Here is a 57,671-nt window from a genome sequence, read left to right as displayed (position 1 = left end):
TCTCAATCTCGACTGGCCGTCGCGGGCATCTTCGAAAATCGAGAATGATGAGGAACGTATCCGTCGGCAAAAGCAAGAACTGGTGAAACTGTTCGACGAAGCGTCGGAACACGGAATCAATGCGGTTGTATTTCAGGTGTCGCCAGCGGCGGATGCATTTTATGCGTCATCCTACCTGCCGTGGTCGTCCTATCTCACCGGGACACTCGGCAAGAATCCGGGCTTCGACCCGTTGCAGTTTGCCATCGAGCAGGCGCACAAGCGCGGTATCGAACTGCACGCATGGCTCAACCCCTATCGGGTTTCGATGGACGTCAAGGCATCGACGCGCAAGGAGCTGAAAACCTCCTCCAAGGATTCGCCGTCGAGTGTCTACAAGACCCATCCGGCATGGGTGGGCGTGTCGGCGGATCGCTATGTTCTTGATCCCGGCATTCCTGCCGTGCGTCAGTGGGTAACGAACATCACCGCCGAGGTCGTCCAGAAATACAATGTCGATGGGATTCAGTTCGACGATTATTTCTATTACGAAACCGCGTCTTCGCCTCTGGATGACGACAAGACCTACGCCCGTTTCGGCACACGCTTTGCCAGCAAGTACGACTGGCGGCGCTACAATACCTATGCGCTGGTTCGGGAGATTTCCGACAAGATCAAGTCGATCAAGCCGAATGTACGCTTTGGTATCAGCCCCGGCGGTGTCTGGCGTAACAAGGCTGATGATCCGTTGGGTTCGGCCACGCGCGCGGGCAAGACGAACTACGACGGCGACTTTGCCGATACGAGGCGCTGGGTCAAGGACGGCCTGATCGATTATATCGCGCCGCAGGTCTACTGGTCGTTCGACCGCAAGGCCGTGCCATACGACACGATTGTAAAATGGTGGGCGGATACGGTTCGCGGTACGAAGACCGATCTCTATATCGGCATGGCGCTTTATCGCGCCGGAACGGCCACCGCATCGGAACCGGGCTGGCAGGCAGGCGGCGGCTTAAGCGAGGTCAAGCGGCAGCTCGAACTCAACGCGTTACTGCCGGAAGTGAAGGGCAGTATCCTGTTTCGGCAAGGGTTTCTGTCAGAACCGAAGCTCAAGAATGTGTCCAGCTATTTGAAGAAGAGCTGGGGTAAGTGCGGTCAGAAATGATGCATTCCTGCGGTCAACTTTGATCCTAATCAAAGTGCGGTTCGTGCAAAGTTGCTAATGCTCTAGCCGTTGCTGGTTTCCACCAGAATCGGCGACCCGGGATGCCCAGGCCCTAAAAGGCATCCCGGCATTCATCCATCTGTCGAGCGCATATCAGCGCGATCTTCCGTACCGCCGTCTTCGGCAGCCAGCGGGTGCTGTCGGCGTTGCCCCTCTATTTCACCAAATCGGCACCCGCGCTTCTCATTCGCTCTGAATTCAGCAGAAATTCCCAAAGAAGTTGCGAGTATTTCAGCACTTGTTGATTCAGGTCAAAGCAATAGAAAATCGGGGCCTGTATGCAGGACCGCGACGGCATTTACTTTATCACGCGTTAATTAGCATTTGCTGGTTGTCAACTTGCGCAGTTGTTCCATATCCTCAACCTAGCGGTTCTCCGATTATTATCGAGCGGGGCGGTGGGCATGCGAACAGCCAGACAGGTGAGAACCACCTGCCAATGCTTTGAATTAATTCGGAAATAATGCCGGCATTTTAGATATTGCAAAGAGGGTGTTTCGCATGAGTTCCAACCGCAAGCAATGGATTGTGGCTGCAGTGGTGGCGGCGCTGGCCGTCGGTGGTTATTATGCCTGGAAAGCCATGAACGGCAGCGGATTGCCCGACGGAATTGCCTCGGGCAATGGCCGTATCGAAGCGACCGAAATCGATATTTCGACCAAGAGCCCCGGGCGAATCCGCGAAATACTTGCGAATGAAGGTTCTTTCGTCAAACAGGGCGAAATCCTTGCGCGTATGGATACCGACCAGCTTGAAAGCCAGCGCGCGCAGGCGGAGGCGCAATTACGCCGCGCGCAGATCGGTATAGAGACGGCGCAAGCCCTTGTCACACAACGCGAAGCGGAATTCGCAGCCAATCAGGCGACGGTTGCCCAGCGCAATGCGCAGCTCGATGCAGCTCAGCGGCGTCTGGCGCGCTCGCAGGCTTTGACCCAGTCGCGGACAGTTTCCGAACAGGTACTCGATGATGATCGGGCCAGCGCGCAGGGCGCTCAGGCCGCAGTCGAGGCTGCGAAGGCGCAGCTTGCTGCCAGTGAAGCGGCTATCAGTGCAGCCAAGGCGCAGGTTGTCGATGCAGAGGCGTCGGTGGAAGCAGCCAAGGCGGCGATTGCCAGCATTGTTGCAGATATCAACGACGCAACCTTGGTCGCGCCGACGGCGGGGCGTGTGCAGTATCGCGTTGCTCAGCCCGGTGAGGTGCTTTCGGCAGGCGGTCGCGTGCTCAACCTCGTCGATCTGGGCGATGTTTATATGACGTTCTTCCTGCCGACCGCGCAGGCTGGCCGCGTGGCAATCGGCGCCGAGGCCCGCATCGTGCTGGATGCCGCGCCGCAATATGTCATTCCGGCCACGATTTCCTTCGTTGCCGATGTCGCCCAGTTCACGCCGAAAACGGTTGAAACCGAAGAGGAGCGTCAGAAGCTGATGTTCCGCGTCAAGGCAAAGATTCCGCCGGAGTTGCTTCAGAAGTATATCCAGCAAGTGAAAACCGGGCTACCAGGCATGGCCTATGTCAAGCTCGATTCCGCTGCTGAATGGCCGAAGAACCTCGCGGAAACCGTAAAATGAGTGAAGCTTCGGTCCAGTCTGGGGCGGGAGACGACAGCTTTGTCGTTCGCGCGAAGGGCGTAAAGCTGTCCTATGGCGCTGCGCAGGCGCTGCGCGACGTTAATCTCGATATTCCCGCCGGGCGGATGATTGGCCTGATCGGTCCTGATGGTGTCGGCAAGTCGAGCCTATTGTCGCTCGTTTCGGGTGCGCGCAGCATGCAGGAAGGACATATCAAGGTGCTTGGCGGCGATATTGCCGACCGGAAGCATCGCGAATCCGCCTATCCGCGCATCGCCTATATGCCGCAAGGTCTCGGCAAGAACCTTTATCCGACGTTGTCAGTTTTCGAGAATATCGACTTTTTCGGAAGGCTATTCGGCCATGACAGGCAGGAGCGGGAGCGGCGCATTGCTGATCTTCTGGCTCGCACAGGCATGTCACCTTTTGCGGATCGCCCGGCAGGCAAGCTCTCCGGCGGCATGAAGCAGAAGACGAGCCTCTGCTGCTCGCTGATCCACGATCCTGACCTGCTGATCCTTGATGAACCGACTACTGGTGTTGATCCCTTGTCACGTCGTCAGTTCTGGGAATTGATCGACGATATCCGCAAGGATCGGCCGGGGATGAGTGTCATCGTCGCGACAGCCTATATGGAAGAAGCGGAGCGCTTCGACTGGCTTGTCGCGATGAATGACGGGCAGATTTTGGCGACGGGTACGCCGAAGGAACTGCTGGAACGCACGGGCACCCCCAATCTGGATGCGGCCTTCATCGCATTGCTGCCGCAGGAATTGCGGCAGGGGCATAAGGAAATCGTCATTCCGCCCCGCGCGCCGGGTGCTGATGCGGAGATCGCCATTGAAGCCGAACATGTCACGGTTCGGTTCGGTAATTTCACGGCGGTCGATAATGTGAGCTTCCGCATTCCACGCGGTGAAATCTTCGGGTTCCTCGGCTCCAACGGCTGTGGCAAATCCACGACCATGAAGGTGCTGACCGGACTTCTGCCTGCAAGCGACGGCATTGCGCGCTTGTTCGGGCGCGAGGTCGATCCGAAGGATATCGATATCAGGCGTCGCGTCGGCTACATGTCGCAGGCCTTTTCGCTTTATTCAGAGTTGACCGTTCTTCAAAATCTGGAGCTTCACGCCAAGCTGTTCGGTATGGAGCCGGAACTGACGGCGCGACGTATCAAGGAACTTTCCGAGCGTTTCGATCTGGCTGGTGTGATGGATGAACTGCCGGATTCCATGCCGCTCGGCATCCGCCAGCGCCTGTCTCTGGCGGTGGCGTTGATCCATTCGCCGGATATCCTCATTCTCGATGAGCCGACTTCCGGCGTGGATCCGGTGGCGCGTGATGCTTTCTGGGAAATTCTTGCCGATCTATCGCGCAGGGACAATGTGACCATTTTCGTCTCGACCCACTTCATGAATGAAGCGGAGCTGTGCGACCGCATTTCATTGATGCATGCGGGCAAGGTGCTGATCAGCGACACGCCAAAGGCGATCACGGCAAGCCGCAATTCGGCTACGCTTGAAGAAGCCTTTATCGCCTACCTGACTGAAGCCATCGGCGAGACGGCCCAACCGGCTGCACCCGTTGCAGAAGAGACGCCAGCGCCGGTTCAGGCCGCGACGGGCCACGCCAATCCTTCTTCAAGCTGGCTTCCCAATCCGCGCCGCATGCTTGCTTACACACGGCGCGAGGCGCTGGAGCTGAAACGCGACCCGATCCGCGCGACGCTTGCCATTTTGGGCACGGTGATTTTGATGTTCGTGATTGGTTACGGCATCAATCTCAACGTCGAAAACCTGACATTTGCGGTGCTTGACCGCGACGACACAACGGTCAGCCGCGACTACACGCAGCAGATTGCCGGGTCGCGTTATTTTACCGAAATGCCTCCGATCACCGACTATGACGATCTCGACCGGCGGATGCGCAACGGTGAGATCAGTCTCGCCATTGAGATACCGCCGCGCTTTGGCGCAGATATTGCGCATGGGCGGCCTGTCGAGGTGGCGGCGTGGATTGACGGCGCTATGCCAACCCGCGCCGAAACGGTGCGCGGTTATGTGCAGGGCATGCATGCCAACTGGCTGACGCAAAAAGCGCGCGAGCTTTATGGCAATGCGGCGACGGTGGGCAATTTCAATCTGGAAATTCGCTATCGCTACAATCCCGATGTTCAGAGTCTGGTGGCGATGGTTCCAGCCGTCATTCCAATGCTGCTTTTGATGATCCCGGCCATGCTCGCGGTTCTGAGTGTGGTGCGCGAAAAGGAACTTGGCTCCATCATCAATTTCTATGTGACGCCGGTGACCAAGTTCGAGTTTCTGTTCGGCAAGCAATTGCCCTATATCGCGCTCGCCTTCCTCAACTTCCTGATGCTGACGGCCTTTGCGGTCTTCATCTTCCGGGTGCCGTTTACGGGGAGTTTCCTCACCTATGCAGCGGCGGCGCTGCTCTATGTCATCATCGCGACCGGTATGGGACTGGTGCTTTCCACCTTCATGAGCAGCCAGATCGCAGCCATCTTCGGTACTGCCTTGCTGACACTCATTCCCGCGGTACAGTATTCCGGCATCATAGATCCGGTTTCGTCATTGCAGGGTGCGGGCGCATTTATCGGCAAGATTTATCCGACGACCTATTTCGTGACCATCTCGCGCGGGGTGTTTTCCAAGGCGCTGGATTTCGGCGATCTTGCCGGGTCGTTCATCCCGTTGCTGATCGCAATTCCGGTACTGACGGTGCTGGCCATTCTCCTTCTCAAGAAACAGGCGGGCTGAGATGCGGATAGCCAACATACTTCAGCTCGGCATCAAGGAACTGCGCGGTCTCGCCCGCGATCCGATGCTTCTACTCCTGATCGTCTACGCGTTCACGCTGGCGGTCTATACGTCCGCGCGAGCGCAGCCGGAAAACCTCAGTAATGCGGCCATCGCCATTGTCGATGAGGATCAGTCGCCGGTCTCCAGCCGTATCACCGCCGCTTTCTATCCGCCTTATTTCGTGCCGCCCAAGCTCATTTCGTCTTACGAAATGGACAGTCGCATGGATGAGGGGCTGGACACGTTTGCGCTGAACATTCCGCCCAATTTCCAGCGCGATCTGCTGGCCGGGCGGTCGCCGACCATCCAGCTTAACGTGGACGCAACCCGCATGAGCCAGGCTTTCACCGGCGGCGGTTATGTCCAGTCCATCGTTTCCGGTGAGGTGAACGAGTTTCTGAACCGCTATCGTGGCACGGCGGACACGAAGGTCGATCTCAATTTGCGATCCCGCTTCAATCAGGACCTGAACAAGAGCTGGTTCGGCGCGATCAACAATGTCATTTCGTCGGTCACCATGCTGTCGATCATCCTGACGGGCGCGGCGCTCATCCGCGAGCGCGAACACGGAACCATCGAGCATCTGCTCGTCATGCCGGTAACGCCTGTTGAAATCATGGTCAGCAAGGTCTGGTCCATGGGGCTGGTCGTGCTGGTGGCTTCGGCTTTTGCGCTGGTCTTTGTCGTGCAAGGCCTGCTGACAGTGCCGGTTTATGGGTCTGTCCTCCTGTTTCTGGCCGGTGCCGCATTGCAGCTTTTCGCAACGACAAGCCTCGGTATTTTCCTGGCGACGGTTGCCGGTTCCATGCCGCAGTTCGGCATGTTGCTGATGCTGGTCCTGATGCCTTTGCAGGTGCTTTCAGGCGGGATGACCCCGCGGGAAAGCATGCCGGACATCATCCAGAACATCATGCTGGTGGCGCCCAACACGCATTTCGTCATCTTGGCGCAGGCAATCCTGTTTCGAGGGGCAGGCATAAGCGTGGTGTGGCCGCAATTTCTGGCCCTGATCGTCATCGGATCGGTGCTGTTTTACTTTGCGCTGCAACGTTTCCGGGCGTTCTTGCGCTAGAGCGGTCGGAACCGCTTTAGCCATTTGTTTTCACGCATTATCCTACGCAAAACCGCTGCGCACTTTTGCTGGAAATGCTCGAACCAAAGCCTTTTGAAAACAATGCCCTGAATCGCTTCGTTGAGAATGCGATTCAGGGCGAAGCCTTTTTGGCGCATTGCCAATCCGGGTCAGCCTTGCTAACGCTCGAAACAGGAAACGGTTTCGCTGTAAAAGGCGGATGAAAAGGGAACGCGGTGAGGCCATCTGGCCAATTCTGCGACTGCCCCCGCAACTGTAACCGGAGAGCTATCTTCCATAATCGCTGAGGCGATTAAGCCACTGAGTGCAGACGCATTCGGGAAGGCGGAAGAACAGCGGCGACCCGGAAGTCAGGAGACCTGCCGTATCCGGTCACCTAGTTTCGACGCGGGGCGTGTCGGGGCGCGGCTTTCCGTAGCGGTGACATTGAACAAATGTTGCCGCCGGAACGAGAGACGGGGTTTCCCTTATTTCTTCGACCTGCGGTCAGGCAATGCTGCCTTGCAGGAGAAGACCTAGGTGCATATTTCAAAATTATCGATTTTGCTGACTGCGGCTTTTGCTGCTGTAAATCCGCTTGACGCATCTGCGCAAACCGCCAGTGCTACGGACGATGCGAATGCAGGTGTGGTGCTCGACACAATCGTCGTCACTCCGCTTCGCCGTGCGACCTCGTTGCAGCGATCGACATCTTCGGTCACGGTCATCGATACGGCTGAAATCGAGCGCTCGGCAGCACCCGACCTGCAATCTTTGCTGAAAACCTATAGCGGCGTTTCGATCAGGACAAATGGCGGGCAGGGGTCCAAGTCGGACATTTATCTGCGCGGCATGTCGTCCACGCAAACGGTCGTGCTGGTCAACGGCGTGCGTTCTGCCTCGGCAACAGACGGCACAACGGCGCTGGCCAATATTCCACTGACCTCCATCGAGCGTATCGAGATCGCCAAGGGCGGTCATTCGGCCCAATATGGCGCTGATGCGATGGGCGGTGTCATCAACATCATTACCAAACAGGGTGGAGCCTGCGGCGAGCGCTCATGGTGCGGCAGCCTGACCACCGGTGTCACTCATCCCTGGGGCGGATATGCATCCGGCTCGATACAGGGACAAAGCGCTGCTGGTGTCGATTATGCCTTTGGCGCGGCGATAACCGGCACGCAGGGCTATGATTTCACCAGCTCTGATGCGTTTGGGCACGAGCCGGATCGGGACGGCTTTCTGCAAGGCTCGTTCAACTTCTCGCTTGGAAAAGACTTCGACTGGGGCAGGCTCTATGCGGACGGGCTTCTGAGCCGGGGCCGCAATCAGTATGACGCCACTGCTCCATACGCGAATGAGGCTTACAGCACTGCGTTCACGGGAAAAGTCGGTACGCGGATCGATCATACGGATGATTGGTCTTCGACGCTTGAGTTCAGCAGCGGCATCGACAGTAGCCGCAATTTCCGCAAGGGCGTGTCCGGCTCCGACCGGTATGAAACCAAGCGCTATGGCGTCTTCGCTTCCACGGAGAAAAGTTTCGAAACGGGTAAGGCAAAACACGTTGTCACCGGCGGTGTAGAAGCCTATCGCGAGACCATCGATTCCACTGTCGACTATGACGAGACGGGGCGCAATCTGGCGGCGGTGTTCGGCCAATATTCTCTGGAATATGAAGCACTGCGCGTGGATGGCGGCGTGCGTTACGACCACAATCAGCAATTCGGCGACGTTACAACTTATAATATCGGCGCGAGCTATGAGATTGTTCCCGATCTCGTTCTGCGCTCCTCTTATGCGACCGGCTTTCGCGCGCCGACATTCAACGAGCTTTATTATCCCGGTTATGCCAATCCCGATCTGGAGCCGGAAAAGTCGCGCTCCTATGAAGTGGGGCTGAACTGGCAGATTTCGGCCGCGACCAGCCTCGATCTTGCGCTCTATCGCAACGAACTGCGCGATGCGATCATGAGCACAGCGCCTTCCTATCTGCCCTATAATGTGGCCCGCGCGCAGATTACGGGCTTCGAGGCGACACTGGGCCATCGCTTCAATGACCAGTGGGGTGTGAAGGGTGTGCTGGACTTCAAGCGTCCCATTGATGAAGAAAACGACACCGATCTTGCCTATCGCGAACGTTTCAAGGCGACCGCCGAGGTGAACTATACGCCGTTTGAGGGGCTCGACCTGACGGGCCGTGTCTTTTACGGCGGTTCGCGCTATGCCGATGCGGCAAATACGCAGAAGCTCGGCAGCTATGTGACGGCCGATTTCGTGGCGCTCTATGCCATCGACAAGCAGTCCAAGCTTAAGTTGTCGGTCGAGAACATCTTTGACAAGGACTACCAGACGACCTCCGGCTATATTGCACCGGGCCGTACCTTCAATATCGGCCTGACGCGTAATTTCTGAGGTTTTCGACAGATGACGAGAGCGATGATCCTTGGCAGAAACTGGCTTCTGGCGCTGGCAGCCACGGTTTCGGTCGCTCTTTCATCTGCCGAGGCAGCACCACCGCAGCGCGTGGTGTCGATCAATGTCTGCACCGATCAACTGGCTATGCTGCTCGCTGCGCCGGGGCAGGTGCACTCCGTTTCCTATCTTTCCCGCGATCCGCAGCTTTCTGTGCTGGCTGGGCAGGCGGCGCAACTGCCGATCAATCATGCGCAGGCGGAAGAGGTTTTCCTCATGAAGCCCGATCTTGTGCTGGCGGGCACGTTTTCATCGCAGGTGACGGTCGATCTCCTGCGCAGGCTTGGCTTGCGCGTGGAACAGTTCGCGCCCGCCCGCTCTTTTGATGATATCGAAACACATCTGCAACGCATGGGCGCGTTGCTCGGGCGCGAAGAGCAAGCGGATGCGCAGGTCGCCTCCATGCGGGCAGGGCTTGCAGCAGTTGAAAAGCCGCAGCATCGCAAGACTGTCGCGCTTTATTTCGCCAATAGTTACACATCCGGACGCGGCACGCTGATTGACGAGGCGGTCAAGCTTGCCGGGCTGGACAATATCGCCGACCGGGCTGGCGTGAACGGCCCTGCGGCGCTGCCTCTGGAAATGCTGGTGATGGAAAAGCCGGATATGCTGGTCCTCAGCGCGAATGAGCGTGCACCGGCGCTCGCATTCCAAAACTTCCAGCACCCGGCCTTGCGCGCGATAGAACGCGAGGCAAAAGCAATGACGCTTCCCGATAATCTGACCGTTTGCGGCGGGCCGTTCAGCGTTGAAGCGGTGGCAAAACTTAGCGAGGCGGCGCGTGACTGAAAATGCTCGTTTCGTTCTTTTGCTTGTCGGCCTTGCCCTGCTCGTCGCAGCCCTCTTCGCATGGTCGCTGCTGACCGGGCCAGCCAATATCGGCGTGAGCGACAGTCTTCGGGCGCTGTTCAGCGGCGAGGGCGATGCCATCGTGCTGGTCATGCGCGAAATCCGTCTGCCGCGCGCCTTGCTGGCGCTGCTGATCGGGGCATCGCTCGGCCTGTCAGGGGCGGCACTTCAGGGCTATCTGCGAAACCCTCTGGCAGAACCGGGATTGCTCGGCGTCAGTGCTTCGGCTTCGTTTGGCGCAGTCATCGCCATTTACACCGGACTGTCGCTGCTGTTTCCCTTGGCCTTGCCTTTGCTGGCGCTGGCCGGTGCATTTGCGTCAGTGTTTCTCGTCAAGCTTCTGGCCGGGCGCAATGCCGGAACGCTGGCGGTCATTCTGGCTGGTGTCGCTGTGACCAGCCTTGCCGGAGCGCTGACCGCTCTGGCGCTCAACCTGTCGCCCAATCCCTTCGCGGCCATGGAAATCGTGTTCTGGATGCTCGGCTCATTGGCGGACCGTTCGATGACCCATGTGATGCTCGTGGTTCCGTTCATCCTCGTCGGCTGGATTATGCTGCTGTCGCTTGGGCGCTCGCTCGATAGCCTGACGCTCGGAGCGGACGCCGCGGCAAGCATGGGCGTCAGTCTGGCGCGTGTGCAGCTTCTGGCCGTATTGGGTACGGCACTTTGCGTCGGGGCGTCAACTGCGGTGGCCGGTGCTATCGGCTTTGTCGGCCTTGTCGTGCCGCATTTGCTGCGACCGCTGGTTGGCGCACGGCCATCCCGGCTGCTTGTCGCGAGTAGCTTGGGCGGCGCTGCTTTGCTGCTTGCTGCCGATGTTCTGGTGCGGGTCGCCATGCCGGGGCGGGAACTGAAGCTTGGTGTCGTGACGGCCTTGATCGGCGCGCCATTCTTCCTGTGGCTGGTGTTCAAATATCGCAGGCAACTCGTATGACGGCGCTCTCGGCTCAAAATATCAGCGTATCGCTGGGCGGGAAAACCGTGCTGGATCGGGTTGGCTTCGATGCGGGGGCGGGCGAGTTCATCGGTCTGATCGGTCCCAATGGTGCGGGCAAAACCACGCTTTTGAAAGCAATGCTCGGCCTTGTCCGGGCGGACGGCACAGTTTCGCTGGATGGTCAGGCGATAGGTAATCTCAATGCGCGCGACAAAGCCCGCGCGGTTGCCTATCTGCCGCAGGAGCGCGATGTCGCCTGGCCTGTTTCCTCCCATATGCTGGTTTCATTGGGACGTTCTGCGCTGAAACCAAGCTTTGCTTCACTGGACGCTGGAGACGAGGCGCTGATCCGCTCGGCAATGCAGCGCATGGATGTTGAGGCATTTGCGGAACGTCCAGCCAATGCGCTTTCCGGCGGTGAATTGGCGCGGGTGCTGATAGCTCGTGTTCTGGCGCAGGATACGCCGCTCATTCTCGCCGATGAGCCTGTGGCCGGGCTCGACCCGTCGCATCAACTGGCCTTGATGGAAAATTTTGCAGCCCTTGCGCATGAAGGTCGGACGGTGATTGCGTCGCTGCATGAGCTAAGTCTGGCAGCGCAATATTGCACGCGGCTGATCATTCTGGATAAGGGCTGTCTTGCGGCGGATGGCCCGCCGCAGGATGTGCTGACCCCGGAGCGACTACGGCAGATCTATGGGATTGAGGCGCATATCCTGCACCTCGACGGCCAGTTCATCGTGCAGCCGAAATCCCGCGCCTAAACAGTGTGCCACTGGCGTTCCTGCGCTGAGGCGTAGATCGTTTCCAGCGTCTTTTGCACCTCATAACCCTCGCGGAAATCGGCGTGGCCGGTTTTATGGCCCGCAACGGCCAGCAAGAAATCGCGCACTTCAATGGTTTTGAGATCATTGAACCCGATCTGGTGTCCCGCCGCTACGCAGAACGAACCATAGGGTTCGTGGTCAGGACCAGCGAAAATTTTGCGGAAGCCCTGCTGGCCCTTTTTGTCGGCATAGAGAAACAGGTCCAGCTCGTTGAAACGCTCCTGCGAGAAGAAGATCGCGCCTTTGGAACCGGAAATTTCAAAGTCGTGCTGCATTTTGCGCCCGCTGGCTATCCAACTTGCTTCCAGTGTCCCGGTCGCACCATTGGCAAAGCTGACCATGGCGTGACAGACATCGTCCACTTCAACCGGCTTGTTCTGTGAAGGATTGGCACTATCCGGGCGCTCGCGGATGGCAGTCACAGTCTTGCCCATGACTTCGGCAATCGGCCCGACCAGATAACGCGCAGCAGCGATAATGTGGCTGCCAATATCGGCAAGTGCGCCGCCACCGCCAGCCGGGTCCAGCCGCCACGTCCATGGGATGCGCGCATCGGCCATGAAATCTTCCGCGTGGATGCCGCGAAAGTTCCGGACCTCTCCAATTTCACCGCTGTCTATAATGTCTTTCGCCAGCCGGATCATCGGGTTCTTGAGATAATTGAATCCAACGGCTGTCTGAATGCCTTTCTTCTCCGCTGCCAGCGTCATCTCCAGACAATCGGCTGCGCTGGGGGCGAGAGGCTTTTCGCAATAAACATGCTTGCCTGCATCGATCGCTGCCAGAGCCATCTCCTTGTGAAAGCGATTGGGCGTGGTGATATCAATGAGATTGATTGCCGGGTTGGCTATCAGGTCGCGCCAGTTGTCGGTCGCGCGGGCAAAGCCCAGCTGTTTTGCAGCTCTCTGCGCCGTTGTTTCATCAATGTCTGCCAGTGTGTGCAACTCGACCTGCACAGGCAGATCGAAGATGCGATTGACGTTGGCCAGTGCCAGCGCATGGGTCTTGCCCATAAAGCCGGACCCGATCAGACCTGTAACGACTGCCATGCCTTCCTCCCAAGTGCTGACATTGTACATGCTGGCAAAGCCGCACCCGCAACACACATAATCCAGCCGGAAAATATGCCGTTCGGGGAGAGCTTATGCGATTGACATGAGCTAGCAGAAATGGAATTATAATTCCACGAGAATTTTCTAATGATTGTTTCATTCTATTGAGTAGCCGAAGTCGGTTTGCATTGCGGGTCATGGCTTGGAGGAAGTCACCGTAACGCTACCGGCAAGGCTGAAAATCGAGAAAACCGGCGGGGAGCGTCGGGCAATGGGAGGAGTGAACATGAAATCTCTTTTGAAATCGGCAGTCGCTGGCGTAGCCCTGATGGCTGCATCATTCGCTGCGCATGCGGCTGACATCAACATTGTTGTCGTCAGCCACGGTCAGGCATCGGATCCGTTCTGGTCCGTTGTGAAGAACGGTGTGGCGGAAGCCGCGAAGGATACCGGTGCCAAGGTTGATTATCGTGCGCCGGAAACCTTCGACATGGTACAGATGGCGCAGCTTATCGATGCGGCCATCAACCAGAAGCCGCAGGGCATTGTTGTATCGATCCCGGACGCCGATGCGCTCGGACCGTCGATTGAGCGCGCCGTCGCGGCGGGTATTCCGGTCATTTCTATGAATTCCGGCTCCGACGCTTCCAAGAAGCTCGGCGCGCTGCTGCATGTCGGTCAGGATGAGGCGGATGCCGGTAAAGCTGCCGGTGAAGCCTTGAAAAAGGCTGGCGGCAAGAAGGGTATCTGCGTCAATCAGGAAGTGGGCAATGTCTCGCTTGATCAGCGGTGCGCCGGTTTCAAGGAAGGCTTCGGTGACGTAACCGTTCTGCCGACCTCGACCGATCCGGCAGAAAACGAAGCCAAGGTGCGTGCAGCACTTGCCTCGGATACGGCGATTGATACGATCCTGACACTCAATGCCACGCTCGCTGGTGAGCCTGCTGTGAAGGCGGCAGCGGAAAGCGGACGCAGCGGTATCCACGTCGCAACCTTCGATATGTCTCCGGGTTTCCTTGAGGCAGTCGAGAACGGCAAGGCAGACTTTGCCATCGACCAGCAGCAGTTCCTGCAAGGCTATCTGCCGGTCTCGTTCCTTGCCCTCAATGCCAAATACGGCCTGATGCCCGGCGGCAATGTGCCTTCCGGTCCGAACCTGATTACCAAGGACAAGGCCAAGCAGGTTGTGGAGTTGTCCGCCAAGGGCATCCGCTAGAACCGGCAATATTTCGGCTCTGGCGGCCTGCAAATGGCACTGTTTTGCGCTTCCGGTGCTGATGTACCCAAAAGTACACTGCGCTCCGGTTCTCAAACCGCACCATTTTCGGCTCGCCAGACCCAAAATCTCCTCCGGTTCTAAATAGCTTATTGCAGCACCCGCCCATTGCGATGGGCGGGAACGGGTGGTTGCACCCGAAGCTCGACGGCTGCGCATGGAGCAGCTGCGAGACGGCTTCAGGAGAAAATCATGAGTGAACCAATGTCCGAACCGAAGCCCGCGACGATTGCGGAGCAACGAGACGAACGGCTGAAAACGGCAAGTCCGATCCAGCGGCTCTTGAGTCGACCTGAACTTGGCGCCGTTTCCGGGCTTATTCTTATCACGGCTTTCTTCCTGACCACGGCCAATCCGGCAATGTTCACGGCTGCGGGCATCATGAATTTCATGGCGCCTGCATCGCAGCTGGGCATTCTCGCGGTTGCCGCCGCGCTTTTGATGATTGGTGGCGAGTTTGATCTTTCCATCGGCTCGATGGTGGCTTTTGCGGGCCTGATTTTTGCCGCAGCACTTGTCGTCTGGCAGGTGCCGCTTGTGGTGGCGATTATTCTTACACTTGTCTTTGCGGCGCTGGTCGGCGTGATCAATGCCCAGATCGTCATCAGGACGGGGTTGCCGTCCTTCATCGTGACGCTGGCTTTTCTGTTTATCCTGCGCGGCCTGTCGCTGGTTGGTCTCAAATGGGCAACCGGCGGCGCAACGCAGCTTCGCGGCGTCAAGGAAGCTGTCGGCAACAGCATGATTGCCGGTTTGTTTTCCGGTGATGCGTTCCAAGGGTTGTTCGCCTGGATGGCTGAGCATGACCTGATCGCCAAATTTCCGAATGGCGAACCAACCGTAAAAGGCGTTCCGGTTGAAGTCTTATGGTTCGCCGGTGTGGCGCTGATCGCCACCTATGTTCTGGTGCGCACTCGCTTCGGCAACTGGATTTTTGCGGCGGGTGGCGATGCTCTGGCGGCGCGCAATTCCGGCGTTCCAGTGCGTCGCGTCAAGACCACACTTTTCATGTGCACGGCCATGGCCGCAGCGCTGGTCGCCATTCTCACCGTACTTGATGCCGGATCGACCGATGCGCGGCGCGGCTTCCAGAAGGAGTTCGAAGCCATCATTGCAGCTGTGATCGGCGGGTGCCTGCTGACGGGTGGTTACGGCTCGGCCATCGGTGCTTTCTTTGGCGCGATCATTTTCGGCATGGTGCTGATTGGCCTGACCTACACACAGATCGATCAGGACTGGTATCTCGTCTTCCTCGGCGGAATGCTGCTGATCGCCGTTCTCTTCAATAATTTCATTCGCAAGCGCGCCACGGGCGAGCGTTAAAGCATTTCCAGCAAAAGTGCGTAGCGGTTTTGCGAAGGATAATGCGTAAAAACAAATAGATAGAGCGGTTCCGCGATTTCGTATTAATCGGAACCGCTCTAAGCCGGGAGGTTGCCATGACAATGACAACGACGCCAACGATTGAAATCCGTAATCTTGTCAAACATTTCGGGCCGGTTATTGCATTGAATGGCGTTTCGCTGAGCGTCGAACCCGGACAGGTTCATTGCCTGCTCGGTGATAATGGCGCGGGTAAATCGACGCTCATCAAGACCTTGTCCGGTGTGCATAAACCGACGAGCGGTGACTTCTTTGTCGAAGGCAAACAGGTCGTATTCAACAGCCCGCGCGATGCGCTCGACCATGGTATTGCGACGGTCTATCAGGATCTGGCGATGATCCCGCTCATGTCGGTGATGCGGAACTTCTTTCTGGGTCGCGAACCGACCAAAGGGATAGGGCCGCTGCGCTGGTTCGACACGCAGTTTGCCGAAGACGTAACCCGCGAGGAAATGCGCCGGATCGGCATTGATGTACGCGATCCGCAGCAGGCCGTCGGCACACTGTCCGGTGGCGAACGGCAATGTGTGGCCATTGCCCGCGCGGTTTATTTCGGGGCGAAGATATTGATCCTCGACGAGCCGACCTCCGCGCTTGGCGTCCGCCAGACCGCGATGGTGCTTAAATACATCAATCAGGTGCGTGCACGGGGTCTGGGCGTGATTTTCGTCACCCACAATGTCCGCCATGCCCATGCGGTGGGCGACAAGTTCACTGTGCTCAATCGCGGTGTGACGCTGGGCACCCGCACCAAGAGTGAAGTCGATATGGATGAATTACAGAGCCTGATGGCTGGCGGTCAGGAATTGTCCGATCTGTCAGCTGAACTGGGCGGCAGAGTTTGATCAGGTCTCGGAGTTTGCAATGAGCGAGCAGTTGAAAGGCAAGGTTGCTGTCATCACCGGCAGCACGCAAGGATTGGGTGCGGCCACAGCAAAGCTGTTTGCCGAGCGAGGTGCAGCCGGTCTGGTCATTTGCGGACGCTCGGCCGAAAAGGGGCGGGCGCAGGTCGATCTGCTTGAGAAAACCGGCACGCGAGCGGTTTTCGTTCAGGCCGATCTGGAGAAAGTTGAGGATTGCAGAAAGATCATCGCCGAAGCCGACCGGGCTTTCGGGCGTCTCGATATTCTGGTCAATGCGGCCGGGTTGACCGACCGTGGAACCATTCTGGATACCTCGCCAGAACTTTTCGACCGGTTGTTTGCGGTGAATACCAGAGCGCCTTTCTTTCTGATTCAGGAAGCCATCAAGCTTTTCCGTCGCGACGCCGTGGAGGGGGCTATCGTCAACATATCCTCCATGTCGTCGATGGGCGGCCAGCCGTTCATCGCGGCTTATTGCGCGTCCAAGGGCGCAGTCGACACGTTGACCCGCAACGTTGCCTATTCGGTCCTGCGCAATCGCATCCGCGTCAACTGCCTGAATATTGGCTGGATGGCGTCGGACGGAGAAGACCGTATCCAGCGCGAGTTTCATGGTGCTCCCGCCAACTGGCTTGATGACGCCGCGAAGGCACAACCGTTCGGGCGCTTGATCGATCCTGCGGAAGTTGCGCGCGCAATTGCTTTTCTTGCATCGGAAGAATCGGGACTGATGACCGGAGCTATTGTCAATTTCGATCAGTCGATCTGGGGGGCGTACGATGGTTCGCCGCACCCGCAAGCGCCGCTCTGATGTGAATTACTGTGGTGTTTCTAGCGCGATCTACTAAAAAACTACGCATTTAATTGGGGGTATGCCGAAAAATCAGGCAACAACTGCCGTTCCTGCTTGCGCGCACAATTACAGGTAGTTAGACGATGCTCTAAACCGTTGTTTTAGCCGTGTTTCAGCAAACCACGACTTTCGTCTGGTTGTACGATCCCAAGGCGATAGCGGCTGACACAACTACCGTTTCAATTGCGCTGAAAGGACGAATATCGTGGAGCAGGCAAAGAACGGGACCGGCAAGGGTGGACGCAAGGCGCTTTGGGCAGCCGTTGCGGTCATCGCAATAGCTGCCGCTGGTCTGACCGGATACAAGATCACGCTTCAGAACACCATCACGTCACAACTGGAAAAGCGCGGCGGCAAGGCCGGTTCAGTAGAGGCCGATTTCTTCGGGCGCATTCATCTGCGCGATGTGACGATGCCGCTCAAGAACGGCTCTGAAGTGCGCATCGGCTCGATTGAAGGTCGTCCGAAGTTCCTGTTTCTGACAGGTATGCTCGATGCGTCCGACATCAACACGCAAGTCGCCAATTACAAGATCTCCATTCCCCATGTGAAGATCGACGATGCGAATTTCGATATTTCGACATTGCGCGAAACCTTTGGCAACAGCCAGTTGACCGTGCCTGAGCGCGTTGGCCGCTTCTCGGCCAAGAGCGTCGTTGCACCGGAAATCAATTTGGTTCAGACCATTGCGGGCAACGAGCAGAAAGTCTCCTACAAGGACGTGAAGCTCGAAGACATCAAGCAGGGTCACGTCGCCCGCTTTTCCGCTGCAGGCACGACGTTTGAATTTGCGTTTGAAGTGCCCAAGGAAGAGGGCGAACCAGTCCGCGACCAGATGCAGGGCTCGATGGGCCTGACTGAAGGCAAAGACATCGACGCCGTTTATCTGGCCCGTCTCTACACGGATAAAGCCGGCCCGGACGATAAAGACGCCAAGCCGGTCTATGGTCCGTTCTCGGCCAAGAATATCGTCATGAAGAGCCGTGAAGTGAACTTCAGCTATGACGAGATTCGCAGCAATGGCTTCAGCATGCGCATGCCTGCCGAGCCGCTGCTGGACATGGTTCAGCAGATCGAGGCGGTCAAGAACCCGGAAGATCTGACGCCAGCCGAACAGCGTGAATTCTTCCTGCGCCTGCTGTCGATTGTCGATACGATCGGCAAGGGCGACATGGAGTTGCTCGGCCTCAAGATTGAGCCGTCCGATACCACCAAGGGCAAGGGCGATATCGCGCAGATTTCGATTGCTTTCGATAACAGCAAGATTGACGCTACCGTCAAAGGCATCAACATCGGCGATGGCACGGATCACGTGAAGGTCGATGAAGCTTCGATGCAGGGCTTCTCCTGGGCCCCGACCGCCGAAGCTTTGAAGAAGCTCGCTGCGCTTAGCGATGAAGAAGCGGTGAATTTCCCCTTCACAACGCTGCTGCCTGAATTTGGTACCATGCGTATTGCGGGTGTCGACGCCGATCTGCCTTACGAGCCGGAAGTCGTTAATGAAGTGACCGGCAACGACGAAACCACAGATGATGCCGGCGATCAGGAAACGGTCGATGCGGGGGGCGATGATGCCGCAGTCGCTACGGATGATCAGGGCGTCGATATTGCGGGTGCCCCGCAGGATTCGACCGAAGAGCCTGCGACCGAAGGTGAAGATGCTCAGCCGGAAGCGACCGAAGAGGCACAGCCAGAGCCTGCTGAAGAAGCCAAGGCTCCGACGGTTCCAGAGCGCATCAAGTTCTCTCTGAAGAACTACGAAGTCGCGCTCAACAAGCCACAGAACGGTATTCCGACCGATATTCGCGTGACTTATGAGGACATGACGCTTCCGGTGCCGCAATCCGGCAATGACGAGATTTACGACCAGTTGCGCAAGCTTGGCTATGACAAGGTGACGATCTCGTCCAACATGGCCATGAACTGGGATGAACCGAACCAGAACCTCGTCATTTCGGATATTTCCGTCAGCGGCAAGGATATGGGCAGTGTCTCGGTCAACGGCCTGATGGGCGGTTTCACCAAGGAGTTCTTCTCGGGCGACAAGGTGATGACGCAGGTTGCCGCTCTTGGCCTCAAGGCCCGCGAAGTGAAGGTAAAGGTTGAGGAAAAGGGCCTGATCGCCAAGGCGCTCAAGCTCTATGCGGAAGAAAACGACATGACGGAAGACGAGGTGCGCAGCACCTTCTCCATGATCGCCGCCGCATTCCTGCAGGAACTGGCAACGGATCAGCCGAAGCTTCAGGACGCGGTAACCGCATTCTCTACCTTCCTCGCCAAGCCGAATATCTTCGAGCTGACGGTCACGTCGAAGGCAGAGAAGGGCATTGGCGCGCTAGAGATGATCTCGGCGTCTCAGGACCCTCTGTCGCTGCTCGACAAGGTGAATATCGAAGCCAAGGCCGAGTAAGCCCTCTTTCGATCATGATTGAAACAAACGCCGGCTGCATCGCAGCCGGCGTTTGCATATGGGCAGCCGTTTGAATAGGTTTTCGCATCGAAGATGCCTCAAATCTGGAATCAGACACTATGCTGAAAAACATCAACCCTTTGCTGACCGGCTCGCTCCTCTCCATCCTCGCAGATATGGGGCATGGCGACGATCTCGTGATCGTGGATGCAAACTATCCGGCGCAAGCCTCGGGCGTGCCAGTGCTGGATTTTCCGGGCATCAGTGCGACTGCCATGGCCGAAGCGGTATTGTCGGTTCTGCCGCTCGATGATTTTGTCGACAAGCCCGCCGCTGTAATGAAGGCGCCGAACGATACGCCAGCCATTTATGGCGAGTTCGAAGCGGTGATTGAAGTGGCCGAGGGCCGCAAGATTGCCGTCGATCCGTTGGAGCGCTTTGCGTTCTACGACCGCGCCACGGAGGCATTCGCTGTGATCCGCACGGGCGAGCGTCGGCTTTACGGCAATATCATTTTCAAGAAGGGCGTGATCCGCTCCTGATCGTCCAAGGCGGACCATTAAAAAAGCCCGGGCCATTGCGCCCGGGCTTTTTTGTTTCAGGTATTATTCCTGAGGCTTTTCTTTTTGGTCCTTCATGGGACCCTTATGGTCGCCACCCTTGTGGTGCTGCCCCATGCCGTGACGGCCATGGTGTGGGCCCATGCCGTGACGACCCATATGGGCGGCGCGCATTTCCTTGCGGTCGATGACACCGTCATCGTTCCGGTCCAGCGCGGCGAATTCCTTCTTGCGCTGATTCTCGATGTTCGTCAGGGTGATCTTGCCGTCACCCTTGACGTCGAGACGACGTTCCAGACGGTCGGCCTCACGCTTTACGAAACGCTTGAGCGCCAGCGCTTCAATTTCGTCGCGGGACAGGATGCCGTCACCATTGGTGTCAGCAGCTTTAAGCTCTTCCATGCGGGAGAACTTCTCCAGATCGATTGGCCCACGCCTGGTCTTGACGTCCTTATCCTGTGTAGCAGCCGCTTCCGTTGCCGGCTTTGTTGTATTCGCATTGCTGTTGTCCTGTGCCAATACAGGCCCGGCAAGCATTGTAGATGCGATTACAGCGAGAATTGCGGTTCTATATTTCATGGTTGTTCAACTCCATTACTCTTTACAGGGGCGCCGTCAATTGGCGTGCCAGTAATGTGTTTCTTTTTAGATGAACCGCATATGAATATGCCAATTAATTATATGTAATGAATTTGTAATGTGCCCGCAGCTTTGGCGTGGCTGAGCTCGGCGATCTGCCGGTGGGAGGGCAATTTCAGCGATAGGAGAATCGTGAAAACCCGGCGCTATGACGCGCGCTTTCAAGCGTGCAGACTGTAGGCAAGGACATGTTCAGACGGGAGAGGAAATGGAAGTTTTCAGTGCGATCTTGAGATCACTTCGGCCCCGATCTTTACGGGGTCAATCAGCGGAAGCGTTTGTTTTCAGAAGAGAAAATGGTGGGTGATGTAGGGATCGAACCTACGACCCGCTGATTAAGAGTCAGCTGCTCTACCAACTGAGCTAATCACCCACTCGCTTTGCCGAGGCAGCGGCCCCGGTGAAGTGAGCGGGTGTATACCGGTCGATTTTCCAGCTGTCTACCCTCCAATCGAAATTTTTCGAAAAAAACTTACATCTTTGTTCAAAAGCCCGGAAACGCTGGGTTTTGAGAAATCCGGCTTTGCATCTTTGTCGGGAATTTCGTCCGATCATTCGTAAAAGTTGTGATCACGCCAGCGAATCCTGAAGAATCGAAAGCAAAAGATTCTTGATTTGATTCATTTTTTTGCGCTTCCAGCGTTGTAAGCGCGCATGGCCGACTCCATATTCGCGAAATACTGGATTCGTGCTTGCGGATATGTCCGTGTGGGAGGCGAAGCAGGTTACGGCTTCGGGGGCGTAGGTTCACGCTTCAAATGTCGCAGCCATGTCATCATTTTTTGATGCTTGTCTGAGAAGTTAGAGCATATAAATGTCTTGATCACCGGGTAATCACATCTTGATCACAAACCCGTGCTGATCGAACAGCATTATAATCCGAGCAAGGCGCGTCATGCACCGGATAGCCTTTGCAGAGAAAACCGAGGCGGGTAAATCGCTTCAAGATCCGGTTCGCGGCATTTGAGGAAAGCATGGAAAGCATTATCAGCAATCTCGGGCATTTCATTTCCGATCATCGGGTATGGGCCGGGCCTATTGTTGGTGTCATTGCCTTCGGCGAATCTCTCGCGATCATCGGAATGTTCATTCCAGCCACCCCGATCATGATTGCCATTGGCGGCCTTGTTGGCGCTGGCATCATTGAGCCGCTTCCAGTCATCATCGGTGCCATCATCGGCGCGGTGATTGGCGATATCATCTCCTATTTCCTCGGCTGGTGGCTGGGCCGCAACATCATTCACAAATGGCCGCTGAACAAGCATCGCAGCGGCGTGGCGCGCGCGCGCCTGCTATTCCGCCGCTATGGCTTTTCCGCCGTCTTCCTTGGTCGTTTTTTCGGGCCTGTACGCTGCACGGTACCGATGGTTGCCGGCATGATGTCGATGGACCAGACACGCTTCCAGACCGCAAACGTGCTGTCCGCGCTGGTTTGGGCTCCCCTGATGTTCCTTCCTGGCTGGTTGGCCGGGCGTGGCGCGGGCATCTTCGCCAAGATGGACAGCGATCACATGTTCTGGTTCGCTATCGGCATTACAGTGCTGACGCTGATCTTCACGGTCATCGGCGTTCGCTTCTTCAAGGCGCGCCCACCGCGCCGCGAGCGTAAATCGCGGCGCGTACAGGTGTCGCCCGCCGAATAAGGGAATAAGGCGGACGCACTTGCCTGATCGGTGATCGTCTGCATAATAAGGCAACGCTGGCAGTTGGTCGTATGATTGTGCCTGTCAGCCTGCTGAATATATTGCGAACAACAATCGTATGTTTCGTATGGCAATTGGTGCCCGAGGTCGGCGATAAAGCCGATACAGCGCCCTACAAAAGGTTCATCGCGCTTAATGCCCGACGACAGTTCTGACGATTCGTCTTACCGAAGTACCGGTTCCCTCGCGGGAACCTGTCGCTTTATAGGCTTAGCGCCTGTCTCCGCCGCCTGTGAATTTTTTCGGCTGGATCGCAATTTCGCGTTCCGGCCTGAAAGCGTTTGCGGTGGTTTCTTTGAATTCCGTTCTTTCTGACCCGCCTGGGGTGCTGTCTTTTTGATTCAAAACAGCGCTCTAAGCATCTGTTTATTCTCACATCTCTCCCGGAAATAGTCTTTCGGGATGTGCTTTAAAGGAGCCGACATATCATGGACTGGTCCATGGACTGGATTGCCGACCCCAATGCCTGGATAGGTTTGGTGACATTGGTGGTGCTTGAGATCGTTCTCGGCATCGACAATCTCGTCTTTATCGCCATTCTGGCCGATAAGCTGCCGCCGCATCAGCGTAACCGTGCACGCGTCATCGGTCTTGCCCTTGCGCTTCTCATGCGCCTTGCCCTGCTTGCCTCGATCTCGTGGATCGTGACACTGCGCGAACCTTTGATCGAAGTGATGGATATGTCGTTCTCCGGACGCGATATCATTATGCTGATCGGTGGTCTGTTCCTGCTGGCCAAGGGCACGATGGAACTGCATGAACGCCTGGAAGGCGCGCATGGCGCGAAAAGCTCGCGCGTGGTCCATGCAGTGTTCTGGCAGGTTATTGTCCAGATTGTCGTGCTCGACGCGGTTTTCTCGCTTGATAGCGTGATTACGGCTGTCGGTATGGTGCAGCATCTGCCCGTGATGATGATCGCCGTCATTATCGCAATCGGCGTCATGATGCTGGCTTCCAAGCCACTGATGGACTTCGTCAACAAGCATCCGACGGTGGTTATCCTCTGCCTTGGCTTCCTGATGATGATCGGTTTCAGCCTCGTGGTGGAAGGCTTTGGCTTCCATATTCCGAAGGGCTATCTCTACGCGGCTATCGGCTTCTCGGTGCTTATCGAAGCAGCCAATCAGATGTCGCGCCGCAATCGTGAAAAGCTGGTCACGACCAACGATCTGCGCGAGCGGACGGCGGGCGCGGTTCTGCGCCTGCTCGGTGGCGGACGTGGCGAGAACCCGCTTTCGGACACCGTCGACGTGATTGCGCAGCAGACCGCCGCCAATGACGTCTTCCTTCCGGAAGAAAAGGAAATGATCCGCGGCGTGCTGGATCTGGCGGATCGCCCGGTGCGTTCGATCATGTCGCCGCGTAATGAAGTCGAATGGCTCGACATCGATGAAAGCGAAGATGAACTGCACGAAGCGATTCGCAAGCTCTCGCATTCGCGTGTCGTGGTTGCTCGCCGTCAGGTCGATGAGTTTGTCGGCGTGGCTTCGGTCCGCGATCTGCTGCTCGATATGACCGACAAGAAGTCCATCAATTGGGATCAGGTCGTCAAACAGCCGCTTGTTGTGCATGAAAGCGCCAATGTGCTGCGTGTGATGGAACAGCTGCGTGTTTCGCCGGTGCAGCTTGCGGTCGTCGTTGATGAACATGGCTCATTCGAAGGCGTCGTCACGCCAACGGACGTGCTTGAGGCTATCGCTGGCGAGTTTCCCGATGAGGACGAAGAAGCATCCGTCGCCGAATCGGACGGGCAGGGCGGTTATATCGTCGATGGCTTTGTGGATATTCGTCGCCTGAGTGGTCTGTTGGAACGTGATCTGGTGGATGATAGCGACCGCTATACGACGCTGGCCGGCTATGTGCTCTGGCATCTTGGCCATCTGCCGCTGGGAGGCGAAAGCTTCGTCAAAGACGGCTTCGAATTCAGGATCGACGCCATGAAGGGGCGCAATGTGGACAAGGTCCATATCAAGCCCGTCAACGACTACGAAGTGTAAAGCGGTATGATTTTGCGGGCGGCGTCCTGTCGCTCGCAAAATATTTCACCCTGTTAACTCCGATAAAATGAGTAGGTTATTGACTTCTGCGTAGAAGCCTTCAAAATTAACACATCGTTCATTGTTGCGGCGAAAGCGTGTCTGGAAACAGGGCGGGCCTAGTAGGCAACAATGCTGAGATGGGGACGCGATAACGCGGACAGGAGGCCTGGTTTGATGCGGAACGTGCAGGTACTGACCACCGGACTGAAAAACGCCTTCTTGGGCATTCCCGCGTTTCTGGCGCAGCCGTGGCGGGAAATGAAGCTGAGCGCTGAGGAAATCGCAGCGCGTCGACGCAGCCGGCTCGAGCGCAGTGAGCATAATTTTCTGTGGTGCTGGCAGCATCGCGGTTTCTGGTAAGGTTTTACGCAGAAAAAAATCGGGGCCGGAGGCGAAAGTCTCCGGCCTTTTTGTCTCCTCATTTCTGATTACGGATGTTTTGAGGAATATTTTTCTACCTCGCAGATGTCGCTTGGGCACATGTTCCAAGGAGTTGCTCGAAAGTAGTTTATTCATTTAAATCAATGATTTAGGTTGATTTTGAACCATCATTCGATAGGTTTTCTTTCCAAGTTCAATCGTCTGTTTGAACGCTTTGCAGGTGCAGGGCGGTGGGGATGTGTCTAATGCGGAAAATTTTTCTCTATGCGGCTGTGGCGCTCGGACTGGGTGCAGCACCAGTCAAGGCTGAAGAGCCGAAGGAAATCCTGAACGTTTCCTATGATATCGCTCGCGAACTTTATGAGCAGGTCAACAAGGCGTTCATTGCGGACTGGAAGGCGAAGACCGGTGAAGAGCTGACCGTCAACCAGTCGCATGCCGGTTCTTCCAAACAGGCCCGCTCTATTCTCGAAGGTCTTGAAGCCGATGTGGTGACCTTCAATCAGGTGACCGACGTGCAGGTTCTGCACGACAAGGGCAATCTGATCCCGGCTGATTGGCAGAAGCGTCTGCCGAACAATTCGTCGCCTTATTATTCCTTCCCGGCATTTCTGGTTCGCGCGGGCAACCCGAAGAACATCAAGAACTGGGATGATCTCGCCCGCGACGATGTGAAAGTTGTCTTCCCGAATCCGAAGACCTCGGGCAATGCGCGCTATACCTATCTGGCGGCAACTGCCTATGCGAAGGAAGCTTTCAACAACGACGACGCCAAGGTGCGCGAATTCGTCGGCAAAATCTTCAAGAATGTGCCGGTCTTCGACACCGGCGGTCGCGGCGCAACGACCACCTTTGCGGAACGCGGTATCGGCGATGTGCTGGTCACTTTCGAGGCCGAAACCCGTGGCACGCAGAAGCAGCTCGGCGCAGACAAATATGACGTTGTCGTTCCGCAGGTCAGCCTGTTGGCCGAATTCCCGGTCACTGTCGTCGACAAGGTCGTGGACAAACGTGGCTCGCGCAAGATCGCCGAAGCCTATCTGAACTATCTCTATGCGCCGGAAGGTCAGGAGATTCTCGCTCAGAATTTCAACCGCGTGCACGACAAGGCGGTCATCGAAAAGCACAAGGATATCTATCCAGATGTGCGTCTCGTGACGGTCGAGGATGTGTTCGGTGGCTGGGACAAGTTGCAGAAAGAGCATTTTGCCGAAGGCGGCGTGCTTGATCAGCTCTTCACCAAGAAGTAAGCGATCATTTAGCCCGTCCGAAGGAGCGTGCGGCGACGTGCGCTCCTGCCGTTATATGGAATAATTCAGTGTCGCTTCTCAGCATGAAACGCAATTCGGTACTGCCGGGGTTCGGTCTGACCCTCGGCTGCACCTTGTTTTATCTGACGGTCATCGTGGCTTTGCCATTGCTCGCCATGATCATGAAAACCGCAAGCCTTGGCTGGAGCGACTTCTGGTCCATCGTCACCTCTGACCGCGCACTGGCCACCTATCGCGTTACGCTCAGCACGGCAGCGCTTGCGACCGTGTTCAACGGTCTGTTCGGCCTGCTGCTGGCCTGGGTTCTGGCGCGGTATGAGTTTCCCGGCAAGCGCCTGATGGATGCCGCCGTCGATCTGCCTTTCGCGCTGCCGACAGCAATCGCCGGTCTCGCACTGGTGACAGTTTTTGCGCAAAACGGCTGGTTCGGCCAGTTTCTTGAACCGCTGGGTATCAAGGTCGCCTATGCGCCGCTCGGTATTTCCATCGCTATGGCTTTCACCAGCATTCCCTTCGTCATCCGCACGGTGCAGCCGGTGCTGGAAGATATGAATGCCGATGTGGAAGAAGCCGCGCGTAGCCTTGGCGCGAAGCCCTGGCAGATTTTCGCCTATATCGTCTGGCCGACGATCTTCCCGGCCTTTCTAGCGGGCGCATCGCTGTCCTTTGCACGCAGCCTTGGCGAGTTCGGCTCCATTGTTTTCATTTCCGGCAATCTGCCATTCGAGACAGAAGTGACATCGCTTCTGATCTTCATCCGGCTTGACGAATATGATTATCCGGCCGCCGCGGCGCTGGCTTTTGTCATGCTGGTTGCAGCATTTCTGATGCTGCTCATCACCAACCTCATTCAGGCAAGGCAGCTTCGTTATGCAGAGCGCTAATCTGGCACGCAACGCGCCGGGGCCGGTTCGCAGCCTGTTGATCTGGCTTGCCGCCGTGCTGTCGGTCTTGTGCATCGGCGTACCGCTGGCGATCATCTTCACCTATGCATTCAGCAAGGGCGTGGGCGCGTTCTTTGGCGAAATCCTCAAACCCGATACGTTGCATGCGATCTGGTTGACGGTGCTGGTCGCAATCGTGGTCGTGCCGATCAATATGGCGTTCGGTGTGTGCGTTGCGTGGCTGGTGACAAAATTCCGTTTTCCGGGGCGCAGGCTGCTGATTACCTTTGTCGAGATTCCCTTCTCGATCTCGCCGATTGTCGCGGGCGTAACCTATCTCTTCCTCTATGGCTCGCAGGGCCTGCTCGGACCGTTGTTCGAAAGCTATGATCTCAAGATCATGTTCACGGTTCCCGCGATCTTCCTGGTCAGCCTGTTCGTCACGTCGCCTTTTGTGGCGCGTGAATTGATCCCGCTGATGGAAGTGCAAGGCAGCGATGAAGAAGAAGCGGCGATGACGCTCGGCGCCAATGGCTGGCAGACCTTCTTCTATGTCACGCTGCCGAACATCAAATGGGCGCTGCTTTACGGTGCCGTTTTGTGCAATGCGCGCGTGATGGGTGAGTTCGGTGCCACATCTGTCGTGTCCGGGGCCATTCGTGGCAAGACCAACACCTTGCCGTTGCAGGTGGAGCTTCTGTTCAATGACTATAATGTTGCGGGCGCCTTCGCCGCGGCTTCTACACTCGCATTGATTGCTGTTTTGACGCTAGTGCTGAAATTCCTGCTGGAGCGCAAGCAGCACGCTTAACGCCGTGCGCCTAGAAGGTCACACGGCGTTAAAATGATCAGGCGGCCAGTTGGGCAGCTTGGGAGGGGAGGATTGCCTTTTGCGGCTCCCTTTGCAGGGATGAGGCGAGAATGACGCCTTCCGGCCAGCGGCTGAAGCCGCTTGCAACATTGATGTGACCGGCATGGCCGATATCGACAAAGCCTGAACCCCAGACATTCGCCAATGCCTCTGCCTTGGCAAAGCGCATATAGTCGTCGTTACGGCTGGCGACGACGATGGACGGGAAACCCAACTCATGGCGCGGCAACGGTGCAAAGCTCTGGAAACGGCTGTCTCTGGAGGCCATGGTTTCCGCATCGGCAGGGGCGACGAGAAGCGCGCCCGCCACATGTGCGGCAGCCGGACGGCTTGCCAGATGAGCAACCAGCACACAGCCAAGGCTATGGGCCACCAGAACCGCACCGGGATTTTCGGCCAGTTTTGCTTCGAGCGCATGCATCCAGTCAGATAGCACTGGATAATGCCAGTCGTCCTGTTCAACCAGTAATGCTGACGGATCGTCATGCAACCATTGGCGCTGCCAGTGGCCTGCTTCCGATCCCTTGTAACCGGGGATGATAAGTGTCGCAGGCATGCGTTGTTTCCTTTTCCGGCAATTGCAGCCAAAGCGCCAGAGGGCTTTGCTGCAATTGCGAATAGACAGAGATCAGAGCCTTGGGAGGGCTTTTACTGTTTCGCTTTTCGTCCCGATCTGGATACGTCTTGCGAAGCAGTTTCCAAAATAGGCGCTGGAACCTGCTATTTTAAGGAAAAGGAATTCAAATTCAGGCGGATAAGTGAAAATTATTCTCCGCCTGAATGGTAGTCACTTGTTGTGCTTTTCGTTCCAGCGCAGCAGGAACTGCGACTTCTCGAAAACCAGCACGACCACCAGCGACATGGCAAACGGGATCAGGAGATAGAGCAGGCGGAACACGATCAGTGCCGCCAGCACATCGGCCTGGTTCATGTCGGGAAGGCCGGTCAGGAAAACCAGTTCAAGCACGCCAAGGCCGCCCGGCGCATGCGAGATGAGCGCTGCCGAGAAGGAGACGAGGAAAATGCCGAGTACAATCAGGAAGCCGGGATTACCCGCTTCTGGCAAGGCGAAATAGATGATGCCCGCAGCGCCGATCAGTTCGAGGGGCGCGACGACCAACTGCTGCACGACGACCGACATACGCGGATATTCAAGCCGGAACTTGCCGATCTGAAGCGGGCGCAATTGCATCCAGCTGCCCAGAACATAAAGCAGGACGAAGGCCAGCATGATCAGGGCGATGACCATGGCAACGGTGGGTGTCAGGTCTTCGTTGAAGCGCATGAGAACATGCGGCTCCAGCAACAGGACCACGCTGGAGGTGATGATGACGCCGAGAATGAATGTGAATGAGCAGAACGCGATGAGGACGGCAATCTCGCTGCCGGGCATGCCTTGCGAGGAATAGGCTCGGTAGCGAACGACAGCGCCGGAGACGACGGATGCCCCGATATTGTGCGACAGGGCATAGGTGGTGAAGGAACAAAGCGCGATGAAAAGCCAGGAAATCTTGCGCCGGAGGTGGAGCAGCGCGATCCGGTCGTAACCGGCAAGTGAGCTATAGGCGAGAAGGGCCGCCGCCGCTGCCAGCACCCAGTGATGTGTGCGAATGGCGTAGAGGCTGTCCAGAACATCGTCGAGCGAAATGCTGCGAAGTTCACGATAGAGAAGCCAGGCTGAAACGCCGACAGCGCAGACACCGATGACTGGCCAGATATAATCCTTTGCTTTCATTAACCGATTACCGCCCCTTCAGCTCTCATTATGTTCCCCTTAAATGGCCTGTGCTTCGCCATCAGCCGCAACCACCGAACTGTCGTCCTGTGCCTGAGCGTGCTGCTGTGGCGACGGGGCGGAAGCATTGCCGCCCGTATTTGAAACCTCTGCACCGATGGCCTTGGCAATTGCTTTTGCAATCTCTTCTTCGCCAAGAATGACGGAGGTTGCACCAAGATCGGCCAGATATTGTGCTTCGGCCTGCGAACTGGCCTGGGCAACGATGTGAATATCCGGGTTGGCCGCATGGGCCAGAGCAGTTGCGCGTCCGGCCTCGAAGGCATTCGGAATCGCAATGACCAGATTTTTCGCAAGCCCCGGATTCGCTGCGTTTAATATTTCGGTATCAGAGGCATTGCCTGCAATAGCTTCGATGCCTTTTTCCCGCAATGCGGCGCAGATTTTCGTCGAATCGTCGATGACGAGGAACGGCATGGCGCGTTCCTGCAAACTGCTGGCAAGCCTGCTGCCAATATGTCCGTAGCCGGCAATGATCGTGTGGCCGGTCAGGCGTGTGTGCGGCAATGGTTCCGGTTCGGAAACGTCGATGGCGGTATCGTCCGCGTTGTCGTTGCCGCTTTCGGATGTGCTGCGCCTTTCGATCCAGGGCCGCATCCGCTCCGCAACGATGAACATCACCGGGTTGAGGAAGATCGACAGGATCGCACCTGCGAGAATGAGGTCGCGCCCAGCTGGCGGCAGCAGATTGAGGCTGACGCCAAGTCCGGCGAGGATGAATGAGAATTCACCGATCTGCGCCAGACTTGCGGAAATTGTCAGCGCCGTGCTGACCGGGCGGCGGAAAGCCCGCACGATAAAGAAAGCCGCGACAGACTTGCCGATCAGAATGATCGCCAGCGTGCCCAGCAGGGGCAGGGGGTCTTTCAGCAGGCTCATGGGGTCGAACAACATGCCGACCGAGATGAAGAACAAAACCGCGAAAGCATCGCGCAATGGCAGGGATTCTTCTGCTGCGCGATGGCTGAGTTCGGATTCGCTCATCACCATTCCGGCGAAGAAAGCGCCAAGCGCGAAGGATACGCCGAAGAGATGCGCTGCACCGAAGGCAACGCCGAGCGCGATGGCCAGAACGCCAAGGCGAAACAATTCGCGGGAACCGGTTTGTGCAACGACGTTGAGAAGCCAGGGAATGACCTTGCGCCCGACAACCAGCATCAGGGCGACGAACAGAACCACTTTGGCGATGGTCAGGAGGATGATGCCGCCAATGCCGAGACCAAGCCATGCGGCAAGCGGGTCGCTGGCTGCGGCACTTGTTGCGCGGCCGGTAACGCTGGCAACGGCTGGCAGCAGAACCAGCGCCATGACCATGGCAAGATCTTCAACGATCAGCCAGCCGACGGCGATGCGACCGCGTTCGGTATCGATGAGGCGGCGCTCCTGCATGGCGCGCAAGAGGACAACCGTACTGGCCGTGGAAAGGGCAAGGCCGAAGACCAGTCCTGCTTCAACGTCCCAGCCGAGCGCCAGTCCAAGCCCGGTACCCAGGGCAGCGGCGGCGGCGATCTGCGCCAATGCGCCCGGAACGGCGATGGCTTTGACGGATAGCAGGTCTTTCAGAGAAAAATGCAGGCCGACACCGAACATCAGCAGGATGACGCCGATTTCGGCGAGCTGCAGAATGAGGCCCTGATCGGCAACAAAACCCGGCGTGTGCGGACCGGCAATAACGCCAGCCAGAAGGTAGCCGACCAATGGGGAAATCTTGAGGCGGGTGGCTATCGCACCGAAGATGAAGGCAAGGCATAACCCGATGACGATTGTCGCAATCAAAGGCGTGTCATGGGGCATAGGGTGCCGTTTCCCTCTATTGAATTCAGTTCATTATGGGAGCCGGGCAGGACGGAAATCCTGCCCGGCAATTGGATTACTTCTGCGCGATGGCCTTTTCCTCAGCAGGCTTGTGAGCCTCCTTATGGTGCTGCCACCAGTCACCCAGCAGAAGCAGGATAGGCGCTGCGATGAAGATCGACGACGACGTCGCAATGACGATACCGAACAGCATCGGCACGGCGAAATTATGGACGGCGCTGCCGCCCCAAACTGCCATCGGGAACATACACAGGAAAGTCACGACCGAAGTGTAGATACAACGCACGAGCACCTGATTGATACTCATGTCGATGATCTCGCGCAGCGGCTTCGACTTATAGAGGCGCATGTTTTCACGCATACGGTCATAGACCACGACCTTGTCGTTCACCGAATAACCGATGATCGTCAGAAGGGCCGCGATAGCCGTCAGGTTGAAATCGAGCTGCATCAGCGCGAAGAAACCGACGATCTTCGTGGTGTCGAGGATGAGCGTGATAATCGCACCAAGCGCGAAGAACCACTCGAACCGCCACCAGAGATAGACCAGCATGCCGAGCGCCGAGAGCACGACCGCGATGAAGCCTGAACGGGCCAGTTCGCCGGAGACTTTCGGTCCAACGACTTCCGTCCGTTCGATCTTCACACCCGGATCGAGTTCGGTAACGGCTTCGCGCATCTTGTTGACGGCTACCGTCTGCGCTTCTTCGCCGCCATCCTGACGCTGGATGCGGATGAGCACTTCATTGGCGCTGCCTGCGCTCTGAAGCGCAACTTCACCGAGTTCCAGCGCACCGAGTTTGGCGCGAAGCTGCGCAAGGTCGGCTGGCTGTGACGTGGTGATTTCGGCCTGAATACCGCCCTTGAAGTCGATGCCGTAATTCAGGCCCGGCTTGAAGAACAGCACGATCGAGGCAATCGACAGCACGATGGACACGCCGATGCCGACAAAACGCGCATTCATGAAGCGGTAGTTGGTGCCTTCCGGCGCGAACTTCAGGATTGGCTCGATATGCAGAACCTTCAGCTTGCGCTTGCGCACGAACCAGCCCATCGCCATGCGCACGAGCGTCACGTCGGTGAACATCGAAATCGCGATACCGAGCATCATGGTGATGGCAAAGCCGCGAACCGGGCCCGTGCCGAACATGAACAGGAGCAGCGTCGAAATCAGCGAAGTGACGTTGGAGTCGACGATGGTTGCAAAGGCGCTGTGGAAGCCTTTGTCCAGCGCGGCCATGGCGCCGAGACCCTTGCGCGTTTCTTCGCGGATACGTTCGTTGATAAGAATATTTGCGTCGACCGCGATACCGATACCCAGAATGATACCTGCGATACCGGGCAAGGTGAGTGTTGCACCGATGAGGCTCAGCGCTGAGAAGGTCAGCAATGTGTGCAGAAGAAGCGCCACATTGGCGATCATACCCCAGAGGCCGTAGAGCAGAACGATGAACACGGCCACGAGCGCGAAGCCGATGATACCGGTGATCAGGCCCATCTTGATGGCGTCGCCGCCAAGGTCAGGACCAACGGTGCGTTCTTCGATGACAGTCAGCGGTGCGGGCAGGGCGCCAGCGCGCAGAAGCGCGGAGAGAACGACCGTGTCCTGAACCGTGAAGCTGCCGCTGATCTGGCCCGAACCGCCCGTGATCGGCTCACGAATAACCGGGGCGCTCAAGACCTTGCCGTCGAGAACGATGGCGAAAGGACGGTTCACGTTCTTGGTGGTGATATCGGCGAACTGACGCGCGCCAAGGCTGTCGAAACGGAAGGAAACGATTGGCTCATTGGTGCGCTGGTCGAAACCGGCGCGCGCATCGGTCAGGCGTTCGCCGGACAGTGCGATCTGATCCTCGATCGGATATTTGATATTCGGGTCCTTGGAATCCGGCATGATCGTCACGCCCGGAGGCGGTGTGTCATTCGGATTGGCGTCAGCAACCATGTGGAAGCTCATCTTCGCCGTGCTTCCGAGAAGCTGGCGGAGCTGGGCCGGATCCTGAAGACCCGGCAGCTGAACTACGATACGGTCGGAACCGACGCGCTGGATCGAAGGTTCGGCAACACCGACCTGGTCAACACGCTGGCGGATAATTTCAAGGCTCTGCTGCAGCGCTGCATCGAGGCGGTAGTTGAAGCCCGCTTCGGTCAGCGTCAGGCGAATCTGATTATCGGTCGAATTGACGTCGATATCATTAATCGCCGTGCCGAAGCCGCTGGTGTTGACCTGTGAGATGAGCGTGCGAAGCGCCGTTTCCGCCTTTGCGCGCTGATCGGCATCGGGGATTGCCACGATGACGGCATCGCCCACGGCGCGGATCGACTGCGGCTGGATGCGCTCTGTGCGCAATTTGCTGCGCGCATCGTCCAGCAGCGCACGCAGGCGGTCCTTTTTCAGGCCGGCTGCGTCCACTTCCAGCACGAGATACGAACCGCCGCGCAGGTCGAGGCCGAGCGTCACCTGACGCTTCGGGAACCAGGACGGCATCGCATCGAGGTGTTTTTGTGTGAAGAAGTTGGGCAAGGCGATGATAAGCCCGATCACGACGATCAGGCTGTACAGCGCTACGACCCATTTCGAAGTACGCATGGATTGTGGTTCCGGGTCTGCGCGTCATCTCAAATCCCGAATGGCTGACCGACATGGAAAGCCAAAATCTGTGCGGGGGCCGATGACGCTGTTTTACGTAAAAGGGTTCGGGACTGGAAAAGCCAGTCCGCCGGTGGTGCCTATTATGCGCCTACAGGAGGCGCGCGGGCAAAACCAAAATATTGCTGGGCAGCCGTGAAGCGCTGAAAGCCAAGCTCTGCCTCTGCGGATTTCGCATTGGCGAAGGAAAGGCCAGTTCCGGTAACGGCCAGGGCCGTGTCGCCACCCAGCGGGTAAGCTGCCTTGATTTTCGCGGCGATAGCTTCGATGAGGATGGCGCGCATTGGCTGCGACGCCGGTGCCGATTGCTGCCGGACCGGGGCCGTGGGGACGCTTTCAGCCTGTCTGGCCGCAAGCATCTTAGGCAGGCTGCGCGAAGTATCGTCGCTCGCCTTTTCGTTGAGTGCGGAGAAGTCTACGGCGAACAACAGAGCTGCAAAAGACAGCACGCATGCCATCAACAGCATGAAGCCATGCTGTCTATGATGCCCTGTGCTGTTCATGCCTATCATAAAACCGCCCAGACTTTCGTTAGAGTCTCGCTCAGGATTTGAGCCAGCTACCGCACTGTCCACGAATCCTCATTAGCCATTTGTGCCGGTGTGAACAAGGAAATACTGGCGATTTGCCGTGGTTTCGTTGTCGTTCGGCAGCAAGGGCTGATGAAATGCACGATTGGAGACTTTGGGGAGCAAATGGGATTCTCTCTTGCAACCCGCCTTGTTTCCGTTCTACGGCGCTTTATGTTGAAACAGTGATCTTCTTAACGGCAGATTTGAAATTGGCTTATTTATCGACGTTTCGGATTCTTGCATTTTCTCTTTTGATCGGTGCGCTTTCGTCGGGCGGCATGGCGTCCGCCATTGCGCCCGCCAGCGCACAGGATAACAAGCCGCAAGCGCAGCAGGCTGCGCAACCGGCTCCAGCCGATCAAGCGCCTGCCAGTCAGTCAGATGATGGTACTCAGGCCGCGCCCGCAAATGGAGATCAACAGCCTCATCCGCCGATACCGGCGATTGTGCAGCAGCAAAAGCCGATCATCGACGATCTGAAGCAGCAGGCGCAGAAGATCAGTGAACAGCTGCAAAAATCTGGAACCAGCGACGAAACTCTGGCCAATCTGAAGCTTCAGCTGGACGGGCTTTCCAAAAAGCTTCTCGATGCGGGTGTCGCCTTTCGTCCGCGCCTGACCGAAATCAATACACGTCTGGAGCAGCTTGGGCCCGCGCCAACCGGCGAGGCGACGGAACCGGGTATCGTCACCGATGAGCGCAAGAAGCTCACCGCCGAAAAAGCAGCGATCAACGCGATGATCGGCGATACGGAAGATACATCGCTGAACGTCAATCAGATGTCGGCGAAGATCGGCGATCTGCGTCGCGATCTTTTTGCGAAAACGCTGTCGCAGCGCGTTAATCTCGACTCTGCGCTCGGCACGGAGGTTGCAGCTGCGGCGAATAATCAGGTCGTGTCGCTGTGGCGGATCATCCAGTCATGGTGGCGCTTCGTCGTCACCTTCAAGCTGAATTCGTTTCTCGCCGCTGCATTTTTCGCATTCGTCGGCGCGCTGGTGATCCAGCTTGGTGCGCGGCGTGTACTTGGTACGCTTTATCAGCGCGATCCCACCATCGAGTCGCCATCCTATCTCAGCCGTCTTCTGGTTGCTTTCTGGTCCACCGTCATTCCGTCGGCGGCAGTCGGCGTCTTTCTGGCAACCACCTATTTCTTCCTGAATTATTTCAACGTTCTAAGGACGGACGTTGCGTCGATACTGGAATCGCTGTTCATCGTCCTCGGCCTTGTCTTCTTCATTCATAGGCTGGCAGCAGCCTGTATCAGTCCTGATATGCCGCAATGGCGGCTCGTGCCGGTTGCACCGCGCCCGGGACGCGTTCTAGGCCTGCTGATAACAGCGACGGCGCTGACAACGGGCGTCGATTCCTTCGTCGGGACGGTCAACAAGCTTCTGTCATCGCCCTTGTCGCTCACCATGGCGCAAAGCCTGCTGGCGACTGTGATGGTGGGTATTCTCATTCTGGCCATCGCCTTCCTGAAACCGGTGGTGCGGCGTGATGACGAGGGCGTGCGCTCATGGCCACGTGGGTTCAAGGCATTTCTGATCATTCTGGGACTGCTGCCCATTTTAGCCGCCGTTTTTGGCTATATCGGCATGGCGCGGTTCCTGTCGCAGCAGATCGTCGTCACCGGCGCGTTTCTGGTGACAATGTATCTCGGCTTCCTGACGGGCCGCGCCATTTCCGAAGAGCAGGCATTTGCATCCAGCAAGGTTGGCGCTGGCCTGCGCGAGCGCTTTCACTTCGATGATGCGACATTGGACCAGCTGGGGCTCGTCGCAGGCATTCTCATCAATCTGGTCGTTGCACTGATCGGTATCCCGCTGGTGCTGATGCAGCTCGGCTTCCAGTGGGCCGAACTGAAGAACGCATTCTTCAAACTGATGACCGGCTTTGAGATCGGCAATATGTCTGTTTCGCTGATGGGGCTGCTCACCGGCGTCTTGCTGTTTGTCATCGGATATTTGCTGACACGCTGGTTCCAGAACTGGCTCGACAACAGCGTGATGGCGAGAGGCCGTGTCGATTCCGGCGTGCGCAACTCGATCCGCACGGTGGTCGGTTATGTCGGGCTCTGTCTTGCTGCCCTGATGGGCGTCTCGGCAGCCGGGTTCAATATGTCCAATCTGGCGCTGATCGCCGGTGGTCTTTCCCTCGGTATCGGTTTTGGTCTTCAGAATATCGTCCAGAATTTCGTCTCCGGTCTCATTCTTCTCGCCGAACGGCCGTTCAAGGTTGGCGACTGGGTAGAAGCGGGCACGGTTAGCGGCATCGTGAAAAAGATCAGCGTGCGCGCAACGGAAGTGGAAACCTTCCAGAAGCAGTCGATCATTGTGCCGAACTCGACGCTCATCAACGGCAATGTCGGCAACTGGACGCATCGCAACAAGCTAGGCCGCATCGATATCAATGTGCAGGCTTCCTATACGGACGATCCAAGGCGTGTGCACACGCTGTTGCTGGAGATCGTGCACGGCCACCATTCCATTCTCAGAAATCCTGAGCCGTTCGTTGCTTTCCAAAGCATGACCGACTCGCTAATGGTTTTTGATATTTATGCGTTTGTTGCGGACATCACCTCGACCGGCGGCATCAAGAACGAATTGCGGTTTCAGATTGTGGAGCGGTTCCGCGAAGAGGGTTTGCATCTATCCTCGTCTTCAACCGATCTGGTGTTGAGCCTGCCGGAGATCGAGAAGCTTTCGGAGATCGTGCAGAAGGCGCCTACAGCTGCGCCGAAGAAGAAAGCGCGCGAAGAGAAAGCCAAGGCAACGGATGACAATGACGATAAAGCCTAGCACTACAGTTGCATTCTTCGTGATGCCGGACTGCAAAGAGCAATTTTCTTCATTCCGGTGCTCACGTACCTTTAAGTACGCTGCGCTTCGGTACTCGAAAATCACTCTTTTCGCCGCGGCCTGACGAATTTGCAACTGTAGTGCTAATGAACGCGTCGTTCAGTTGCAGTTCAGTTTTGTCCAACTATAAATGAGCCATAGAACGGCGGGTCGTTCTTCGAGGATGGAAGCGGGGGCACTTGCTTTCATCGGGGTTGTAGAAGCGGGAGCGGTGGAAACGCCGAAACGATATGAACGTAATTCAGATCAACAAATTTGGTACGATCGGTCTTGGCGCAGTCATTATGCTTGCAGCTTCCATGGGCGGTTCCTACGCCGCCAAGATTTCCAACAAGGACAGCGCCGCGCAGACCATCGTGGTCACGGAAGGTGCGTCCAAGCGTGAAATGGTCGTCGCACCGGGCGACACTGTCGACTTCTGTGCGTCCGGCTGCTTCGTGACCTTTCCGAATGGCGACCGCGAAGCGCTGACGGGTGATGAGACCATCACGCTCACCGGCGGCAAGGCTACGCTGAAATAAGATCGCCAAATTGTTGAATTGAAAAAGCCGGGCGAAATGCCCGGCTTTTTGTTTGTCTCTCGGTTGGATCAGCTGCGTGGCTTGAGGTTTTCCGGGTCGTAAAGCGGCTTGTAGCCAACGGAGGCCACTTCAACCGGATAGGTTTCGCCAAAATACTCGACGGTCAGCTTACGGCCTTCCTGGCAATGGCTCCATGGCAGATAGGCAAGCGCGATATTCTTGCCGATGGTCGGGCCGAATGCCACCGACGAGGTGAATGAGCGGCGGCCCAGCTCATCGACCAGCGTTTCGCCTGTTTCCGGCTCCATTACCGGCATGATGCCGACGGGATAACGCGCCACGCCTTTCGAATCGATATTGTCCGTCATGACCAGCGTGCAGAGCATGGCAGGTTGATTTTCGCGGGTGCGATACTCGACATGCTTGGCCTTGCCGCGGAAATCGGCTTCCTTGACCTTTGGGCGCGCCAGATCGGCTTCAAGGAGATTATACTCCGTCAAAAGGTCGGCATTCTGAAGGCGCAGGCTTTTCTCCATACGGCGGGTATTGGCATAGGTTTCAACGCCCACGGCAATTGTGCCGGTGGAACGCAGCGCATCCCAGACGGCGAGGCCGTCTTCATAGCGCATGTGCAATTCCCAGCCTTGTTCGCCGACATAGGAAATGCGGAAGGCGGTGACGTCCTTGCCCGCAATCCTGATCGGCTTGATCGCCGCAAAGGGAAAGTTCTCGGCATCGAGCCCCTCGGGATTCTCGACAACCTTCTTGAGGTTCTCGCGAGCATTCGGACCCCATATGCCGACAGTGACATATTTCTCCGTCACATCGGTGATGGTGACGTCAAAGCCCTTATCCTCGGCCACGCGACACATGTAATGGAAATCGCGCGGGCCTGCATCGGCGCCGTTGATCATGCGGATGCGGTCAGCCATGCGGATTGCCGTGAAGTCGGCGCGCACCATGCCTTCATCATCGAGGAAGTGGGTATAGATGCCCTTGCCGATATTGGCGTCGCCGCCAATCTTGGCCGCGCAGAGCCATTCCATCAGCTCGACATGATCCGGGCCTTCAATGTCGTACATCGCGAAATGCGAGAGATTGATGATGCCGCAATTTTCCGTCAGTTCCAGATGCTCCGCATTGGAAACACGCCAGAAATGGCGGTTGTCCCATTCGTTTTCACGCACTGGAACACGGTTGCCGTATTTTTCAAGCAGATGCTCGTTGGCGGCATAGCCATGCGCACGTTCCCAGCCGCCGAGTTCCATGAAATGGCCGCCAAGCTCAACTTCGCGCTCATAGAACGGCGAGCGCCGGATATTACGGCCCTTGGAAAATGGCTCACGGGGGTGCACTGCTGGGTTATAGACCTTCATTGCCGTTTCGGTGCAACGATCCCAGATGAACTGCTCGGTCATCTGGTGCGGATAGAACCGGGAATAGTCGATGGCGTGATGATCGATGGATGTGCGACCGTCGGTCATCCAGTCGGCAATGAGCTTACCCATGCCGGGGCCGTCCTTGACCCAGATTGCGACTGCATACCAAAGGCCGCGCACCTTCTGGCTTTCGCCCATGGACGGGCCGCCATCGGTCGTGACTTGCAGGAAGCCATTGAAGGAATGACTTTCATTATAGCCAAGCTCACCGAGGATCGGCGTCAGTTCGATGGCGCGTTCAAGCGGCTCCAGAATCTGCTCCATATCGAGGTCGCGCTGCGACGGCGAAAGGCGCGCTTCGTGCTTTTCCAGTAGATCGCGCGGGTGGCAGAGGCGCGGATTGGTCTCTTCGTAATAGCCCCATTCGATCTGACCGCCTTCGGCAGTCTTCGGGTCGCCCGTATCGCGCATATAGGCCGAATTGCCCTGATCGCGCATCAGCGGCCAGCCGATTTCCTTGCCGGTGCCTTCGAATTCATTATACGGGCCGAAGAATGTCAGCGGATGGTCGATCGGCATGACGGGCAGGTCTTCGCCGACCATTTCGGCAATCAGCCGCCCCCAGAGACCAGCACAGATCACGACATAATCGGCTTCGATGGTGCCGCGATGCGTGACCACACCCTTGATGCGACCGTTTTCGACCAGCAGCGACTGGGCAGGCGTGTTGGCAAAGCTCTGCAACTTGCCAGCAGCTTCGGCCTGATCGATCAGCTTGCCGGCAACCGTCTGCGAACGCGGGATGACCAGACCGGCATCCGGGTCCCACAGGCCGCCCTGAACCATGTCTTCTTCGATCAGCGGGAATTTTTCCTTGATCTCCGCCGGTTCAATCAAACGGGCGCGGGTGCCAAAAGCCTTACCGGAAGCGACCTTGCGCTTGATTTCATCCATGCGGCCATCGTCGCCCACACGGGCAACTTCAAGGCCGCCGACGCGGGCGTAGTGCCCCATCTTTTCGTAGAACTCGATGGAATAAAGCGTGGTCCAGCAGGACAGAAAATCGTGGCTGGTCGCATAGCAGAAATCCGATGCGTGGGCCGTCGAGCCGATATCGGTCGGAATGCCCGACTTGTCGATGCCGACGATGTCGTCCCAGCCCCGTTCGATCAGGTGGTGCACGACGGATGCGCCGACGATGCCACCGAGCCCGACGATTACGACCTTCGCCTTTTTAGGAAACTCTGCCATTTTATGTGACCCTGGTTGGTATTTGACAGAACCATAATCGCTGATGGGGCAGGATATTTGCCTTTATACGACATATTCGCTGCCTGACACGACTGCGTTGATTACCGGTCGTAGCCGGGGTTTTGCGCGATAAGCCTGTTCTGCAAGCGACATGCCGGAATGGGCTTCCCCCGGTCTTGCGAAAGTGATTCCGAAAGACCCGTTACAGTTCTGATTTTCTTATCTTTTACACGAACGCCCGACTGGCGATGTTCTCATTCGCAGCACAGATTTCCGCTATGCCGCGATGAGCATTTTGCGATCTGCACGTTCCTGTTGCGGAGAGCGCCCGTAGAGTTCGCGATAGCATTTGGAAAAATGCGACGCCGAAACGAAGCCGCATGCCACCGCTACTTCCACGACCGGCATGGATGACTGCAAAAGCAGGTGCCGCGCCCGGTCAAGGCGGATTTCCAGATAATAGCGGGCGGGGGAACGCCCCATTTCCTGCCGGAACAGCCGCTCGACCTGACGGCGCGACAGGCCGATCGTGTGAGCAACATTGATCAGCGCCTGCGGTTCGGACAGGTTAGCTTCCATCATCTCGATAATGGTCAAGACCTTGGAGTTCTGGATGCCGAGGCGCGCGCGCAGCGGCAGACGCTGCCTGTCCTGCGGGCTGCGGACACGGTCGGTCAGCGCCTGTTCGCAGATCTTGTTGACCAGATTGGCGTCGAAATCATCGCCGATCAACTTCAGCATCATGTCGAGCGAGGCTGTGCCACCAGCACAGGTGTAGATATTGCTGTCGAATTCAAACAGGTCGGCATAGACCTCGGCCTTGGGGAATGCTTCGGCAAAGCCGGGCAGATTTTCCCAATGGATGGCGCAGCGCTTTCCCGAAAGAAGTCCGGCTGCCGCGAGAATATGCGCGCCGGTGCAAAGGCCGCCGACCGCGACGCCGCGATTATATTCTTCGCGCAGCCAGGCGAAGACCGATTTGTTGCGGAAATCCTCGACATAGACACCGGAGCAGACAAACACCATGGACGGGCGCTGCTCGCGTTGCAGATAGCGTCGTTCGTCTTCCAGCGACGCATTGACGGCGCAAACCACGCCATTCGATGCCGTGACCGGCTGGCCATCTGTTGACGTCAAGCGCCAATGATAGGCTTCGTAACCGAGCATACGATTGGCGATGCGCAGCGGCTCGATGGCCGTCGCAAACGCGATCATCGAAAAGTTCGGAACCAGAAAGAAGACAATAGACCGCTTAATCGATGAAGCCTGGTTCATAACCGGACCGTTCCCATTTTTTGAAGCAGGCGCCGCGGTTCCCGACGCGGTGCTGCTTATGTCTCCGTCACGACTGCGGGGTCGATTTCTGCCCCGCTTTTGCCGGTCGCTATCAGACCGGCGCCCCCTGGATCAGTGCCCGCAAATGCTAGGGGAGGGCAATGACGCAAACGGGATAGTGCTTTATTGAGACACAGAACGGTTAGGTTGCAAAGTGCGGCTAAATGCCTGCCGCGAGAAGGTATTTTTATGTCGTGAAAATGAGGGCGAAACAGGCTCGCCCTCATTCGAAAATTAATAATTGTCGCAAATCAGCCTTTACGCGGAGTGTTAGGGCGCGTGGAGCGAACCTGACGGACGACTGGCAGACGGTCGTCGATTGCCGGCCAGCCAACGTCCTGCCGGATATGTTCCGGCAGATTCTGGATCGAGAGGCGGGTCCGAGCGATCTTGCGGTCGAGCAACCACTGATCAATCTGGCTCCGCAGTTCGTCATAAGCCTGGCGCAACCAGACAAGTGAAGAAGCGGATGCTGATGGCGTCGGGCGGCGATTGCGGTTGGCGGTTGAGCCTGCGGTCTGGCCCACGGTCTGGCCCACGGTCTGGCATTGTACGGTCATTTTCGGTCTCCTCGGGCGAGAATGGATTGGTTTGAATGCCTGCTGCAGCGGGTTGTGTGTTTTCGATGGGGTTAATGTGAGCTGTGCTTGACGTTCAATCAAACGAAATATAAAAAGGCTTAAGATCAGAAAATTTGATTTATCATCACCGGAGTTCCGCCATGACAGCGCCCGTCCAGCATCCTTTGCCAATGCTCGATATCGATGTCCTTCGCACTTTCGTTGCAATTGCGGACACGGGCAGTTTCTCATCGGCGGCCAATGCAGTGTTTCGCACGCCCTCGGCCGTATCGATGCAGATCAAGAAACTTGAGGAGCAGATCGGGGTCGCCGTGTTTGACCGCGATGCCCGTTCCGTTACGCTGACCAGCGACGGTGAAGTTCTGCTGGGCTTTGCGCGTCGCCTTCTGGCGCTCAATCGTGAAGCGGTTTCGAAATTTGTCGCACCGACCGTCACCGGCGTGGTGCGGCTCGGTTCGCCTGACGATATTGGCGAATGCGTGCTACCGCTTGTACTCAAGCGCTTTGCGGAAACCCATCCGGGTGTGACGGTAGACGTGGTAATCGATCAGAGCAGCAATCTGCGCAAGCGCCTTGATGAGCGACGTCTTGATGTTACGCTGGTCAATATTTCGCATACGGTGCCCGGCAAGGGTGACACGGAAGTTCTGCTCGACGAGGAACTCGTCTGGGCTGGAGCGAAATGCGGAACGGCTTACCGCCGCGATCCGCTGCCGCTTTCCATCTGGGAAGAGGGCTGCGCCTGGCGCGGCAATGCGCTGGAAGCGCTCGAAAGCTCGGGCCGTCCCTATCGTATCGCCTATATGAGTTCACATTCCACCGGACAGCGCGCCGCCATCATGGCCGATCTTGCCATCGCACCTTTTGCGAAGACCTTGCTCGGCGAGGGGATTGTTGCACTGGGGTCAGAGCATGACTTGCCTGAATTGGGGCGCTATCAGCTCGGCATGATTATCAGGCCTGAAGCCGGACCGCATATTCATGCGGTGGCGGAGAATTTGCGCAATGTCTTCGAAGCTTATCGCCGCACGGGGCGCTTCGAGACTTTTCGTGCTTGCTGATACAACTCACAAGAACTTGTGGGTGTAAGTAATGCCTTCTCTTGTCAGGACAAAAGGTTGCGCTAGATTTCCTATATGACAGCCGGATGAAACGGCTTCATAGCCAGCTGACTGAGGCGGGGTCCGGGGTGGGCCGATGGATGCTGGCACAATACGAGTATGTGCGCCCGTTCATCTGGGCTTTAACGACATCCTATCGGAGAGACCGCTATGAAACTGACCCGCCTTGTCCCAGTTGCTATTGTTCTCTGTGCTTTCACACTGGCTTCTTGTGCCAATACGGTTCGCGGCGTTGGGCGCGATGTCAAAGGCACAGCGCATGCCGTTCAAGAGACGGTGGACTAAGAGTTTAAGCAAAAGGCCCGGGACATGTCCCGGGCCTTTTCATTGATAGTTCATTTGCCCGTCAAAGAGCAGACAATGTTCATTGCGCGTTGACGAAGAAATACCCCACCGGCATCTGCATATCCGGGCGCGTTTTATAAGCGATGCTTGTTGTCATGATACCAGTCGTCGGCACCTGAATATTGGCGCTCGCCAGAAGGCCCGCAATGTGGGCGTTCGGCGTGGCATCGCCAAACCACATGACCAGAATCGGCGCTGCGATCTGCTTGGCCCCATCGGGCGTTTCTGGGTGAACCACCTTCAGCGACGGATCGAACAGCCGGAAATTGCCCGGTATCTGCGCATTATCCGCCACGATGGTCTTGAAAGGCCCGTGGCTGCTGATTTCCGTATAAAGCTGGCGATAATCCAGCTGCCCATAGGGCGGGGTGCTCGACCCATATATGAGATAATAGGACAGAACCGGTGGAACCAGCAGCGCAACCACTGCGCCCATTGCAGCATATTCCGTAACAGGGCGATTGCCGATGCGGAAGCGCTCCAGACGGAAAGCCAAAACGGCGGGCAAAAGAAATAGCACAGGCTGGAGCCAGCGGTCCTTGACGTCATTGGCGCCTGTTACAACAACACCGACGAAAACAATCAGCAGACCGACAACCACCAGACGGCGCATGAATGTCTCGCCGGGCGTATAAGGCGTGGTGGGCACAGTGCGTTTCTTGAAGTGGATGAGCGCGATGACCGCCGCGATTGCAAGCGCCAGAACCGAGAACAGGAAGGCAGCTTCAACGAAGCTCTCAATGCCGTTCAGCCGGTCGAAGAACAGGTTTCCGGATGCGCCCATCTGCAATTTGCCGGAACGGGCAATGACACTCGACTTATGTGCGAACATCCACGTGGCCGTCGGTCCGACGCAGATTGCGAAGGCGAGCAAGGTGACGGCCGATAGTTTCGACAGAAGCACGGCCCGATATTCCGGGACTGAAAGCCCGGTTACGATCACCATGATCAGGAAGAACGATGCGTTGAACTTGCCGAGAAGCGCCGCGGTCATGGCCACGCCAAGAAGAGCAGCCGAAATCACGCTGCGCTTGCGCATATGCCAGGCAAAGGCCAGGAAGGTCCATCCGCATCCCGCTGTGCCCGCGACCGAATGGGTCAGGGCGCGCTGCGATTCCCAGCCGATTTGTGGAATGAGAAACAGGCCGAGCATGCTGGCCGAGGCGACAACACGCGAGAAGCCGAGGAGCCGCATCGCGCCAAAAACGCTGAGGAAAAGGCTTGCCAGCATGCCGAACTTCACGATCTGAAGCGTCAACATCGACGTGCCTAGCACGGAGGCGGCAAGATTGGTCGTCCACGTATAGAGCGGCGGTTGCGAGCCGCCATAGCCCCAGTCGAGATAACCTATATTGGCGAGCTGTTCCGCATCATCGAGTCCAGCACCGTTGGAGATATAAGTCACCAGAACGGCCTGGAACACGAAATAGCACACGACGAATAGGACCGCCCAAGGCAATCCCAATATTTCTTTGTCTGCGGTAGACGCGGTTTGTCTTAATGCGGTCAAGCTTGAAGTCCCGATGCTGAACGATGTGCCCCAGATGGGCGCAAACAGGCTGCTACATTTCACAAAATTATGGTCGGATTTCAATCCGCGAAGCGCCAATCAATCGAAATATGCGGACAATATTTGATAAAATTTTCGTTTACGGCAAAAACCGCGCTGCCTTACGGCGCACGGTTTTGCCAACTACGCATGGCAATCTCACCGAAAAAACGCTGGTGAGAGATACATAAAGCTCCGGTACGCAATACCAGATCCGGAGCAGCGAGAGAGGTTTAGCCTGTCTCGTGCTCCTTTTTATCCGAACATCGTTACCGTACGGTTAGCAGACGATTAAGCAAATCTAAACATTGCCTTTTTGAGGCAAGTTTTTTCATGCATGTGATCTTTTTTTTACTTTGCTCCGGATTTTTCGCGCAGATGGTTGATAATGCCGGAAAAGTCGTCGCCGCCATGGCCTTCACTGTCGAACAGTGAATAAATCGCCTCCGCATGGGCGCCAAGCGGAGTTTCCGCGCCAGCGCTTTTCGCAGCTTCCTGCGAAAGCTTCAAATCCTTCAGCATCAGCGTTGCGGCAAAGCCCGGCTTGTAATCACGGTTTGCTGGCGAGGTCGGAACCGGCCCCGGGACCGGACAATAAGTGGTGAGCGACCAGCACTGGCCCGAGGATGTGGAAGCCACATCGAAAAGCGCCTGATGTGAAAGGCCGAGCTTCTCGGCCAGCACGAAGGCTTCACTGACGCCGATCATCGAAATGCCGAGAATCATATTGTTGCAGATCTTGGCAGCCTGTCCGGCTCCGTCGCCGCCGCAATGCACGATCTTGCCAGCCATTGGCTTGAGGATTGGTTCGCCACGCTCGAAGGCCTTGTCACTGCCGCCTGCCATAAAAGTCAGTGTGCCTGCGGCTGCACCACCGGTGCCGCCCGAAACCGGCGCATCGATGGAGAGATGTCCATGACTTGCCGCAAGCGCGTGCGCCTTGCGGGCAGAATCCACGTCGATTGTGGAGCAATCGATAAAAACTGAATCTTTTCGCGCCTTAGGGGCGATTTCCTCATAAACCGCGAGAACATGCTTGCCAGCAGGCAGCATGGTGATGACCGTGTCGACATCCGCAACGGCCTCCACCGCGCTGGTCGCGATCTGCAATCCATTGGCGCGTGCCTCTTCAAGATGCTGCGGCAACAAATCGAACCCGCGCACCGTGTGTCCGGCCTTGACCAGATTTGCGGCCATCGGGCCGCCCATATTACCGAGGCCGATAAATGCGATAGTGGCCATGATAAATTCCTCCGTATAAGTGCTGTTCAGCGACCGATCATATGCCTGGCAATGATCACGCGCATGATTTCGTTGGTCCCCTCCAGAATCTGGTGCACGCGCAGGTCTCGGACCAGCTTTTCGATCCCGTAATCGTGGAGATAACCGTAGCCGCCAAAGAGCTGCAGCGCTTCATTGGCGATGTTGAAGCCGGTGTCGGTCACAAACCGCTTGGCCATGGCTGACCATTTGCCCGCATCGTGGGTTTTGCGGTCGAGCTTGCTTGCGGCGGCGTAAAGCAGCATGCGCGCAGCTGAAAGCTCCGTTTCCATATCGGCAAGGCGAAACTGCAAGGCTTGAAAACGGTCTATTGTTTGTCCGAAGGCCTTGCGCTCGCCGCAATATTCAAGCGCCTTGTCGAGTGCAGATTGCGCGCCGCCAAGCGAGCAGGCTCCGATATTCAGCCGTCCGCCGTCGAGACCGGCCATGGCGATCTTGAAGCCTGTGCCTTCTTCGCCAAGCCGATTTTCCACCGGTACACGGCAGTTGTCGAAAATGACTGTTCGCGTCGGCTGGCAGTTCCAGCCCATCTTGTATTCGTTAGCGCCGAAGGACAGGCCGGGTGCATCTTTCGGCACAACGAGGGTGGAAATGCCTTTGGGACCGTCCTCGCCGGTACGCACCATGGTGACGTAAATGTCGGTCTCTCCGGCACCGGAAATAAACTGCTTTGCACCACTGATGACATAGTGATCGCCATCCCGCGTGGCGCGGGTGCGAAGGGCGGCTGCGTCCGAACCGGAACCCGGTTCCGTCAGGCAGTAACTGGCCAGCCAGTCCATGGATGTGAGACTGGGCAGGAACTGCTGGCGTTGCGTCTCGTTGCCGAATGTGTCGATCATCCACGCAGCCATGTTGTGTATGGAGACAAAGGCTGAGAATGACGGGCAGGCGGCGGCAAGCGCCTCGAAAATAAGCACGGCATCCATACGTTTCAGTGCCGATCCACCCACATCCTCGCGGACATAGATGCCGCCCATGCCGAGCGATCCCGCCTCGCGAAGCGCATCGACAGGGAAATGCTTGTCACGGTCCCATTGCAGCGCGTGGGGTGCAATTCGGTCGCTGGCAAAGCCGCGCGCCATCTCCTGAATGGCGAACTGTTCTTCGTTCAGCTCGAACTGGTTCTGTTCGGCAGCATCCATGGTTTCCTCCCTCAGCTTTAAAAGTTGAGTACCGCTCCTCCGGGTATCTGGATCAAAAAGCAGCAGGCCGTGGCGAAAATGGTGATTTCGAGAACCGGAGCGCAGCGTACATTTGGGTACGTGAGCACCGGAAGCGCAGAAATTGCCATTTGTAGACCGGCATGGTGACTTTTGGATCAGATACTTGAGCCGACTAGAGCATAAGACCGGAACACTGCCAACGCTCCATTGGAATAATCTTGCTCACATTTGTAATAAACTGATGCGCATTTTTGCATAGAAGGGGCATCGCGAAGCGCGTTGGATGTGCTGTGAGGCGCAGGCTTAGACCCAGATTGCCATGGCTTACCGTTTCGGCTACGCAGGTCAGATGGTACGGGCAATTATGTTTCAGGGAACGGGGTCTGATGTCGGCAAGAGCGTGCTTGTCGCGGGGCTCTGTCGTGTGGCGCGCAATCGTGGGCTGAAAGTCCGTCCGTTCAAGCCTCAGAACATGTCCAACAATGCTGCGGTCAGTGATGACGGCGGGGAAATCGGTCGTGCCCAGTGGCTACAGGCGCTGGCGTCGGGCATTCCTTCGTCTGTGCATATGAACCCGGTTTTGCTGAAACCTCAGACCGATATGGGCAGCCAGATCGTAGTGCAGGGCCAGGTGCGCGGCGAAGCGCGCGGGCGGTATTATCAGGAATTGAAGCCGCAGCTAATGGCCTCGGTGATGGAGTCCTTTTCCATCGTCAGCGAAGGTGCAGACCTTGTGCTGATTGAAGGAGCAGGCTCTCCAGCGGAAATTAATCTTCGGGCCGGAGATATCGCCAATATGGGCTTTGCAACGCGGGCCAATGTGCCGGTGGTGCTGGTCGGTGACATCGACCGGGGCGGGGTGATCGCGTCGCTGGTCGGGACCCACACAATCCTGCCGGAAGAAGATCGCGCCATGGTGCGCGGGTTCATCATCAACAAGTTTCGTGGTGACATTTCTCTGTTCGACGACGGGTTGGAAGCGATAGAACGCTTTACCGGCTGGCGTTCGTTCGGTGTGGTTCCATGGCTCAAGGCTGTTTCCCGATTACCTGCCGAAGATTCGGTGGTTTTGGAGCGTGCCGTGCGCAGCGCTGACAAGGCGCTCAAAGTTGCGGTTCCGATGTTGCCGCGCATCGCCAATTTCGACGATCTGGACCCGCTGAAGGTCGAACCCGCCGTGGAGGTGGTCATGGTGCCGCCCGGTACGCCGCTTCCGTCCGATGCCGGTCTGGTCGTGCTGCCCGGAACAAAGTCCACCATTGCCGATCTGCTGGCGTTCCGTGAAAACGGTTGGGATCGCGATCTGGCTGGGCACGTAAAACGCGGCGGACATGTACTCGGTATCTGCGGCGGTTTTCAGATGCTGGGGCGCAGCATCCGCGATCCGCATGGGATCGAAGGGCAGGTGCGCGAAGCGGAAGGTTTGGGGCTGCTGGATATTGAAACCGTCATGGAGCCGGAAAAAGTCGTCCGCAATGTTGAAGCGAGTTCATTGCTTTATGATACGCCGCTGGAAGGCTATGAAATCCATATCGGGCGCACAACAGGGGCCGATATGTTCAGGCCTTTTGCGCGCATCGGGGATCATGATGACGGTGCGGTCTCTCCGAATGGCCGGATTATGGGGACCTATCTGCACGGCGTTTTCGGCGCAGATCGTTTCCGGCAGCAATTTCTCGCCACGCTGGGTATCGAAGGCGGTGCTGGCAATTATCGCATGAGCGTTGAAACAGCGCTGGATGAGCTGGCGGAAGGGCTGGAAGCCTGTCTCGATATCGACGCGCTGTTTTCTTTGAAATGATGCTGTTCAGGCGTCCCACTCTGCCCGCAAGCCCGATTGACGGTGCTTTAGCAAAGGCCTAATGTCCAACTATGTGACAGGTTTTCGCCGGACGAATCCGGTGGGACCAAGAGGGAATGCGAAGGACGGACCCAATTCGGGCGTCTTTATCGCAGCCGACCCCGCGACTGTAGAGCGGAGAGGAATGAAGCCAAGCCGGGCAACCGGCAGCCACTGGAACTTAAAGTTCCGGGAAGGCGGTGACATTTCCGACGACCCGTGAGCCAGGAGACCTGCCTGTTGCAGAAGGGTATTTTACCCGCGCCCCATGGGAGGTTTTTCCCTGCTGCCTGCACGGAGGTTGTCATGGCCGCACGTATAAATAATTCTGTCTCCACCACTGTATCTCTACCTTTGGCTGCGCGTCTTGGTACGGCTGTGGTTTCCCTGCTCCTTGGCGCCTTCCTCGTCTATGGCGTTGGACTTGCGCATTCGGACACGCTGCACGATTCAGCGCACGATACCCGCCATTCTTACGGTTTTCCTTGCCATTGATGCTTTAGCGTCGACATTGCGAACGGCGTTTACGTGCCGGTTTGCGTGGGGAATGAACGTAGACGTGTTTTTCAAGGAAGCTGACACTGCTTTGCGTCCGATGGCTGTGGCTATCGGCGATTTTTTGCAGTTGGGGGACTAAAATGTTGATCCGTTATCTTTTGGCTACGCTTGCTGCGGGCCTTCTGGCAGGGCTTCTGGTGACGCCTGCCATGTATCTCAAGACCGTTCCACTTATTCTGCAGGCGGAAGTTTATGAAGAGGCTGGCGGCGGCCATAGTCATGGACCGGCTGAAGCCGCGCCGCATGAACAGGCCGGTGCCGAAGCTCCTGCCCATGATCATGCGGCAGCTGCCGCACCAGCCGAAGAAGAAGCCGGGGCAGAACTGCCGTTCGGCCGTCTTGGCAATACGATCCTGGCCAACCTGGTTGCCGGTTCTGGTTTTGCTCTTCTGCTTGGCGGCATTGCGCTGCTGCTCGGTCGTCCAATCACAGTGCGGAACGGCCTGTATTGGGGCATGGCCGGTTTCTTTGCAGTGGCGTTTATGCCTGCGCTCGGTTTGTCGCCGGAACTGCCGGCAATGCCAGCGGCTGATCTCGCCCAGCGCCAGCTCTGGTGGATTTCGACGGTCGTACTCAGTGGTGTCGGTCTCTATCTGATCGTGCTGCGCGACGAAATCTGGGCAAAATTGCTCGGTCTTGTCGCAATCATTGCCCCGCAGGTCTATGGCGCGCCGCATCCAGAGGATATTGCGTCGCCAATTCCGTCGCTGCTCGCATCGCAATATGCGGTCGCTTCGCTGGCGACGAACCTGTTCATGTGGGCGGTGATCGGTCTGGCGCTTGGCTGGTTCATCCAGCATTACGCCACATCCGAACTGGAAGGCTGATAGCGTGGCTCTGCCCGGAAAAATCACCTTTGTTCTTGGCGGAGCCCGTTCGGGTAAGTCGTCCTATGCCGAAAAGCTGGTTGAAGCCTCCGGGCTTCAGCCGGTCTATCTGGCGACGGGGCGCGCCTTCGACGGAGAAATGGAAAGCCGTATTGCGGTGCATCGCGACCGACGCGGCACGCAATGGCAGACCGTAGAAGAGCCGCTCGATCTGAAGAGCGCACTTCTGCAACACACGCAATCGACCAGATTCATGCTGGTTGACTGCCTGACCCTTTGGGTCACCAATCTTATGATGGCCGAGCGCGACATCGCCGCGGAATCACACGATCTGGTTGCTGTGCTTTCGGCCCTCGGCGGGCCGGTGGTTTTTGTGTCCAACGAAGTTGGGCTCGGCATCGTGCCCGAAAATCGCATGGCGCGGGAATTTCGCGATCATGCAGGTTTTCTGCATCAGGCCATCGCTGCAGCGGCAGACGAAGTTTATTTCATGGCGGCAGGTTTGCCGCTCAAGATGAAGGGATAATTTTATGCAGGGTCAAAAGATACCGGCTACCGTGATCACCGGGTTTCTCGGGTCGGGCAAGACCACGATGATCCGCAATCTGCTTGAAAACGCCAATGGCAAGCGCATTGCGCTGATTATCAATGAATTTGGTGATCTTGGTGTCGATGGCGGCATTCTGAAAGGTTGCGGTATCGAGACCTGCCGCGAGGAAGACGTGATCGAACTCAACAATGGCTGCATTTGCTGCACCGTTGCCGACGATTTCATCCCGACCATGACCAAGCTGCTCGACCGTCCGGACCGTCCGGATCACATCGTCATCGAGACGTCCGGCCTTGCATTGCCGCAGCCGCTGGTCGCCGCCTTCAACTGGCCGGAGATCAAGACGCAGGTCACGGTCGATGGCGTGGTGACGGTCATTGATGCCGCCGCTGTAGCCGAAGGCCGGTTTGCTGACGATCATGACAAGGTGGATGCGCAGCGCGCTGCCGATGAATCGCTTGATCATGAGAGCCCGCTTGAAGAACTGTTTGAAGACCAGATTCATGCTGCCGACCTGATCGTGCTCAACAAGGCTGATCTGATCGACGCCTCGATCCTCGACAGCGTGAAGGCTGATGTTGCCGAGCGCTCGTCGCGCCGCGTCAACATGGTGCCCGCAAGCTTCGGCAAGCTTGGCGCTGATGTGCTGCTCGGCCTTGGCGTTGGTACGGAAGACGATATCGCGAACCGCAAGTCTCATCATGAAATCCATCATGCCGATGGTCATGAGCATGATCACGATGAATTCGAGAGCTTTGTTGTTGAAGCCGGTTCCGTTTCGGACCCGAAGGCCTTTGCCGAGAAGCTGAAGACCATTATCGCTGACCATGATGTTCTGCGTCTCAAGGGCTTTGTCGATGTGCCCGGCAAGCCGATGCGTCTGGTGGTGCAGGCTGTAGGCCCGCGTATCGAGCATTATTTCGACCGCCCGTGGGGCAAGGATGAAGTCCGTTCGACGCGTCTCGTTGTCATCGGCCTGCATGAGATCGATGAAGGAGCCATCACCAAGGCCGTGAAAGACGCAGTTTTGTAATGCATCTTCTGCTTGCCCAGAAAGGAACGATCAGCGACGGCAATGAGGCCGTCGATCTCGGCCAGACGCCGGGTGATATTCTGTTCCTTTCCGCCGCCGACACGGAGCTGGCCAGTCTTGCGCAGGCGCATCGCGCCGAGCCAGACGGGCCAAGCCTGCGGCTCGCCAGTTTTCTCAGTCTCACGCATCCAATGTCCGTCGACGCTTATGTCGAGCGGACGGCGCGTCATGCAAAGCTGATTATCGTGCGCATTATCGGCGGCGAGACTTACTGGCCTTATGGGCTGGAAGCGCTTCATGCCTGCGCCGTGAACCACGGTGTCAAGATCGCGGTGCTTCCCGGCGATGACAAGCCCGACCATGGGCTGGATCGTTTCTCGACGGTTGCGAGCGCCGACCGTGAAGCGCTGTGGCATTATCTGATCGAGGGTGGCGCTTCCAATATGCGCGCCTTCCTCGATTATTGCACGGCGCTGGTTGACGGCGGCGAAAAGCCAGCCGAAGCCGCACCGCTGCTCAAAGCTGGTCTTTGGTGGCCCGGCGAGGCGGTGGTTTCGCTCGGCCTCATCCGCAGTCGCTGGATCAAGGATGCACCCGTTGCGGCGATCGTTTTCTATCGCGCGCTGGTGCAAAGCGGCCAGACCCAGCCTGTCGAGGCGTTGATTGCGGGTTTGCAGGCGGAAGGCATCAATCCGCTGCCTCTTTTCGTCTCCAGCCTCAAGGACCGGCTGTCTGCTGCCGTCGTGGACGGCGTTTTCGAAGATTGCACGCCGGATATTGTGTTGAACGCGACCGGCTTTGCTATTTCCTCGCCGGGTGCAGAGCGCAAGCCAACCGTGCTAGACAAGCGCGGCAATATGGTTTTGCAGGTGATTTTTTCCGGCACGCCGAAGGCGGTCTGGCAGGCTTCCCAGCAAGGATTGCTGGCGCGCGATCTGGCCATGAATGTTGCCCTGCCGGAAGTGGACGGGCGTGTTTTGTCGCGCGCGGTTTCGTTCAAATCGGCGCGGCAGTTCGATGCGGCGGTGGAAGCGAATATCGTCACCCACGAGCCGGATGAAAACCGTGTGGCTTTTGTGGCGAAACTCGCAGCGAACTGGGTGCGATTGAAGCGAAAGACGGCTGCCGAGCGCCGTGTGGCGCTGATTCTTGCCAACTATCCCAACCGCGATGGGCGGCTAGGCAATGGCGTCGGGCTGGATACGCCTGCCGGAACGGTCGAAACGCTGAGAGCCATGGCTGTTGCAGGCTATCAGACCGGCGAAGTGCCTGCCGATGGTGATGCGCTGATGCAGCTTTTGATGGCCGGGCCGACCAATGCCGCGCGCGATGGCCGCGAGATTCGCGAAACCATTTCTCTGAATCAATACAAAGCTTTCTTCGAAATACTTCCCGATGCGATTCAGCTGGAAGTCACAGCTCGGTGGGGTGAGCCGGAAGCTGACCCCTTTTTCGACGAGGAACGCGACGCCTTTGCGCTGCCGTTGATGCGGCTCGGCGAAACGCTGACCGGCATTCAGCCCGCACGCGGCTACAACATCGATCCGAAGGAAAGCTATCATTCGCCGGATCTGGTGCCGCCGCACGGCTATATCGCTTTCTATGCCTATCTGCGCGAGATAGCGGATGTTGATGCCATTGTTCATATGGGCAAGCACGGCAATCTTGAATGGCTTCCGGGTAAGGCGCTGGCGCTGTCTGAAAATTGCTATCCCGAAGCCGTGTTCGGACCGACGCCGCATATCTATCCGTTTATCGTCAATGATCCGGGCGAGGGCACGCAAGCCAAGCGCCGTGCGGGCGCGGTGATCATCGATCATCTGACGCCGCCTTTGACCCGTGCCGAAAGCTATGGCCTGCTGAAGGATCTCGAAGCGCTCGTCGACGAATATTACGAAGCGTCGGGTGTCGATCCGCGTCGACTGTTACGCCTCAAGGGTCAGATTCTAGAGCTGGTGCGCGATATCGGTCTCGACCGTGACGCAGGCATTCATGACCATGACGATGAAGACATGGCGCTGCAAAAGCTCGACGCCTATCTCTGCGATTTGAAGGAAATGCAGATCCGTGACGGGCTGCATATTTTCGGGCAAGCGCCGCAGGCGCGGCTTTTGATCGATCTTCTGGTCGCGCTGGCCCGCGTTCCGCGCGGTGTGCCTGTTTCGCTTGGCGGAAGTCCTGGTGACCAAAGCTTGCAGCGCGCCATTGCCGCCGATGCAGGGCTGGATAAAGGTTTCGATCCGCTTGATTGCAACATGGCCGATCCGTGGACAGGACCAAAGCCGGGATTGCTGGCTGAAGTTAGCCCGGCGACCTGGCGCATAACGGGCGACACGGTGGAGCGTATTGAGCTTCTGGCGGCAAAGTTTGTTTCGGGCGAGCAAGCTTGTCCGCAAGGCTGGCAACAGACCGGCGCTGTGCTGCAAGCCATAACCGATCATCTGCGCCCCAGCGTTATCGCCTGCGGCCCCGCAGAAATCGAAGGTTTGCTGACCGCGCTCGAAGGGCGCTTCGTGCCGCCGGGACCATCCGGCGCGCCAACGCGCGGACGGCCTGATGTCTTGCCGACCGGGCGAAATTTCTTCTCGACCGACAGCCGTGCTGTGCCGACGCCAGCCGCGTGGGAACTGGGACGCAAATCGGCGGAACTACTGGTTACGCGCTATACGCAGGACCATGGCGAATGGCCGACCTCGTTCGGCCTCACTGCCTGGGGCACGTCCAATATGCGCACGGGCGGCGACGACATCGCGCAGGCTTTGGCGCTGATCGGCGTAAAGCCCGTCTGGGACATGGCGTCGCGCCGCGTCACCGGTTACGAAATCGTGCCGCCCGCAATGCTCGGGCGTCCGCGTGTCGATGTGACCTTGCGCATATCGGGGTTTTTCCGTGATGCGTTTCCCGAACAGATCGCTTTGTTCGACAAGGCGGTGCGTGCGGTGGGAGCGCTGGACGAAGATGCGGAAGACAACCCCATTGCGGCGCGCATGGCGGCAGAGCAGGCGCGTCTCGTCGCCAGTGGAACCGATGAAAAAACGGCGCAACGCCGTGCAGGCTATCGCGTGTTCGGCTCAAAACCGGGCGCTTATGGCGCAGGATTGCAGGCGCTGATCGACGAAAACGGATGGGCCGGGCGAAATGATCTGGCGGAAGCCTGGCTTGTCTGGGGCGGCTACGCCTATGGCGCAGGCGAGGAGGGGCAGGCAGAGCGCGGCCTTCTCGAAGAGCGCCTGCGCTCGGTGCAGGCCGTCGTGCAGAATCAGGACAATCGCGAACACGATCTTCTGGACAGTGACGACTATTATCAGTTCGAGGGCGGCATGGCTGCGACGGTTGAAAACCTGACCGGTGCTATGCCGACGGTTTATCACAACGACCACTCGCGACCGGAAAAACCGGTGATCCGCACGCTTGAGGAAGAGCTTTCGCGGGTCGTGCGTGGGCGCGCTGCCAATCCAAAATGGATCGCAGGCGTGATGCGCCACGGCTATAAGGGTGCGGCGGAAATCGCGGCGACGGTCGATTATCTGTTCGCCTTTGCGGCGACGACCGGCAAGGTTGGCAACCATCATTTCGAGGCGGTCTATCAGGCCTATATCGCCGACAAGGCGGTCCATGATTTTATGGCTGAAAAGAACCCGGCAGCGCTGGCGGAAACCGCCGCGAAGCTGAACGATGCTGTCGAGCGCGGTTTCTGGACGCCGCGTTCGAATTCGGCACGGTTCATATTGGAAAATCTTCAGAAGTTGAATCCGGAAAGGGCGACAAATGGCTGAGAAATCTGAAAAACTTCTGTCGATGACCGAAGATGAGCTGAATGCGCGCCATGCGGACAAGATGCGCAAGAAGAAGGCCGCGCGCGACAAGATTCAGGCCACCAAGACCGAGGAAAAAGGTCTGGTGATCGTCCATACGGGCAAGGGCAAGGGTAAATCCACTGCCGGTTTCGGCATGGTGTTCCGCGCGCTCGGTCACGGCATGAAGATCGGTGTTGTGCAGTTCGTCAAGGGATCATGGGATACGGGCGAACGCTGGGTTCTGGAAAAATTCCCCGATCAGGTGACGATTTCGGCGTTGGGCGAAGGCTTTACCTGGGAAACACAGGACCGCAGCCGCGATATCGCCATGGCGCGTGGCGCATGGGAACAGGCCAAGGCCATGATCATGGATGAAGAGATCGACATGGTGCTTTGCGACGAGCTGAATATCGTTCTGCGCTATGATTATCTGCCCGTGGAAGAAATCGTCGAAGTGCTGAAAGCCAAGCCGGAAATGAAGCACGTTATCGTGACCGGTCGGAACGCGAAAGATGAGCTGATCGAGGTGGCCGACCTTGTCACCGAGATGGAAATGATCAAGCATCCGTTCCGTTCGGGCGTGAAAGCCCAGAAGGGGATAGAGTTCTGATTATGGCAGCAAGCTGGCAGTTCTGGGCCCTGATGTCGGCGGTATTCGCCGCGCTGACCGCGATTTTCGCAAAGGTGGGCATTCAGGGCATCAATTCAGACTTTGCAACACTGGTCCGTACCTTTGTCATTATCGGCGCGCTGTGCCTGTTTCTGACGATCACCGGCCAATGGCAAAGGCCGGGCGAGATTTCTGCCAAGTCATGGCTGTTTCTCGTCCTCTCCGGTCTGGCGACCGGGGCGTCCTGGCTTGCCTATTTTCGTGCCTTGCAAATCGGCGATGCGGCGCGCGTCGCAC

Annotated in this window: 45 protein-coding genes, 1 tRNA gene and 2 riboswitches (2 of these 48 only partly in view); of the genes, 32 read left to right on the top strand and 14 right to left on the bottom strand. The window is 57.2% G+C overall.

Annotated elements, in window-relative coordinates; genetic code table 11:
- The 8 genes from QBD01_RS20765 to QBD01_RS20730 all read left to right on the top strand — a co-directional run.
- Positions 1–1,144: the 3' portion of a glycoside hydrolase family 10 protein gene (locus QBD01_RS20765; protein WP_280994346.1), read on the top strand. Its footprint begins 71 nt before the window's first position; only the last 1,144 of its 1,215 coding nucleotides appear in the window; the start codon falls outside the window, past its left edge; it ends in the stop codon at positions 1,142–1,144.
- Positions 1,145–1,705: 561 nt separating this feature from the next.
- A complete protein-coding gene (locus tag QBD01_RS20760) occupies positions 1,706–2,773 on the top strand; it encodes an HlyD family efflux transporter periplasmic adaptor subunit (protein WP_280994345.1) in 1,068 nt (355 codons plus the stop codon).
- Positions 2,740–5,550, top strand: a complete 2,811-nt coding sequence (rbbA, locus tag QBD01_RS20755) for a ribosome-associated ATPase/putative transporter RbbA (protein WP_392391456.1) — start codon at positions 2,740–2,742, stop codon at positions 5,548–5,550. Before QBD01_RS20760 ends, rbbA begins: the two co-directional genes overlap by 34 nt.
- A gap of 1 nt (position 5,551) precedes the next feature.
- Complete coding sequence (locus QBD01_RS20750) at positions 5,552–6,664, top strand: ABC transporter permease (RefSeq protein ID WP_280994343.1); 1,113 nt, start codon at positions 5,552–5,554, stop codon at positions 6,662–6,664.
- A 182-nt stretch (positions 6,665–6,846) separates the two neighbouring features.
- Positions 6,847–7,067: riboswitch (cobalamin riboswitch) on the top strand.
- Positions 7,068–7,204: 137 nt separating this feature from the next.
- Positions 7,205–9,079 (top strand): TonB-dependent receptor domain-containing protein, encoded by a 1,875-nt coding sequence (locus tag QBD01_RS20745; RefSeq protein WP_280994342.1) that lies wholly within the window; start codon positions 7,205–7,207, stop codon positions 9,077–9,079.
- Positions 9,080–9,091: 12 nt separating this feature from the next.
- Complete coding sequence (locus QBD01_RS20740) at positions 9,092–9,928, top strand: ABC transporter substrate-binding protein (protein ID WP_280994341.1); 837 nt, start codon at positions 9,092–9,094, stop codon at positions 9,926–9,928.
- Positions 9,921–10,922: an iron ABC transporter permease gene (locus QBD01_RS20735; RefSeq protein WP_280994340.1), complete on the top strand. Its 1,002-nt coding sequence runs from the start codon at positions 9,921–9,923 to the stop codon at positions 10,920–10,922. The genes QBD01_RS20740 and QBD01_RS20735 overlap by 8 nt, the downstream gene beginning before the upstream one ends.
- Positions 10,919–11,689: an ABC transporter ATP-binding protein gene (locus tag QBD01_RS20730; protein WP_280994339.1), complete on the top strand. Its 771-nt coding sequence runs from the start codon at positions 10,919–10,921 to the stop codon at positions 11,687–11,689. The genes QBD01_RS20735 and QBD01_RS20730 overlap by 4 nt, the downstream gene beginning before the upstream one ends.
- On the opposite strand, the gene QBD01_RS20725 is transcribed toward QBD01_RS20730, so the two are convergent.
- Entirely contained in the window at positions 11,686–12,801 is a 1,116-nt protein-coding gene (locus QBD01_RS20725) for a Gfo/Idh/MocA family oxidoreductase (protein ID WP_280994338.1), read from the bottom strand. The genes QBD01_RS20730 and QBD01_RS20725 overlap by 4 nt on opposite strands.
- 289 nt (positions 12,802–13,090) lie before the next feature.
- Between QBD01_RS20725 and QBD01_RS20720 the strand changes: the two genes are divergently transcribed.
- From QBD01_RS20720 to QBD01_RS20695, 6 genes are all read left to right on the top strand, one after another.
- Positions 13,091–14,020: a sugar ABC transporter substrate-binding protein gene (locus QBD01_RS20720; protein ID WP_280994337.1), complete on the top strand. Its 930-nt coding sequence runs from the start codon at positions 13,091–13,093 to the stop codon at positions 14,018–14,020.
- A 252-nt stretch (positions 14,021–14,272) separates the two neighbouring features.
- Entirely contained in the window at positions 14,273–15,403 is a 1,131-nt protein-coding gene (locus tag QBD01_RS20715; RefSeq protein ID WP_078339346.1) for an ABC transporter permease, read from the top strand.
- Between the two features lie 116 nt (positions 15,404–15,519).
- Positions 15,520–16,308, top strand: a complete 789-nt coding sequence (locus QBD01_RS20710) for an ATP-binding cassette domain-containing protein (RefSeq protein WP_280994336.1) — start codon at positions 15,520–15,522, stop codon at positions 16,306–16,308.
- A gap of 19 nt (positions 16,309–16,327) precedes the next feature.
- Entirely contained in the window at positions 16,328–17,137 is an 810-nt protein-coding gene (locus QBD01_RS20705) for an SDR family oxidoreductase (protein WP_280994335.1), read from the top strand.
- 247 nt (positions 17,138–17,384) lie between these two features.
- On the top strand, positions 17,385–19,589 hold the full coding sequence (locus tag QBD01_RS20700; protein ID WP_280994334.1) for a hypothetical protein: 2,205 nt from the start codon (positions 17,385–17,387) through the stop codon (positions 19,587–19,589).
- Between the two features lie 119 nt (positions 19,590–19,708).
- Positions 19,709–20,131, top strand: coding sequence for an RbsD/FucU family protein (locus QBD01_RS20695; protein ID WP_280994333.1), 423 nt, complete (start codon positions 19,709–19,711; stop codon positions 20,129–20,131).
- A 63-nt stretch (positions 20,132–20,194) separates the two neighbouring features.
- On the opposite strand, the gene QBD01_RS20690 is transcribed toward QBD01_RS20695, so the two are convergent.
- Positions 20,195–20,728, bottom strand: coding sequence for a calcium-binding protein (locus QBD01_RS20690; RefSeq protein WP_280994332.1), 534 nt, complete (start codon positions 20,726–20,728; stop codon positions 20,195–20,197).
- Positions 20,729–21,085: 357 nt separating this feature from the next.
- Positions 21,086–21,161 (bottom strand) — tRNA-Lys (locus QBD01_RS20685).
- Between the two features lie 601 nt (positions 21,162–21,762).
- On the opposite strand from QBD01_RS20685, the gene QBD01_RS20680 reads away from it, so the two are divergent.
- The 6 genes from QBD01_RS20680 (at position 21,763) to cysW (ending at position 27,877) form a co-directional block, all read left to right on the top strand.
- The gene (locus tag QBD01_RS20680) at positions 21,763–22,431 is read left to right on the top strand and encodes a DedA family protein (protein ID WP_078339340.1); all 669 of its coding nucleotides are present in this window, start codon (positions 21,763–21,765) and stop codon (positions 22,429–22,431) included.
- Positions 22,432–22,919: 488 nt separating this feature from the next.
- Positions 22,920–24,488 carry a TerC family protein gene (locus QBD01_RS20675; RefSeq protein ID WP_280994331.1) on the top strand — a complete coding sequence of 523 codons (1,569 nt, stop codon included), beginning with the start codon at positions 22,920–22,922 and terminating at the stop codon, positions 24,486–24,488.
- Between the two features lie 216 nt (positions 24,489–24,704).
- On the top strand, positions 24,705–24,890 hold the full coding sequence (locus QBD01_RS20670; protein WP_182521110.1) for a hypothetical protein: 186 nt from the start codon (positions 24,705–24,707) through the stop codon (positions 24,888–24,890).
- A 266-nt stretch (positions 24,891–25,156) separates the two neighbouring features.
- On the top strand, positions 25,157–26,161 hold the full coding sequence (locus QBD01_RS20665; RefSeq protein WP_078339337.1) for a sulfate ABC transporter substrate-binding protein: 1,005 nt from the start codon (positions 25,157–25,159) through the stop codon (positions 26,159–26,161).
- 83 nt (positions 26,162–26,244) lie between these two features.
- On the top strand, positions 26,245–27,066 hold the full coding sequence (gene cysT / locus QBD01_RS20660; RefSeq protein WP_182521194.1) for a sulfate ABC transporter permease subunit CysT: 822 nt from the start codon (positions 26,245–26,247) through the stop codon (positions 27,064–27,066).
- A complete protein-coding gene (gene cysW, locus QBD01_RS20655; RefSeq protein WP_280994330.1) occupies positions 27,053–27,877 on the top strand; it encodes a sulfate ABC transporter permease subunit CysW in 825 nt (274 codons plus the stop codon). Before cysT ends, cysW begins: the two co-directional genes overlap by 14 nt.
- Positions 27,878–27,914: 37 nt before the next feature.
- On the opposite strand, the gene QBD01_RS20650 is transcribed toward cysW, so the two are convergent.
- From QBD01_RS20650 to QBD01_RS20630, 5 genes are all read right to left on the bottom strand, one after another.
- Positions 27,915–28,493 carry an alpha/beta hydrolase gene (locus QBD01_RS20650; RefSeq protein ID WP_280994329.1) on the bottom strand — a complete coding sequence of 193 codons (579 nt, stop codon included), beginning with the start codon at positions 28,491–28,493 and terminating at the stop codon, positions 27,915–27,917.
- Positions 28,494–28,724: 231 nt separating this feature from the next.
- Entirely contained in the window at positions 28,725–29,672 is a 948-nt protein-coding gene (locus QBD01_RS20645) for a lysylphosphatidylglycerol synthase domain-containing protein (RefSeq protein ID WP_182521114.1), read from the bottom strand.
- Positions 29,673–29,711: 39 nt separating this feature from the next.
- Positions 29,712–31,526, bottom strand: coding sequence for a YbaL family putative K(+) efflux transporter (gene ybaL / locus QBD01_RS20640; RefSeq protein WP_280994328.1), 1,815 nt, complete (start codon positions 31,524–31,526; stop codon positions 29,712–29,714).
- A 76-nt stretch (positions 31,527–31,602) separates the two neighbouring features.
- Positions 31,603–34,137 carry a protein translocase subunit SecD gene (gene secD, locus QBD01_RS20635; RefSeq protein WP_280994327.1) on the bottom strand — a complete coding sequence of 845 codons (2,535 nt, stop codon included), beginning with the start codon at positions 34,135–34,137 and terminating at the stop codon, positions 31,603–31,605.
- Positions 34,138–34,280: 143 nt separating this feature from the next.
- Complete coding sequence (locus QBD01_RS20630; protein ID WP_392391454.1) at positions 34,281–34,709, bottom strand: hypothetical protein; 429 nt, start codon at positions 34,707–34,709, stop codon at positions 34,281–34,283.
- A 269-nt stretch (positions 34,710–34,978) separates the two neighbouring features.
- Between QBD01_RS20630 and QBD01_RS20625 the strand changes: the two genes are divergently transcribed.
- Positions 34,979–37,570 carry a mechanosensitive ion channel family protein gene (locus QBD01_RS20625; RefSeq protein ID WP_280994325.1) on the top strand — a complete coding sequence of 864 codons (2,592 nt, stop codon included), beginning with the start codon at positions 34,979–34,981 and terminating at the stop codon, positions 37,568–37,570.
- 290 nt (positions 37,571–37,860) lie between these two features.
- On the top strand, positions 37,861–38,151 hold the full coding sequence (locus QBD01_RS20620) for a hypothetical protein (RefSeq protein WP_138786312.1): 291 nt from the start codon (positions 37,861–37,863) through the stop codon (positions 38,149–38,151).
- Positions 38,152–38,219: 68 nt separating this feature from the next.
- On the opposite strand, the gene QBD01_RS20615 is transcribed toward QBD01_RS20620, so the two are convergent.
- The 3 genes from QBD01_RS20615 to QBD01_RS20605 form a co-directional block, all read right to left on the bottom strand.
- On the bottom strand, positions 38,220–40,781 hold the full coding sequence (locus QBD01_RS20615; RefSeq protein ID WP_280994324.1) for an FAD-dependent oxidoreductase: 2,562 nt from the start codon (positions 40,779–40,781) through the stop codon (positions 38,220–38,222).
- Between the two features lie 276 nt (positions 40,782–41,057).
- Positions 41,058–42,056, bottom strand: coding sequence for a GlxA family transcriptional regulator (locus QBD01_RS20610; protein ID WP_078339328.1), 999 nt, complete (start codon positions 42,054–42,056; stop codon positions 41,058–41,060).
- A gap of 311 nt (positions 42,057–42,367) precedes the next feature.
- Complete coding sequence (locus QBD01_RS20605; RefSeq protein ID WP_280994323.1) at positions 42,368–42,676, bottom strand: hypothetical protein; 309 nt, start codon at positions 42,674–42,676, stop codon at positions 42,368–42,370.
- Positions 42,677–42,837: 161 nt separating this feature from the next.
- Between QBD01_RS20605 and QBD01_RS20600 the strand changes: the two genes are divergently transcribed.
- Together QBD01_RS20600 and QBD01_RS20595 are read left to right on the top strand one after the other, a co-directional pair.
- A complete protein-coding gene (locus QBD01_RS20600) occupies positions 42,838–43,758 on the top strand; it encodes a LysR family transcriptional regulator (RefSeq protein WP_182521122.1) in 921 nt (306 codons plus the stop codon).
- 210 nt (positions 43,759–43,968) lie between these two features.
- Positions 43,969–44,103, top strand: a complete 135-nt coding sequence (locus QBD01_RS20595; RefSeq protein ID WP_280994322.1) for an entericidin EcnAB — start codon at positions 43,969–43,971, stop codon at positions 44,101–44,103.
- 79 nt (positions 44,104–44,182) lie between these two features.
- Here QBD01_RS20595 and QBD01_RS20590 read toward each other — a convergent pair whose 3' ends face one another.
- From QBD01_RS20590 to QBD01_RS20580, 3 genes are all read right to left on the bottom strand, one after another.
- A complete protein-coding gene (locus QBD01_RS20590; RefSeq protein WP_280994321.1) occupies positions 44,183–45,622 on the bottom strand; it encodes a glycosyl transferase in 1,440 nt (479 codons plus the stop codon).
- A 441-nt stretch (positions 45,623–46,063) separates the two neighbouring features.
- Positions 46,064–46,954, bottom strand: a complete 891-nt coding sequence (gene mmsB / locus QBD01_RS20585) for a 3-hydroxyisobutyrate dehydrogenase (RefSeq protein ID WP_280994320.1) — start codon at positions 46,952–46,954, stop codon at positions 46,064–46,066.
- 26 nt (positions 46,955–46,980) lie between these two features.
- Positions 46,981–48,138, bottom strand: coding sequence for an isobutyryl-CoA dehydrogenase (locus tag QBD01_RS20580; RefSeq protein WP_280994319.1), 1,158 nt, complete (start codon positions 48,136–48,138; stop codon positions 46,981–46,983).
- Between the two features lie 370 nt (positions 48,139–48,508).
- Between QBD01_RS20580 and QBD01_RS20575 the strand changes: the two genes are divergently transcribed.
- From QBD01_RS20575 to QBD01_RS20540, 8 genes are all read left to right on the top strand, one after another.
- Positions 48,509–49,960, top strand: coding sequence for a cobyric acid synthase (locus tag QBD01_RS20575; RefSeq protein ID WP_280994396.1), 1,452 nt, complete (start codon positions 48,509–48,511; stop codon positions 49,958–49,960).
- Between the two features lie 61 nt (positions 49,961–50,021).
- Positions 50,022–50,255: riboswitch (cobalamin riboswitch) on the top strand.
- A gap of 50 nt (positions 50,256–50,305) precedes the next feature.
- A complete protein-coding gene (locus QBD01_RS20570; protein ID WP_078339321.1) occupies positions 50,306–50,494 on the top strand; it encodes a CbtB domain-containing protein in 189 nt (62 codons plus the stop codon).
- Between the two features lie 143 nt (positions 50,495–50,637).
- Complete coding sequence (locus QBD01_RS20565) at positions 50,638–51,384, top strand: CbtA family protein (RefSeq protein WP_280994318.1); 747 nt, start codon at positions 50,638–50,640, stop codon at positions 51,382–51,384.
- Positions 51,385–51,388: 4 nt separating this feature from the next.
- Complete coding sequence (gene cobU / locus QBD01_RS20560; RefSeq protein ID WP_280994395.1) at positions 51,389–51,910, top strand: bifunctional adenosylcobinamide kinase/adenosylcobinamide-phosphate guanylyltransferase; 522 nt, start codon at positions 51,389–51,391, stop codon at positions 51,908–51,910.
- Positions 51,911–51,914: 4 nt separating this feature from the next.
- The gene (gene cobW / locus QBD01_RS20555; RefSeq protein WP_280994317.1) at positions 51,915–52,967 is read left to right on the top strand and encodes a cobalamin biosynthesis protein CobW; all 1,053 of its coding nucleotides are present in this window, start codon (positions 51,915–51,917) and stop codon (positions 52,965–52,967) included.
- Entirely contained in the window at positions 52,967–56,743 is a 3,777-nt protein-coding gene (cobN, locus tag QBD01_RS20550) for a cobaltochelatase subunit CobN (protein ID WP_280994316.1), read from the top strand. Before cobW ends, cobN begins: the two co-directional genes overlap by 1 nt.
- A complete protein-coding gene (gene cobO / locus QBD01_RS20545) occupies positions 56,736–57,374 on the top strand; it encodes a cob(I)yrinic acid a,c-diamide adenosyltransferase (protein ID WP_280994315.1) in 639 nt (212 codons plus the stop codon). Before cobN ends, cobO begins: the two co-directional genes overlap by 8 nt.
- Positions 57,375–57,376: 2 nt before the next feature.
- On the top strand, positions 57,377–57,671 hold the 5' portion of the coding sequence (locus QBD01_RS20540) for an EamA family transporter (protein WP_280994314.1). Its footprint extends 134 nt past the window's final position; only the first 295 of its 429 coding nucleotides appear in the window; the start codon lies at positions 57,377–57,379; its stop codon lies off the right edge, out of view.

The sequence above is a fragment of the Ochrobactrum sp. 19YEA23 genome, from assembly GCF_029909865.1.
Lineage (GTDB): Bacteria > Pseudomonadota > Alphaproteobacteria > Rhizobiales > Rhizobiaceae > Brucella > Brucella gambitense.
The sequence above is the reverse complement of the archived record's forward strand: the minus strand, read 5'-3'. Positions and strand labels throughout refer to the sequence as shown.

Excerpts from the sequence above, each read along its gene's own strand:
- QBD01_RS20760 (WP_280994345.1), top strand. The coding sequence starts at position 1,706 with ATGAGTTCCAACCGCAAGCAATGGATTGTGGCTGCAGTGGTGGCGGCG.
- rbbA (WP_392391456.1), top strand. The coding sequence starts at position 2,740 with ATGGCCGAAGAACCTCGCGGAAACCGTAAAATGAGTGAAGCTTCGGTC.
- QBD01_RS20630 (WP_392391454.1), bottom strand. The coding sequence starts at position 34,709 with ATGATAGGCATGAACAGCACAGGGCATCATAGACAGCATGGCTTCATG.
- QBD01_RS20610 (WP_078339328.1), bottom strand. The coding sequence starts at position 42,056 with ATGAACCAGGCTTCATCGATTAAGCGGTCTATTGTCTTCTTTCTGGTT.
- QBD01_RS20680 (WP_078339340.1), top strand. The coding sequence starts at position 21,763 with ATGGAAAGCATTATCAGCAATCTCGGGCATTTCATTTCCGATCATCGG.
- QBD01_RS20740 (WP_280994341.1), top strand. The coding sequence starts at position 9,092 with ATGACGAGAGCGATGATCCTTGGCAGAAACTGGCTTCTGGCGCTGGCA.
- QBD01_RS20690 (WP_280994332.1), bottom strand. The coding sequence starts at position 20,728 with ATGAAATATAGAACCGCAATTCTCGCTGTAATCGCATCTACAATGCTT.
- QBD01_RS20720 (WP_280994337.1), top strand. The coding sequence starts at position 13,091 with ATGAAATCTCTTTTGAAATCGGCAGTCGCTGGCGTAGCCCTGATGGCT.
- cysT (WP_182521194.1), top strand. The coding sequence starts at position 26,245 with ATGAAACGCAATTCGGTACTGCCGGGGTTCGGTCTGACCCTCGGCTGC.
- QBD01_RS20675 (WP_280994331.1), top strand. The coding sequence starts at position 22,920 with ATGGACTGGTCCATGGACTGGATTGCCGACCCCAATGCCTGGATAGGT.
- QBD01_RS20620 (WP_138786312.1), top strand. The coding sequence starts at position 37,861 with ATGAACGTAATTCAGATCAACAAATTTGGTACGATCGGTCTTGGCGCA.
- QBD01_RS20730 (WP_280994339.1), top strand. The coding sequence starts at position 10,919 with ATGACGGCGCTCTCGGCTCAAAATATCAGCGTATCGCTGGGCGGGAAA.
- cobW (WP_280994317.1), top strand. The coding sequence starts at position 51,915 with ATGCAGGGTCAAAAGATACCGGCTACCGTGATCACCGGGTTTCTCGGG.
- QBD01_RS20710 (WP_280994336.1), top strand. The coding sequence starts at position 15,520 with ATGACAATGACAACGACGCCAACGATTGAAATCCGTAATCTTGTCAAA.
- QBD01_RS20565 (WP_280994318.1), top strand. The coding sequence starts at position 50,638 with ATGTTGATCCGTTATCTTTTGGCTACGCTTGCTGCGGGCCTTCTGGCA.
- QBD01_RS20695 (WP_280994333.1), top strand. The coding sequence starts at position 19,709 with ATGCTGAAAAACATCAACCCTTTGCTGACCGGCTCGCTCCTCTCCATC.
- QBD01_RS20645 (WP_182521114.1), bottom strand. The coding sequence starts at position 29,672 with ATGAAAGCAAAGGATTATATCTGGCCAGTCATCGGTGTCTGCGCTGTC.
- cysW (WP_280994330.1), top strand. The coding sequence starts at position 27,053 with ATGCAGAGCGCTAATCTGGCACGCAACGCGCCGGGGCCGGTTCGCAGC.
- QBD01_RS20715 (WP_078339346.1), top strand. The coding sequence starts at position 14,273 with ATGAGTGAACCAATGTCCGAACCGAAGCCCGCGACGATTGCGGAGCAA.
- QBD01_RS20615 (WP_280994324.1), bottom strand. The coding sequence starts at position 40,781 with ATGGCAGAGTTTCCTAAAAAGGCGAAGGTCGTAATCGTCGGGCTCGGT.
- QBD01_RS20605 (WP_280994323.1), bottom strand. The coding sequence starts at position 42,676 with ATGACCGTACAATGCCAGACCGTGGGCCAGACCGTGGGCCAGACCGCA.
- QBD01_RS20595 (WP_280994322.1), top strand. The coding sequence starts at position 43,969 with ATGAAACTGACCCGCCTTGTCCCAGTTGCTATTGTTCTCTGTGCTTTC.
- QBD01_RS20705 (WP_280994335.1), top strand. The coding sequence starts at position 16,328 with ATGAGCGAGCAGTTGAAAGGCAAGGTTGCTGTCATCACCGGCAGCACG.
- QBD01_RS20725 (WP_280994338.1), bottom strand. The coding sequence starts at position 12,801 with ATGGCAGTCGTTACAGGTCTGATCGGGTCCGGCTTTATGGGCAAGACC.
- QBD01_RS20575 (WP_280994396.1), top strand. The coding sequence starts at position 48,509 with ATGGTACGGGCAATTATGTTTCAGGGAACGGGGTCTGATGTCGGCAAG.
- QBD01_RS20750 (WP_280994343.1), top strand. The coding sequence starts at position 5,552 with ATGCGGATAGCCAACATACTTCAGCTCGGCATCAAGGAACTGCGCGGT.
- cobN (WP_280994316.1), top strand. The coding sequence starts at position 52,967 with ATGCATCTTCTGCTTGCCCAGAAAGGAACGATCAGCGACGGCAATGAG.
- cobO (WP_280994315.1), top strand. The coding sequence starts at position 56,736 with ATGGCTGAGAAATCTGAAAAACTTCTGTCGATGACCGAAGATGAGCTG.
- mmsB (WP_280994320.1), bottom strand. The coding sequence starts at position 46,954 with ATGGCCACTATCGCATTTATCGGCCTCGGTAATATGGGCGGCCCGATG.
- QBD01_RS20665 (WP_078339337.1), top strand. The coding sequence starts at position 25,157 with ATGCGGAAAATTTTTCTCTATGCGGCTGTGGCGCTCGGACTGGGTGCA.
- QBD01_RS20600 (WP_182521122.1), top strand. The coding sequence starts at position 42,838 with ATGACAGCGCCCGTCCAGCATCCTTTGCCAATGCTCGATATCGATGTC.
- QBD01_RS20650 (WP_280994329.1), bottom strand. The coding sequence starts at position 28,493 with ATGCCTGCGACACTTATCATCCCCGGTTACAAGGGATCGGAAGCAGGC.
- ybaL (WP_280994328.1), bottom strand. The coding sequence starts at position 31,526 with ATGCCCCATGACACGCCTTTGATTGCGACAATCGTCATCGGGTTATGC.
- QBD01_RS20580 (WP_280994319.1), bottom strand. The coding sequence starts at position 48,138 with ATGGATGCTGCCGAACAGAACCAGTTCGAGCTGAACGAAGAACAGTTC.
- QBD01_RS20570 (WP_078339321.1), top strand. The coding sequence starts at position 50,306 with ATGGCCGCACGTATAAATAATTCTGTCTCCACCACTGTATCTCTACCT.
- QBD01_RS20670 (WP_182521110.1), top strand. The coding sequence starts at position 24,705 with ATGCGGAACGTGCAGGTACTGACCACCGGACTGAAAAACGCCTTCTTG.
- secD (WP_280994327.1), bottom strand. The coding sequence starts at position 34,137 with ATGCGTACTTCGAAATGGGTCGTAGCGCTGTACAGCCTGATCGTCGTG.